At 50.9% G+C, this 51,279-nt stretch carries 45 protein-coding genes and 1 other annotated feature; of the genes, 37 read left to right on the top strand and 8 right to left on the bottom strand.

Annotated elements, in window-relative coordinates:
* Window positions 1-141: 141 nt before the first annotated feature.
* The 3 genes from EKM84_RS12500 (at window position 142) to EKM84_RS12490 (ending at window position 5,415) form a co-directional block, all read left to right on the top strand.
* On the top strand, window positions 142-1,875 hold the full coding sequence (locus EKM84_RS12500) for an ABC transporter ATP-binding protein (RefSeq protein WP_125766054.1): 1,734 nt from the start codon (window positions 142-144) through the stop codon (window positions 1,873-1,875).
* Window positions 1,868-3,709, top strand: a complete 1,842-nt coding sequence (locus EKM84_RS12495; RefSeq protein WP_125766053.1) for an ABC transporter ATP-binding protein — start codon at window positions 1,868-1,870, stop codon at window positions 3,707-3,709. Before EKM84_RS12500 ends, EKM84_RS12495 begins: the two co-directional genes overlap by 8 nt.
* 665 nt (window positions 3,710-4,374) lie before the next feature.
* On the top strand, window positions 4,375-5,415 hold the full coding sequence (locus tag EKM84_RS12490) for a serine hydrolase domain-containing protein (protein WP_125766052.1): 1,041 nt from the start codon (window positions 4,375-4,377) through the stop codon (window positions 5,413-5,415).
* Between the two features lie 76 nt (window positions 5,416-5,491).
* Here the strand turns inward: EKM84_RS12490 and EKM84_RS12485 are convergent, their stop codons facing one another.
* Window positions 5,492-6,196 carry a type 1 glutamine amidotransferase gene (locus EKM84_RS12485; RefSeq protein ID WP_125766051.1) on the bottom strand — a complete coding sequence of 235 codons (705 nt, stop codon included), beginning with the start codon at window positions 6,194-6,196 and terminating at the stop codon, window positions 5,492-5,494.
* Complete coding sequence (locus EKM84_RS12480) at window positions 6,193-7,542, bottom strand: Mur ligase family protein (RefSeq protein WP_125766050.1); 1,350 nt, start codon at window positions 7,540-7,542, stop codon at window positions 6,193-6,195. The genes EKM84_RS12485 and EKM84_RS12480 overlap by 4 nt, the downstream gene beginning before the upstream one ends.
* Before the next feature lie 1,040 nt (window positions 7,543-8,582).
* On the opposite strand from EKM84_RS12480, the gene EKM84_RS12475 reads away from it, so the two are divergent.
* The 26 genes from EKM84_RS12475 (at window position 8,583) to EKM84_RS12350 (ending at window position 35,080) form a co-directional block, all read left to right on the top strand.
* A complete protein-coding gene (locus tag EKM84_RS12475) occupies window positions 8,583-9,179 on the top strand; it encodes a thymidine kinase (RefSeq protein WP_125766049.1) in 597 nt (198 codons plus the stop codon).
* 214 nt (window positions 9,180-9,393) lie between these two features.
* Complete coding sequence (prfA, locus tag EKM84_RS12470; protein WP_125766048.1) at window positions 9,394-10,479, top strand: peptide chain release factor 1; 1,086 nt, start codon at window positions 9,394-9,396, stop codon at window positions 10,477-10,479.
* Window positions 10,472-11,311 carry a peptide chain release factor N(5)-glutamine methyltransferase gene (gene prmC / locus EKM84_RS12465; protein ID WP_125766047.1) on the top strand — a complete coding sequence of 280 codons (840 nt, stop codon included), beginning with the start codon at window positions 10,472-10,474 and terminating at the stop codon, window positions 11,309-11,311. The genes prfA and prmC overlap by 8 nt, the downstream gene beginning before the upstream one ends.
* A gap of 27 nt (window positions 11,312-11,338) precedes the next feature.
* Window positions 11,339-12,355 (top strand): L-threonylcarbamoyladenylate synthase, encoded by a 1,017-nt coding sequence (locus EKM84_RS12460; protein ID WP_125766046.1) that lies wholly within the window; start codon window positions 11,339-11,341, stop codon window positions 12,353-12,355.
* A gap of 288 nt (window positions 12,356-12,643) precedes the next feature.
* Entirely contained in the window at window positions 12,644-13,885 is a 1,242-nt protein-coding gene (gene glyA / locus EKM84_RS12455; protein ID WP_125766045.1) for a serine hydroxymethyltransferase, read from the top strand.
* A gap of 96 nt (window positions 13,886-13,981) precedes the next feature.
* On the top strand, window positions 13,982-14,617 hold the full coding sequence (gene upp / locus EKM84_RS12450) for a uracil phosphoribosyltransferase (RefSeq protein ID WP_125766044.1): 636 nt from the start codon (window positions 13,982-13,984) through the stop codon (window positions 14,615-14,617).
* A gap of 1,031 nt (window positions 14,618-15,648) precedes the next feature.
* The gene (gene atpB / locus EKM84_RS12445; protein WP_125766043.1) at window positions 15,649-16,368 is read left to right on the top strand and encodes a F0F1 ATP synthase subunit A; all 720 of its coding nucleotides are present in this window, start codon (window positions 15,649-15,651) and stop codon (window positions 16,366-16,368) included.
* Between the two features lie 32 nt (window positions 16,369-16,400).
* Entirely contained in the window at window positions 16,401-16,613 is a 213-nt protein-coding gene (atpE, locus tag EKM84_RS12440; protein ID WP_125575374.1) for a F0F1 ATP synthase subunit C, read from the top strand.
* A 65-nt stretch (window positions 16,614-16,678) separates the two neighbouring features.
* Window positions 16,679-17,194 carry a F0F1 ATP synthase subunit B gene (gene atpF, locus EKM84_RS12435; protein WP_125766042.1) on the top strand — a complete coding sequence of 172 codons (516 nt, stop codon included), beginning with the start codon at window positions 16,679-16,681 and terminating at the stop codon, window positions 17,192-17,194.
* Window positions 17,184-17,726 carry an ATP synthase F1 subunit delta gene (gene atpH, locus EKM84_RS12430; RefSeq protein ID WP_125766041.1) on the top strand — a complete coding sequence of 181 codons (543 nt, stop codon included), beginning with the start codon at window positions 17,184-17,186 and terminating at the stop codon, window positions 17,724-17,726. The genes atpF and atpH overlap by 11 nt, the downstream gene beginning before the upstream one ends.
* A gap of 30 nt (window positions 17,727-17,756) precedes the next feature.
* Window positions 17,757-19,295, top strand: coding sequence for a F0F1 ATP synthase subunit alpha (atpA, locus tag EKM84_RS12425; protein ID WP_125766040.1), 1,539 nt, complete (start codon window positions 17,757-17,759; stop codon window positions 19,293-19,295).
* Between the two features lie 29 nt (window positions 19,296-19,324).
* Window positions 19,325-20,224 carry a F0F1 ATP synthase subunit gamma gene (locus tag EKM84_RS12420; RefSeq protein ID WP_125766039.1) on the top strand — a complete coding sequence of 300 codons (900 nt, stop codon included), beginning with the start codon at window positions 19,325-19,327 and terminating at the stop codon, window positions 20,222-20,224.
* Between the two features lie 22 nt (window positions 20,225-20,246).
* Window positions 20,247-21,662 carry a F0F1 ATP synthase subunit beta gene (atpD, locus tag EKM84_RS12415; RefSeq protein WP_125766038.1) on the top strand — a complete coding sequence of 472 codons (1,416 nt, stop codon included), beginning with the start codon at window positions 20,247-20,249 and terminating at the stop codon, window positions 21,660-21,662.
* Between the two features lie 13 nt (window positions 21,663-21,675).
* Entirely contained in the window at window positions 21,676-22,095 is a 420-nt protein-coding gene (locus EKM84_RS12410; protein WP_125766037.1) for a F0F1 ATP synthase subunit epsilon, read from the top strand.
* A 1,058-nt stretch (window positions 22,096-23,153) separates the two neighbouring features.
* Window positions 23,154-23,384, top strand: coding sequence for a DUF1146 family protein (locus EKM84_RS12405; protein WP_125766036.1), 231 nt, complete (start codon window positions 23,154-23,156; stop codon window positions 23,382-23,384).
* 27 nt (window positions 23,385-23,411) lie between these two features.
* A complete protein-coding gene (gene murA / locus EKM84_RS12400) occupies window positions 23,412-24,719 on the top strand; it encodes a UDP-N-acetylglucosamine 1-carboxyvinyltransferase (RefSeq protein ID WP_125766035.1) in 1,308 nt (435 codons plus the stop codon).
* Between the two features lie 182 nt (window positions 24,720-24,901).
* Window positions 24,902-25,906: a rod shape-determining protein gene (mreB, locus tag EKM84_RS12395; protein ID WP_125766034.1), complete on the top strand. Its 1,005-nt coding sequence runs from the start codon at window positions 24,902-24,904 to the stop codon at window positions 25,904-25,906.
* A gap of 28 nt (window positions 25,907-25,934) precedes the next feature.
* A complete protein-coding gene (gene yidD, locus EKM84_RS12390; protein ID WP_125766033.1) occupies window positions 25,935-26,237 on the top strand; it encodes a membrane protein insertion efficiency factor YidD in 303 nt (100 codons plus the stop codon).
* 12 nt (window positions 26,238-26,249) lie between these two features.
* Window positions 26,250-26,474 carry a DUF2969 domain-containing protein gene (locus EKM84_RS12385; RefSeq protein WP_125766032.1) on the top strand — a complete coding sequence of 75 codons (225 nt, stop codon included), beginning with the start codon at window positions 26,250-26,252 and terminating at the stop codon, window positions 26,472-26,474.
* A gap of 96 nt (window positions 26,475-26,570) precedes the next feature.
* Complete coding sequence (locus tag EKM84_RS12380; RefSeq protein ID WP_125766031.1) at window positions 26,571-27,776, top strand: FtsW/RodA/SpoVE family cell cycle protein; 1,206 nt, start codon at window positions 26,571-26,573, stop codon at window positions 27,774-27,776.
* A gap of 15 nt (window positions 27,777-27,791) precedes the next feature.
* Window positions 27,792-28,094, top strand: coding sequence for a glycine cleavage system protein H (locus EKM84_RS12375; protein ID WP_125766030.1), 303 nt, complete (start codon window positions 27,792-27,794; stop codon window positions 28,092-28,094).
* A 900-nt stretch (window positions 28,095-28,994) separates the two neighbouring features.
* Complete coding sequence (locus EKM84_RS12370; protein ID WP_125766029.1) at window positions 28,995-29,843, top strand: SPFH domain-containing protein; 849 nt, start codon at window positions 28,995-28,997, stop codon at window positions 29,841-29,843.
* A 75-nt stretch (window positions 29,844-29,918) separates the two neighbouring features.
* The gene (locus EKM84_RS12365; protein ID WP_125766028.1) at window positions 29,919-30,890 is read left to right on the top strand and encodes a DUF2785 domain-containing protein; all 972 of its coding nucleotides are present in this window, start codon (window positions 29,919-29,921) and stop codon (window positions 30,888-30,890) included.
* A 75-nt stretch (window positions 30,891-30,965) separates the two neighbouring features.
* Complete coding sequence (locus tag EKM84_RS12360; protein ID WP_125766027.1) at window positions 30,966-32,108, top strand: D-alanine--D-alanine ligase family protein; 1,143 nt, start codon at window positions 30,966-30,968, stop codon at window positions 32,106-32,108.
* 73 nt (window positions 32,109-32,181) lie between these two features.
* Window positions 32,182-33,786 (top strand): glycerophosphodiester phosphodiesterase, encoded by a 1,605-nt coding sequence (locus tag EKM84_RS12355; protein WP_225418202.1) that lies wholly within the window; start codon window positions 32,182-32,184, stop codon window positions 33,784-33,786.
* A 433-nt stretch (window positions 33,787-34,219) separates the two neighbouring features.
* Window positions 34,220-35,080, top strand: coding sequence for a helix-turn-helix transcriptional regulator (locus EKM84_RS12350; RefSeq protein ID WP_125766026.1), 861 nt, complete (start codon window positions 34,220-34,222; stop codon window positions 35,078-35,080).
* Between the two features lie 109 nt (window positions 35,081-35,189).
* Here the strand turns inward: EKM84_RS12350 and EKM84_RS12345 are convergent, their stop codons facing one another.
* The 4 genes from EKM84_RS12345 to EKM84_RS12330 form a co-directional block, all read right to left on the bottom strand.
* A complete protein-coding gene (locus EKM84_RS12345; RefSeq protein ID WP_125766025.1) occupies window positions 35,190-35,669 on the bottom strand; it encodes a universal stress protein in 480 nt (159 codons plus the stop codon).
* A gap of 95 nt (window positions 35,670-35,764) precedes the next feature.
* On the bottom strand, window positions 35,765-36,052 hold the full coding sequence (locus tag EKM84_RS12340; RefSeq protein WP_125766024.1) for a hypothetical protein: 288 nt from the start codon (window positions 36,050-36,052) through the stop codon (window positions 35,765-35,767).
* A gap of 1,218 nt (window positions 36,053-37,270) precedes the next feature.
* Window positions 37,271-38,521, bottom strand: a complete 1,251-nt coding sequence (locus EKM84_RS12335; RefSeq protein WP_125766055.1) for a replication-associated recombination protein A — start codon at window positions 38,519-38,521, stop codon at window positions 37,271-37,273.
* Between the two features lie 43 nt (window positions 38,522-38,564).
* Window positions 38,565-39,020: a YueI family protein gene (locus EKM84_RS12330; RefSeq protein ID WP_125766023.1), complete on the bottom strand. Its 456-nt coding sequence runs from the start codon at window positions 39,018-39,020 to the stop codon at window positions 38,565-38,567.
* 75 nt (window positions 39,021-39,095) lie between these two features.
* Here EKM84_RS12330 and EKM84_RS12325 point away from each other — a divergent pair, with 75 nt between their 5' ends.
* Together EKM84_RS12325 and EKM84_RS12320 are read left to right on the top strand one after the other, a co-directional pair.
* Window positions 39,096-39,695 carry a DUF1054 family protein gene (locus EKM84_RS12325; protein ID WP_125766022.1) on the top strand — a complete coding sequence of 200 codons (600 nt, stop codon included), beginning with the start codon at window positions 39,096-39,098 and terminating at the stop codon, window positions 39,693-39,695.
* Between the two features lie 84 nt (window positions 39,696-39,779).
* A complete protein-coding gene (locus tag EKM84_RS12320; RefSeq protein ID WP_125766021.1) occupies window positions 39,780-40,829 on the top strand; it encodes an AI-2E family transporter in 1,050 nt (349 codons plus the stop codon).
* Window positions 40,830-41,022: 193 nt separating this feature from the next.
* Here EKM84_RS12320 and rpsD read toward each other — a convergent pair whose 3' ends face one another.
* Both rpsD and EKM84_RS12310 read right to left on the bottom strand, forming a co-directional pair.
* Window positions 41,023-41,628 (bottom strand): 30S ribosomal protein S4, encoded by a 606-nt coding sequence (gene rpsD / locus EKM84_RS12315; protein ID WP_125766020.1) that lies wholly within the window; start codon window positions 41,626-41,628, stop codon window positions 41,023-41,025.
* A 198-nt stretch (window positions 41,629-41,826) separates the two neighbouring features.
* On the bottom strand, window positions 41,827-42,297 hold the full coding sequence (locus EKM84_RS12310) for a GAF domain-containing protein (RefSeq protein ID WP_125766019.1): 471 nt from the start codon (window positions 42,295-42,297) through the stop codon (window positions 41,827-41,829).
* Between the two features lie 187 nt (window positions 42,298-42,484).
* Here EKM84_RS12310 and ezrA point away from each other — a divergent pair, with 187 nt between their 5' ends.
* The 6 genes from ezrA to EKM84_RS12285 all read left to right on the top strand — a co-directional run bounded on the left by ezrA (window position 42,485) and on the right by EKM84_RS12285 (window position 50,869).
* A complete protein-coding gene (gene ezrA / locus EKM84_RS12305) occupies window positions 42,485-44,221 on the top strand; it encodes a septation ring formation regulator EzrA (RefSeq protein ID WP_164511400.1) in 1,737 nt (578 codons plus the stop codon).
* A gap of 176 nt (window positions 44,222-44,397) precedes the next feature.
* Window positions 44,398-45,543 carry a cysteine desulfurase family protein gene (locus tag EKM84_RS12300; protein ID WP_125766017.1) on the top strand — a complete coding sequence of 382 codons (1,146 nt, stop codon included), beginning with the start codon at window positions 44,398-44,400 and terminating at the stop codon, window positions 45,541-45,543.
* A 20-nt stretch (window positions 45,544-45,563) separates the two neighbouring features.
* Window positions 45,564-46,781 (top strand): tRNA uracil 4-sulfurtransferase ThiI, encoded by a 1,218-nt coding sequence (gene thiI, locus EKM84_RS12295; protein WP_125766016.1) that lies wholly within the window; start codon window positions 45,564-45,566, stop codon window positions 46,779-46,781.
* Window positions 46,782-47,027: 246 nt separating this feature from the next.
* Complete coding sequence (locus EKM84_RS14225; protein ID WP_164511399.1) at window positions 47,028-47,186, top strand: hypothetical protein; 159 nt, start codon at window positions 47,028-47,030, stop codon at window positions 47,184-47,186.
* A 202-nt stretch (window positions 47,187-47,388) separates the two neighbouring features.
* Complete coding sequence (gene tpx, locus EKM84_RS12290; protein ID WP_125766015.1) at window positions 47,389-47,898, top strand: thiol peroxidase; 510 nt, start codon at window positions 47,389-47,391, stop codon at window positions 47,896-47,898.
* Between the two features lie 23 nt (window positions 47,899-47,921).
* Window positions 47,922-48,135 (top strand) — a binding site (T-box leader).
* A 67-nt stretch (window positions 48,136-48,202) separates the two neighbouring features.
* Complete coding sequence (locus EKM84_RS12285) at window positions 48,203-50,869, top strand: valine--tRNA ligase (protein ID WP_125766014.1); 2,667 nt, start codon at window positions 48,203-48,205, stop codon at window positions 50,867-50,869.
* The last annotated feature ends 410 nt before the right edge of the window (window positions 50,870-51,279 follow it).

The following is a 51,279-nucleotide window of genomic DNA, read 5'->3' as shown; positions in this document are numbered from 1 at the left end:
TAATCCATGTCTATTTTTGTACAGTAAAGGCCCGGCATGCCGGGCCTTTACTGTACAATTTAACTTTCAACCTTTAGTTATCGCATATGCAATTTTGATGTTTTATAGAGTAACCTTAGAAGAAAGAAGGCCAAATTTCCTATGATGCGACTTGCCCGAAAACACTTGGACTGGTGGGCAGTAGCCCTTGCTGTTGGGTTTATGATTATACAAGTTGCCTGTGACCTTTCCTTACCGACGTTGACTTCGGACATCATCGATAAAGGGATCGCCAACAACGATATCGGCTACATCTGGCGGACTGGTGGGCAAATGCTCCTCTTGAGTTTCATTGGGGTGTTAGGTGCTGCCGGGAACGTCTACTATGCGTCGACCCAGTCACAAAGAATGGGTCAACGAATCCGGACCGATTTATTTAAGAAAGTCACGTTTGCTTCCACTGAAGAGTTTGAAACGGTGGGGAACGCTTCCTTAATTACCCGGACGACCAACGACGTGGTGCAGATTCAAAACGTTATGGTTCAAATGTTACGGATGATGCTGATGGCACCAATCATGTTGGTTGGTGCGGGTGTACTGGCGTACGTCAAGAGTCCGCGGTTGACCATGGTCTTCCTCGTGGCCCTGCCAATCTTGGCATTTTTTACCGGCTTGATCATGTACTTTGCGGTGCCGCTGTTCAAGAGCCTGCAAAAGAAGATTGACCGCATTAACTTGGTTTTCCGTGAGGGTTTAACCGGGGTGCGGGTCATTCGGGCCTTTAACCAGGACCGATTTGAACAGGACCGCTTTGAAGGCGCCAACCAGGACTACACCAAGACTGGGATTAAGGTCTTCATGATTGTGTCCTTAATGTTCCCGGTCATCACCTTGATTGTCAGTGGGACCAACATTGGAATCGTTTGGTATGGGGGTCAATTGATTGGCCACCAAGCCATGGAAGTGGGTAACTTAGTTGCCTTCATGACATATGCGACCCAACTTTTAATTAGCTTCATGATGGTTTCCATGGTCTTCGTTTTCCTGCCTCGGGCACAAGCCTCTGCGGCACGGATCAACGAAGTCATGGATCTCAAGAGTAAGATCAACGATGCGGATCAACCACTTGAGTTGCACACCGATGCAGCCAGCTTGACCTTTGATCACGTGAGCTTCCGGTACACCGGCGCTGAAAAATTAGCGTTGACGGACGTGAACTTCACGGCAACGGCCGGTCAAACGGTGGCGATTATCGGGGGGACCGGTTCGGGTAAATCCACGCTGGTCAACCTGATTCCCCGGTTATTCGATCCCGAAAGTGGTCAAATTAAGCTGAACGGAACGGCATTGACGGCGATGAGCCAAAAAGCGCTACACGATGCCATTTCGATCACCCAACAAAAGGCTGTCCTGTTCTCTGGAACCGTACGGAGCAACATGCTCTTTGGGATGCCGGATGCCACGGATGACCAAATTTGGCACGCATTAGACGTCGCTCAAGCCAGCGACTTCATTAAAGAAGAAGGCGGCCTGGACGGTGTCGTTGAACAAAACGGGGATAACTTCTCCGGTGGTCAACGGCAACGGCTGGTAATTGCGCGGACCATTTTGAAGCGCGCCAGTGTCTACATTTTTGATGATTCCTTCTCCGCTTTGGACTTCAAGACGGATTCCCTGTTACGGCAGGACTTACGGAAGGATGAACAGGTTCAAAATGGGGTAACCGTTATCGTTGCCCAACGGGTCTCCACGGTTGCCGATGCCGATTTGATTTTGGTTATCGACGGTGGGAAGATCGTTGGTCAAGGGACCCACGACGAGCTGAAAGAAAGTAACGAAACTTATCAAGAAATTCTCGATTCACAACTGCGGAAGGGGGATACCGTCGATGCGTAATGGACGTGGTGCCGCAACCAAACAGCGGCCACAAAAATTCTGGGGAACGACGATCCGGTTGTTCCGCTACATGAAAGCCTGGATCCCCGGTATCCTCGTCGTCTTGGTCTTCGCCATCGTTTCGGTAGTCTTGCAAATCAAGACGCCCAAGATTTTAGGTGAAGCCACGACGGAATTATTTAAAGGGGTGATGAAGGGAACGGCCGAACTGAAGGCTGGAATCCCGATTCACAACTTACCCGTTGACTTTGGCAAAATCGGCCACATTCTGCTGGTCGTTGGGATCATGTATGCCGGTGCCGCTGTATTTGGCATCGTGCAACAACTGATCATGAGTTGGATCTCCCAGAAGGTCGTTTACCGATTGCGGCGCGACCTGAAGGAAAAGATGCAACGCCTGCCAATCAGTTACTACGATACCCATAGCAATGGGGACTTGATGTCCCGGATGGCTAACGATATGGATAACATCGGTGGGACGCTGCAACAGACGCTGTCCCAAATGGTGACCAGTGTTTTGACGTTCTTCGGTGTGCTCTACATGATGCTGACCATCAGTGGCTGGCTGACGTTGGTTGCCCTGGTGTCCGTGCCACTGAGTATCTTAGTGGTCGGTATCGTGGCGCCAAAGTCACAACGCTTCTTTGCTAGCCAACAGAAAAACTTGGGACTCTTAAACAACACGGTTGAAGAAACGTACGCCGGCCATACCGTGGTCAAGACGTTTAACCGTGAAGGGGCCACCCAAGAAGAATTCGAAGAACACAACCGGAAGTATTACCAATCGGCTTGGAAGGCGCAATTTGTGTCTAGCCTGATTTTCCCGCTGATGAACTTTGTGAAGAACTTGGATTACCTGGCTGTCGCCGTTATCGGTGGGATTCAGGTCGCCAACGGGACGGTTAGCTTGGGGAACGTGCAGGCCTTCCTGCAATACACCAACCAATTCTCCCAACCCATCACGCAGATGGCTAACCTGACCAACACCATTCAGGCCACGATTGCCTCTGCCGAACGGATTTTCTCCGTGCTGGACGAAGACGACATGACCGACACAGAGACGGCCAAATTGCCAGAGCAAACGGCTAATGAAGGCAACGTCATTGAATTTGATAATGTGGCCTTCAAATACGTGCCAGACAACCCCCTGATTGAGGACTTCAATCTGAAGGTCAAAGCGGGTGAAATGGTTGCCATCGTGGGGCCAACCGGTGCCGGGAAGACGACCATCATTAACTTGTTGGAACGCTTCTACGACGTCGATGCTGGTCAAATCAAGTATCGTGGGCAAGACACGCACGCCGTTGGGCGGACGGACTTGCGCCGGCACTTTGCGATGGTGCTCCAGGATACCTGGCTGTTTACCGGAACGATTTTTGATAATATCAAATACGGTCGGGAAGATGCGACCGAAGAGGATGTCTACTCGGCTGCTAAGGCGGCGCACGCGGACACCTTCATTCGGCAGCTGCCTGACGGTTACGACACGATTTTGAACGAAGCTGCTACCAACATTTCTCAAGGACAACGGCAATTGTTGACGATTGCCCGGGCCTTTGTGGCTGATCCAGACGTCTTGATCTTGGATGAAGCCACGAGTTCGGTTGATACCCGGACAGAAATGTTGATTCAACACGCGATGAAGCGGTTGTTGGCTGGGCGGACCAGCTTCGTGGTTGCTCACCGGTTGTCTACGATTCAAAATGCCGAAAACATTGTGGTCATGAACCATGGGCACATTGTGGAAACTGGGAATCACGACAGTTTGCTGGCGGCGGACGGTTTTTACGCCGACCTCTACAACAGTCAATTCACCGGCAACGACTTGGCTTAGGGCTTGTCGTTTAGTTCGCCTCCGGGCTGGTGAAAACTGGGCCGTGACGCTGTGGTCGCACGTCCGAAGCCTGAGAAGCGGTCTTCGGACTTACTTTGAGCCGAAGAACACGTCTCAAAGATAGCAGTTGCCTAAGCGGTAAACCGCTTAGGCAACTCCCACGGCTGAGCCCATTTTCACCAGCCCTGCGGCTAACACACGTTCAACCCGTAAGCCCGAGTGGTTGTGTTCATTTGCTGCTTGCTCGGTGGGTGTTAGGCTTGTTTTGGATTTCTAAATAAAATTATTCGTGCTCTGCCCAATTTGGGTGGGGCACTTTTTTGAGGATGGGACCTGGTTGCATTCGTTCCCGGCACCTTGGCTCGCCTCTGGTCACTGCCACGACCGGCCCAGTTTTCCCAGCCCTGCGGCTGACACACGTTTAACCCGTAAGCCCGAGTGGCTGCGTTCATTTGCTGCTTGCTCGGTGGGTGTTAGGTTTGTTTGGAATTTCTAAATAAAATTATTAGTGCTCTGCCTGATTTTGGGTGGGGCACTTTTTATTTTGTGGCAGGCACAGGGTGCGTTCATGCAATGCTAGCGCAAGTCTTAACCGAATCTTGGATTGCCAAGGCGAAAGCCAAACGGGTACAATGGGGCTAGTAGAGAAGAGAGAGGTGCGGTCCATGACGTATACGCAAACGAAGGCGGCCCTGCAGCGGCTGGTTCAGGAGAAAGTGGTGCCGGGGGTCAGCTTTGCGCTGATTGACGGCGACCGGGTGGAAACGGGGCAGTACGGGCAAGCCGCGCTGGTACCCGCTCCCGAGCCCCTGCGGCCGGGCATGCTGTACGACGTGGCTTCGTTGACCAAAGTGGTCGGCACCCTGAGCGTAGTTTTACAACTGTTGGCGGAGGGCCGGCTGCGTTTGGCAGACCGGGTCAGCGACTATCTCCCCGAGTGGCCGGACACGCGGGTCACGATTCAACACCTGTTGACGCACACCTCGGGCATCACCGGTTATATTCCCAACCGAAATCAATTAGCCGCGCCTGAGCTAACGGCCGGATTGTTGGGGTTGCACGTCGGTCCAACTTTTGACCGGAAAATGGTATACGCCGACGTCAACTACATTTTCCTGGGCTGGATCGTTGAAAAAATTCTCGGGGACCCAATCCAAGTGGTCGCGCAACGCCGCGTGTTGACGCCCTTAGGCATGGTCCACAGTACGTTTACGCCGGCGAATCCGCTGGCCTGCATTCCCACGGCCCAAACGGTGGGGCGGGGACTCGTGCGCGGCGAGGTTCACGACCCCAAGGGTTACGTGCTACAGCGGCGGTGTGGGTCGGCCGGGTTATTCAGTACGGTGGATGATTTGGCCCGGTTCTGTCAGGCCTATTTTCAGCCGGAAAAAGTAGCGGCGGTCTTGCCACCACTACTGGTTAACCATTTAGCCCATGACCTGACACCCAACGGTCATGCCGGCCGCTCCTTGGGCTGGGCACTGACCGTAACGCAGTGCCCGACACCGCACCGCGTGATTTGGCACTCGGGCTTCACGGGGACGTACTTGGTCATCGACCAGGCCGCCAAACAGGCGATGGTTTTCCTGACGAATCGGGTCCATCCGGTGGCGCCAAACGAACCGTACTTGGATCAACGCAACGCCGTGATTGGCACGTATTTGGCGGAGAAGAGCCGCTACGTCGCCCACGATTTTAGTCATTAGCGTGAATTTTTTTCGAAGAAAATAGCGTGCCACTAACATCCGCATTAGATGTCAGTGGCACGCTTTATTTAGTCAGTTAGAAAGTTGCGGGAATGGGTAAGGCTTCCTGTTGGCTGAAGTCAGCGTCCGGATATTTCCGGTGCAGCGCTGCGACCAGCAGGTGTTTAGCGATGTCACCGTTCCGGGTCAGAATCGGGCCGTGGAAGTAGGAGCAATAAACGTTCTTGTAAATCGCGCCTTCCGTGCCGTCCTCACCGTTATTACCCTTACCGGAGACGACGTTGCCCAGTGGGCGTTCGTCCTTTCCCAGGTAGGTTAACCCTTGGTGGTTTTCAAAACCGTGGTAGGTCTCGCCAGTTTCCTGGTTCTTGATGACGATGTTGCCGATGAAGCGGTTGTGGTCCTGAGCCAACGTGTAGTGGTCCAGCGCCCCGATACCGGGCAGCTTTTCGCCGTCAGCCCCGATGTAGTAGTGGCCGAGCAGTTGGAACCCGCCACAGATGGCCAACAGGGGACCGTCTGATTCGATAAATTTCGTCAGCTCAGCCTTTTTCGTTTGGATATCTTGCGAAACGATGGTCTGCTCAAAGTCTTGGCCACCGCCGAAGAAGGCGAGGTCGTAATCGGCTGATTTGAAATCTTCTTCCAAACTAACGACCTTAACGTTTAAGCTAACGTCCATTTGTTTGGCATAGTAGTTCAACGCCAGAATATTCCCGACGTCACCGTAAGTGTTCATCAGGTCGCCGTACAGGTGGGCGACGTTTAGTTCGTAGCTCATAGTCCGAGTCCCTCCTTGACGTAGCCTTTATCGGCCAAAATCTTGCGCATTTGCAGCATGGCGGTGTAGGTTGCCAGCACGTAGACGCGGTCGGTCGAGACCTTCTTGATCTCCTCAACCACCTTTTCCAAATTTGGCTCCACGATGTGCCGGTCGTCGGGAATCCCCGCGACCTTCAGGCGGAACGTGATGTCCTTGTAGCGCTCACCACCGGTAATCACCGTCGGAATGTCGCGGTCGGCGAGCTGTTCAAAGTCGCCATCCCAGATCCAACTGGTGTCGATGCCATCGGCGTAGTTGGCGTTTAGCAGGCCCACCAGTGAGAATGGGTGGGTGTCGGTGCCAATCATGTGGAGCACTTGGTCCAGCCCAACGGGGTTCTTGACCAGAATAATCGTGACCCGTTTGCCATCGACGTCGATGACTTCTTGGCGGCCGAAGACCTGTTGGTTAGCGTTGAACGCGTTGCTGATTTGAATGGGGGTAACGCCCATGAAGCGGCCCACAGCATAGGCAGCCAGCGCGTTGTAGATGTTATAGGTCCCACCGACTTGAATCTTGAAGGGGTGACCGTCGATTTCAAATTTAGATGAGGTCGGCGTTTGCTCCCCCAACTTGGTCAGGCGGTAGGTCAGCTCTGGCCGGGAGAACCCACAGTTCGGGCAGAAATACTTGCCTTGGTTACTGTAGGTCAGGGAATGGTAGTGCAAGATGTGCTCACAGTTGGGGCACAGCACGCCATCCGTGTTGGGCTTAGCCTTCATGTCCGTGTCGGGCTGGTCATCGAAACCGTAATATTCAATCGGGTTCGGTAATTCCTTGGAATGAAAAATGGGGGAATCGCCGTTGGCAATAATCGTGGCATTCGGTGCCAGTGCCACCCCATCCAAAATCTTTTGGTAGGTGGTGTAAATTTCACCGTAGCGGTCCATTTGGTCCCGGAAAATATTGGTGAAGACAAAGGCTTTAGGCTCAATATATTGTGTGACCTTGATGACGTTCGCCTCGTCAACTTCCAGCACGGCTAAGGGCCGGCCAGTCTTGGGGTTCTTGGCGTTTAAGAAGGTCGTGACGATTCCTTGTTCCATGTTGGACCCGGTGGGGTTCGTCAGGATAGCGGGATATTTTTCGTGCAAAACGGAGACGGTCAACGCCGTCGTTAAGGTCTTCCCGTTGGTTCCCGTGATGACAATGACGTCATACTTGGCCCCTAACGTTCGTAAAATGTTGGGGTCGAGCTTTAACGTAATTTTACCGGGGAGGGAACTTCCCCCGTGTAGAAACGTGTGGAGAAACCAGTAAGAGGATTTCCCCGCGAAGGTGGCAACGCCGCTTCTGAATGACATGCAATTCGCTCCTTAATCGCGACAAGATTTTTTTAATGTCGGTTTCCTGAATATTCAAGCCTTAATTTTAGCATTTTTTAGGCGTTTAGGGGAGTCCAACGCCCCATCTTTCCCAAAACGCAAGGAACACTGGGGTTTTGGCGCTCTGTTTTCTGCTGGCTTAGTGATTGGGATTGCGGATGAGTTGCCACCTGCGGCTTCCAGGGCTCCGCCTGCTGTGGGGCCGGTTTCCGCCGAAGGGCGGGCTCCCACCTCAACTTTAAGCCCTGCTGAGAAGCGCAGGTCTCAAAGGTTGTCCCATTCTGTAAGCCGGCAAGAAACGCCGACAAACAGAATCGACACAGCCGTCTCCGCCCTGGCTTCCTCTGGCTCTAGGTTGCGGGTCGACTGCTAAGTTAGTGGGGAAGCGGTCAACCCCAGTGTTAGTTGCGCTAGTCACATTCTGGTATGACTTTGCGTGTGACACTAGAATGTGAGGGAGTAACCTTACGCAAATTTGCGACGTAAATTTAAACAGCGTGTCGCCCCGAGCGGATAGTTTAATTCGTGGTCAGTCTTAGTGACCAGAGGCGGATCAAAGCGGACAGCTGTGTCGGTGGTCTTGGTTGGGGGGCTTTCCCAACCTAGACCACGGGACGACCTTTGAGACCGGTCTGGGGGCTCAAAGTCGAGCTGGAAGACCGCTTCACAGGCTGGAACCGGCCCCACAGCAGGGCGCTTTGAATCCGTCGCCGGGAACGGTAAACGACAAAAGGTTGGAACGTCCCCTAGAAAATAAACTAGCGTTAGCCGGAGGGATGATGGAAATGGGCCCAGCCGTGGGAATCCCCTTAGCGGTGGGCTTTACCGGTTAGGGGATTGGTGTCTTTGAGACGTGGGCTTTGGCTCAAAGCATCCCAGAGACCGCTCTTTGGCTCTGGGTGTCCGCCCACCGCGTTCCGGTCCCATTTTCATCATCCCGGAGGCGACAACAACGACTGTTTAATTTTCTACGGGAATCGGCTATAATAGATAGAAACTGTCAAAAAGGTGGGAGTAACGTGGCGCAGCTATTTTTTCGGTACGGCGCAATGAATAGCGGGAAGACCATTGAAATCTTAAAGGTCGCCCATAACTATGAGGAACAAGGCAAGCGGGTCATCATTATGACCAGTGGTTTGGACACGCGTGACGGGGTGGGCCAAGTTGCTAGCCGCATTGGGCTCAAGCGCACGGCGCACCCAATTTACAAGGACATGAACCTGTATGACGAGATTCAACGGCTGGATGCCCAGGCGGACTGCGTGCTGATTGACGAGGCCCAGTTCATGACCAAGGACCACGTGTTCCAATTGGCCAAGGTCGTTGACGAGCTGCACATTCCCGTGATGACGTTTGGACTGAAAAATGATTTCCGCAACGAACTGTTTGAGGGTTCTAAGTACCTCTTGCTGTACGCGGACAAGATTGAGGAAATGAAGACCATCTGCTGGTTCTGTACCAAGAAGGCCATCATGAACTTGCGGTTCCACGACAACAAACCGGTCTACGAGGGCGAACAGGTCCAGATTGGCGGCAACGAGGCCTATTACCCCGTTTGCCGGCGCCACTACTTTAATCCGCCGTTGGATCAGATTGGGAAGTCTCGGCCAAAGTAGCGACCGGGTCGGCACTAACCCGTTACAGTGGCCGCTACCTATGGTACACTGTAAGTTCTGGTCGAGATGTGACCGGTAACTAATTTAAAACGAAATGGTGTTGGCTGAAGTGTGTTACGCATGATATAGGTAAGGCAACAACTACTTTCCGTGTTGAACAGCTCAGTAGCACCAATTAAACGCGCACGCTAATTTGAAACGAGGTTAATATCGAATGGATGAAATGTTTGACAAGCTCCAAGCCGTGGCCGACCGCTACGACGAGCTGAACGAATTGATCAGTGACCCGGAAGTCATTGCCGATACGCAAAAATTTATGAAGCTTTCCAAAGAAGAAGGGGAACTGCGGGAGACGGTGGACAAGTACCACCAATACCAAGACGTGACCCAACAAATCGCCGATGACGATGAAATGTTACGCGAAAAGCTCGACGACGACATGGATGCCATGGTCAAGGATGAATTGAAGGACCTGACCACGCAAAAGGAACAGCTGGAAGACGACATCAAAGTCTTACTGTTGCCTAAGGACCCTAACGATGACAAAAACATCATCATGGAAATCCATGGGGCCGCTGGTGGGGACGAAGCCAGTTTATTTGCCGCGGACCTTTTCAGCATGTACTCCAAGTACGCCGAACGCCAGGGCTGGAAGATTGAAATCGTTGATGAGAACGCCACCGAAGTTGGTGGGTTCAAAGAAATCGTGTTGATGATCACCGGTGATAAGGTTTACTCCAAACTGAAGTATGAAAACGGTGCGCACCGAGTTCAACGGGTACCCGCCACGGAATCCGCTGGCCGGGTTCACACCAGTACCGCTACGGTTGGGGTTATGCCTGAAGAAGAAGACGTGGACATCGATATTGACCCGAAGGATATTCGGACCGACGTGTACCGGTCATCTGGTGCCGGTGGCCAACATATTAACAAGACTTCTTCCGCCGTGCGGATGACCCACTTGCCAACCGGTATCGTGGTTGCCATGCAAGACGAACGGTCACAGCAACAAAACCGGGCCAAGGCCATGACCATCTTACGGGCCCGGGTCTACGATTACTACAAGACGCAAGAAGAAGACGCCTACAACGCCGAACGGAAGTCAGCCGTGGGGACCGGGGATCGTTCTGAACGTATCCGGACCTACAACTACCCGCAAAACCGGGTAACTGATCACCGTATCGGCTTGACGTTAAACAAGTTAGACCGCGTGATGAACGGGGAATTGGACGACATCATTGATGCCTTGATTCTGTCCGATCAGGCTGCCAAGCTTGAAAACTTAAAGAATAATGGCTAAAACGACCACCATTTTGATGGCGTTACGGGCTGCCAAGCAACAGTTAGCGGCGGCCGGCCAAGCGACCAGCGTTGCCCAGTATTTACTACAAGAGGGGCAAGGCTGGTCCTTTACCGAACTGGTTCAACACTACCGTGAACCGGCCACCCCAGCCTTTCTGACGACTTATCGGGCGCAGGTGGACCGTGTGTGTGCGGGTGAGCCGGCCCAGTACGTGCTAGGCCACGCGCCGTTCTTTGGCCGAGAGTTTCAGGTGACTGCGGCCACGCTGATTCCCCGCCAGGAGACGGAGGAGCTGGTCGAATGGATCTTAGCATCCGTGACGACACCCATTAGTCTGTTAGATGTGGGTACGGGAAGCGGCGCCATTGCGGTGTCACTAAAGGCCGAGCAGCCCGACTGGACCGTGACGGCGACGGACATTTCCGCCGCGGCGGTCGACGTCGCCCGGGCCAATGCACAAGCGCTGGCGGCCCCCGTAACGTTTGCGGTGGGCGACCTGTTGGCGCCAGTCAGTGGGCAACGGTTTGACGTCATCGTGTCAAACCCGCCCTACATCGACCACACGGAATTACCAGAGATGGATGAATCCGTGAAACGCTTTGAACCCCAAGGGGCATTATTTGCGGCGGACCACGGTTTGGCCTTTTACCGGCGATTTGCGGCTAGCATTGGGGATTTTCTAGTGCCCCACGGCCAGTTCTTCGCTGAAATTGGCTATCAACAGGGGCCAGCCGTCAAAGCAATCTTTGCGGCGGCCTACCCGCAAGCCAGGGTAACCATTAAGGCGGACATCAACGGTCACGACCGGATGGTGCGCGTGCAATTGTGAATTTAGGATGGGAGCGTAGAAATCAGTATGGAAACAAAGATTTTTCAACCAAACGAAATTGATGAGGCCGCGGCCGCAATTCGGGCAGGGCAACTAGTGGCCTTTCCCACGGAAACCGTCTATGGCCTAGGCGCCGATGCCACCAATGAGGCAGCGGTTAAGCAGGTGTACATCGCCAAGGGGCGTCCCAGTGATAACCCCCTGATCGTGCATGTGACCGGTGAAGATACGGTCAAAAAATATGCCGAACCACTGTCAGATAAGGCTGAAGCGCTGATCAAGGCCTTTTGGCCCGGTCCACTGACGCTGATTTTTAAGCTGCAACCGGGGGCCCTGTCCAAGGCCGTCACGGGTGGCTTGAATACGGCCGCCTTTCGGAACCCCGCCAACCAGGTCACACTAAACCTGATCAAGTCCGCCGGCGTGCCGTTGGTAGGACCCTCTGCCAACACGTCAGGCAAGCCCAGTCCAACGTTAGCTAAGCACGTCTACCATGACCTGAACGGCAAGATTGCCGGCATCCTCGACGATGGCCCAACCAAAGTTGGGGTTGAATCGACCGTGCTGGACATGTCCACGGACATCCCAACTATTTTGCGGCCGGGTGGCGTGACCGAGGAACAGTTGGAAGCCGTCATCGGCACGGTGCAATCCAACCATCACAAGGTCGGCAGGGGTGAGATTCCCAAGGCGCCAGGGATGAAGTACAAGCACTACGCGCCAAACGCCCAGGTCACCATCGTGGATGACGAAGCCGATTGGCCGGCCGCTTTAGCCTGGGCCGCACAACAGACCGGCACGATTGGGGTCATGGCGCTCGACCACACGTTGGCCAACGAAACGTTGCCAGCCAACACCGAGGCCTTCTCATTGGGCGCCGACATGGCTAGTGCCAGCCACCGCTTGTTTGCGGGACTGCGGCACTATGATTTGGAATCACCCGTGACCGGCATCTTGGCCCAAGGCTTCGCGGCTGAAGGGCTAGGTGCGGCCTACATGAACCGGTTGAACAAGTCAGCTGGACAACAACACTTTGAAAAATAAATTTTGATTAATGACTTGGCTCGAGACGCGATGAACGTTTCGAGCCTTTTTTGTGCCATTTTTTAGTTAGTTGGGCGGCTAGCAAAACCAGGAGCGCGCAGTTGTTTCCTGAGTGGGAAGAGCTTACGCTGATGATTGGGGCGTTGCGGATGAACGAAGTCGTTAGTCGGGTCACGTACGTCAGCCGGCGAAACGCCGCGTTATAAAATAATAAATAGTGCGAAGTAGTCCCGCTGGCGGTCAAAGTTTGGTAGAATAAAAACAATTACAGTTCAGGAGGGAACGCCATTGAATTTTAAAGAAAAAGATCCAGAATTATGGGGCGCCATTGCGAAGGAAGAGAAACGTCAAGAAGATACCATTGAGTTGATTGCTTCCGAAAACATCGTGAGTGAAGCCGTCCGGACGGCGCAAGGCTCCGTGTTGACCAACAAGTATGCCGAAGGGTATCCGGGCAAGCGCTACTACGGTGGCACGCAGTACATCGATGTGGTCGAGCAATTAGCCATTGACCGCGCGAAGAAGTTGTTTAATGCCGAATACGCGAACGTGCAACCCCATTCTGGTTCCCAGGCCAACCAAGCCGTCTATGCGGCCTTCTTAAAGCCTGGCGACACCATTCTGGGGATGGGCCTGGATGCCGGGGGCCACTTGACTCACGGCGCCAAGGTCAACTTCTCTGGAAAGATTTACAATGCCTACAGTTATGCCCTCAATCCAGAGACCGAACTCCTGGACTATGATATGATTCGCGACCTGGCTAAAAAGGTTAAGCCACAGATGATCGTGGCCGGGGCCTCAGCCTACTCCCGGATCATTGACTGGAACGCCTTCCGTGAAATTGCGGATGAAGTCGGCGCTTACTTGATGGTCGACATGGCCCACATTGCCGGGTTAGTCGCCGCTGGCCTGCACCCAAGTCCCGTGGGTATTGCCGATGTGGTCACGACCACGACGCACAAGACCTTACGAGGCCCTCGTGGGGGACTGATCTTGTCCCAAGCCGAAAACGCTAAACGCATCAATTCCGCCGTCTTCCCTGGAACTCAGGGTGGCCCGCTGGAACACGTGATTGCTGGGAAGGCTGCGGCGTTCTTTGAAGACCTCCAACCAGACTTTACCGATTATGGCAAGCAGATTATCGAAAATGCCCATGCCATGGCCGATGAGTTCAGCAAGGCCCCAACCGTCCGCGTCGTTTCTGGGGGCACGGACAATCATTTGATGACCCTGGACCTCTCAGCAACCACGCTGAACGGGAAGCAAGCCCAAGAATTGTTGGATAGCGTCATGATCACCACCAACAAGGAAGCCATTCCTAACGAAAAACTCAGTCCATTCAAGACTTCTGGCATTCGGTTAGGGACACCGGCCGTGACGACCCGTGGGTTTAACGCCGACGAATGCCGTGAGGTGGCCCGTTTAATCGTGCAAACAGTCCTACACCCAAACGATGAAGCCGGCCTGCAGGATGTGCGCGAAAAGGTTCATGCTTTGACCAGTGCCCACCCGTTATCAGTTTTAGACTAAAAAAATTGCAATAAAAACGTTTTCATTGCAAATTAGGCGTTTTGGTAGCGGAAATCCATGGTACAATTGTAAGAAATCATAAAGGAGCGCTCATTCATGGGGAAGTTTCAAGTACTTGACCACCCGTTGATTCAACACAAACTGACGATTATCCGGAACAAAGACTGCGGTACCCGCAGCTTTCGGGAGGTTGTCAACGAAATCTCGACCTTAATGGCGTACGAAGTGTCACGCGACATGCCATTGAAGGATAAAGAAATCGAGACACCAATGGGCAAGATGACTGCCAAGGAACTTTCAGGAAAGAAAGTTGCCATTGTTCCAATCTTACGTGCCGGTATCGGTATGGTTGATGGGATTTTGGAATTGATTCCAGCTGCTAAGGTTGGTCACATCGGGATGTACCGTGACGAAGAGACTCTGCAGCCTCATGAATATTTCTTCAAGATGCCATCCGACATTAATCAACGGCAAATCTTTATCGTTGATCCAATGTTGGCAACTGGTGGCTCAGCTATGATGGCAATTGAAGCTTTGGAAAAGCGTGGCGCCGATCCTAAGAACATGAAGTTTGTGTGCTTAGTTTCCGCACCAGAAGGGGTCAAAGTCTTACGTGAAGCTCACCCAGACGTTGATATTTATGCTGCAGCGTTGGATGATCACCTGAACGAAGATGGCTATATTGTCCCAGGTCTCGGCGATGCCGGTGACCGCCTGTTTGGAACGAAGTAAACGTCAAAGAGATTCGGCCTTTTGGTCGAGTCTCTTATTTATTTGAAAGAGTGCAGAACGAGCCGCTTAGACGCTGAGCATTAACGTAGCTAAGGGAATAACCCCGGGCTTGGGTTATTTTCTTAGCTGGGTTAAGCGCAGGCGTCTGGCTCGTGGCGCACGTTTCAAAGGCCGCCAGGGTCGAAAGAGCTGATTCGAGAGACTGAGTCAGAGCACCAAGAGAATAATAATTAAAGGTCCCGGGTCGTTGTCGTTAGGGTGTTAAGCGGAACCAGTTGCCCTGTGGCGCGCGTTTCAGAGACCGCCAGAGCCGAGGATAGTAGACGCGGAGAATCAGTCTAATGTTCTAAAGATGTTGTAAGTGAAGTATCCGGGGTTATTTTCTTAGCTGGGTTAAGCGCAGGCGTCTGGCTCGTGGCAACACGCCGTTGTTCACTGAGAAATTAGCAATATCCTGAGATCACCCCAAATAGGTTAAACCCTTCCCACCCAAAATGGCCCTTAGAACGCCACTAAGCGACTTTACCCGTAACGCCTACCATTATGGAAGAAACTGGTTAAAAGCGTCAGTTAAGCCCCACAACTGCTCTGGACACAATGTCCATCAGCTTGTGAAGGCTCAGCGGCAAGCTGAGCCTTCATATATGGTAGAACGGTGATAAAATTGTTTGTTTGGTGCGTCATTTAACGACTAGGTCCAGTCGGGTCGTCGAGGCGACCGATTGGTAAATAGTTGTGGGAGAAAAATGGTCTAACCGTAAATTTTTTTATCTTGGCGAGTGCGCACGCAACTACACGGTGAAACCGATATCAATCCCTTTATAGTCTGAACTCTAGCTTATTTCACATGAATGTTCAGAGTATGAAAAATTGTTTTGTCTTTTATCTGAATTGGTGGTATCATTTCCAGTGTATTTGAATGGAGCGCTCGCTTCGTTCACTATTCCGCGTTTCTTGCGAGATACCCGGCTTTGTCGAGGGATTTAGCTGAGGAAATGCGTTCATATAGTGTGGAAAAGAGGTGATATTCGGTGAATGGTGATCCAGTTTCGACCTTCCAATTTTTGGGGCTGACATTTAGCACTGCCAACGTTGTATCCGGCCTTATTGTTTTTGCGCTGATCGTTGCAGTTGTCTTTTTCTGTTCTAGAAAATTGGCTATGAAGCCATCCAAAGGGCAAAACTTCTTGGAATGGTTGATTGATTTTACCAATGGAATTTTGAAGGGGTCCATTCCAGCCGACGATGTCGGTAAGTTTGGCTTGTGGGGATTCACGTTATTCTTCTTCCTCTTCCTGTCTAACGAATTGGGATTATTCATCCAAGTGGCAACGCGTGGGGGTGCGACAATCGTTCGTAGTCCAACGTCTGACCCAATTGCGACATTGACGTTCTCGTTGATGACCATGATGGTTGCCCAATTCGCAGGTGTTTGGAAATTAGGATACAAGCGACACTTCACAAACTACCTGAAACCTTTCGTGTTCTGGCTTCCTATCAGTATTTTTGAGGAATTCACGAACTTCCTGACGTTGGGTCTCCGTATTTTCGGGGTTATCTTCTCTGGTGAAATGCTATTAGGGGTAATCTGGGATCTGGCAGCTTCACACGGTATTGCAACGATGGTGGTTGCGGTACCAATTGAAATGGCTTGGCAAGGGTTCTCTGCTTTCTTAGGGGCTATCCAAGCGTTCGTCTTCGTTACGTTGTCATCAGTTTATATTTCTCAAAAGCTTGAAGTCGAGGAATAAGTTTTATCTAATTTAAGGAGGAAACACAGATTATGGGAGCTATTGCAGCTGGTATTGCTATGTTTGGTGCCGCCGTTGGTGGTGGTATCGGTGACGGTATCGTTATTTCAAAGATGCTTGAAGGTATGGTTCGTCAACCAGAATTATCAGGTCAATTACGGACGAACATGTTTATTGGTGTTGGTCTGGTTGAAGCCATGCCTATCATTTCCTTCGTTGTTGCTTTGATGGTTATGAACAAGTAGTCACAATCACAACGAACAACCGGTAAAAATTGTAATTATCTGATAGCAAAAGGAGGTGTCAATAGATGCTCTCACATTTAGTGATTGGTCAGGCGCTTTATTTTGGAGATTCACTTTTCTACATTGTTACGTTCTTACTTTTGATGTGGATCATTAAGATTTTTGCTTGGGGTCCAGTGACGAAGATGATGCAGGATCGGGCTGACAAAATCAGTAATGATATTGACTCAGCTGAACAATCCCGTAACGATGCTGCTGACTTGGTACAACAACGCCAAGCAGCCTTAGCAAATTCTCGTTCAGAGGCGCAAACGATTGTGAACGATGCGAAGACTAATGGTCAACAACAACGCGAACAAATTGTCACGGCTGCGCAAGCGGATGTTCAAACAATGAAGCAAAATGCCCAAAAGGATATCGAACAAGAGCGTCAAGACGCTTTGTCCAATGCCCGGAACGATGTGGCGGATTTATCTATTGAGATTGCTTCCAAGATCATTCAACGAGAATTAAAAGGTGACGACCAAAAGGCATTAATTGATTCTTATATCGAAGGGTTGGGGAAGCAACATGAGTCTTAATAGGGCAACGGTAGCAAAGCGCTACTCCAAAGCATTATTTGAATTGTTGTCCGAAAAAGACCAACTGGAGTCAGGCTACACAGAGCTCGAAGAACTTCGGCGTATCTTCCAGGACAACCCACAGTTGAGCACGATGCTCTCAGACGCTAGCCTGCAGGTTGCTGAACGTCAAGCCTTGATCCAACCATTGTTGGACCAGGCTTCACCGTACATCAAGAACCTGATTCAGATGGCTTACGACTACGGTCGGATGGAAAACTTAGTCGATATCATCGACGCTTTCCAAAAGCTGTATGATGAGGCCCACAACACGGTCTATGCTGAAGTGACGACGGCAGTCGAATTGACGGCTGATCAGAAGTCACAGATTCAATCCGTCTACGCCAAGCGCGTAGGGGCTGACAAGGTGATCTTGAGCAGTAAGATTGATCCCGCCGTTATTGGTGGTGTCGTGATTAAATCTGCTGATACGGTTCTTGACGGTAGCTTACGAACTAAAATTAATCGTTTACGGCAGCAACTGCTAGCATAACGAATTCGGTGATAAAGAGGTGAAACTTTCATGAGCATTAAAGCTGAGGAAATCAGTGCTCTAATTAAACAACAATTAGAAAGCTATAAGGATGAAATCTCAGTTGAAGAAACTGGTACGGTTACTTACGTTGGTGATGGTGTCGCTCGGGCCCACGGTCTGAACAACGCTTTGCAAGGTGAGTTACTGTTGTTTGACAACGGGGTTTATGGAATGGTCCAAAACCTCGAAGCCAGTGACGTTGGTATTGTTATCTTGGGTGATTTCACTGGAATCACTGAAGGCGATACGGTTAAGCGGACTGGCCGAATCATGGAAGTTCCCGTTGGCGATCAACTGATTGGCCGGGTTGTTAACCCATTAGGTCAACCAATTGACGGTAAAGGGGACATTTCCACGGATAAGACCCGACCAATTGAACATAAAGCACCAGGGGTTATGGACCGGCAAGGGGTTAGCGAACCTCTGCAAACCGGGATCAAGGCCATTGATGCCTTAGTTCCAATTGGACGTGGCCAACGGGAATTGATCATTGGTGACCGGAAGACTGGGAAGTCCTCCATCGCCATCGATACGATCATTAACCAAAAGGGCCAAGACATGATTTGTATCTATGTCGCTATTGGTCAGAAGGCTTCTACGGTTCGTGCACAAGTGGCTACGCTGGAGAAATTTGGCGCCATGGACTACACCATCGTCGTAACCGCTGCACCATCTGAACCAGCACCAATGCTGTACGTGGCACCATATGCCGGTGCAGCTATGGGTGAAGAGTTCATGAACAACGGCAAGCATGTGTTGATTGTCTATGATGATTTAACCAAGCAAGCCGATGCTTACCGTGAACTTTCTCTGATTCTGCGGCGTGCGCCAGGTCGTGAAGCTTACCCTGGTGATATTTTCTACACCCACTCTCGTTTGTTGGAACGGGCAGCTAAGTTAAACGATAAACTTGGTGGCGGTTCAATGACGGCTTTGCCTGTTATTGAAACCAAGGCCGGTGACGTTTCTGCTTATATTCCAACCAACGTTATTTCCATCACCGATGGTCAAATCTTCCTGAACAGTGATTCCTTCTATTCAGGTGTTCGACCAGCCATGGATGCCGGGACTTCTGTTTCTCGGGTTGGTGGGGACGCTCAAATCAAAGCCATGAAGAAGGTTGCTGGGACGTTGCGGTTGGACTTATCTGCCTACCGTGAACTTGAATCCTTCGCCCAATTCGGTTCTGATTTGGATGCCGCTACTAAGGCACGACTAGACCGTGGGGCCCGGACTGTTGAAGTCTTAAAGCAAGGCTTACACGAATCCGTTCCCGTTGCTAAGGAAGTTATTATCTTGTTTGCTTTGACACATGGTCATTTGGACAAGCTCGAAGTTGCTGACGTTTTACGTTATCAAGACGAATTGTTTGATTACATGGATGCTAGCCACCAAGATCTCGAAGACACAATTACCACGACTGGGAACTTGCCAGAAGGCGACTCCCTGGAAAAGGCCATTGCTGAATTCGATACGACTTTCCAACCAACTGCCAAGGCCGACGACTCGGCTAACGCGGCTGATTAAGATACTTGAAGGAAGGATGGTGAGAAATAATGGCTGAATCAATTCATGACGTTCAACGTCGAATTAATTCCACGAAAGCAACCCGCCAAATTACGGCGGCGATGCACATGGTTTCGACGGCGAAGTTAAATAAGATTCAGAAACAAGCAGTCGGCTACCAAGACTATGTTTCTAAGGTTAAGGCTGTCGTCATGCATCTTTCGCAGTCTCATCTGTTGGATAATTCCTCAAGTAGCCTACAGTCGAACCGTCCAGTAAAGAAAACCGCATATTTAGTGATCACCTCCGATCGTGGTATGGTGGGAAGCTACAATAGCAGCGTCTTACGGGATGCCAATGCGTTCATTAAAGAACGGACGCCCAACCAAGACGACTACATGATTTTAGCCGTTGGTGGTACGGGTGCTGATTTCTATCGGCACCGGGGTGTTAACGTGGCCTATGAATATCGTGGGGTCAGCGATGTGCCTGAATTCAATGAAGTTCGGGAAATTGTGAAGACCGTAACCACGATGTTTAACAACGAAGTCTTCGATGAACTCTTCGTGTGCTACAACCATTTTGTTAACCGAATCTCATCTCGTTTCCGGGCTGAGAAGATGTTGCCAGTCGACAAGGAAACAATGACGACTGATGCGGCAAACGATACGCAAGCATCGCCCTTAACGGCTGAATACGACACGGAGCCTTCTGATGAAGCTGTGCTCCAGGTTGTGTTACCGCAATACGCGGAAAGCTTGGTTTACGGTGCGATTTTGGACGCAAAGACGGCCGAACATGCATCAAGTACCAATGCGATGCAGTCTGCTACTGATAATGCCGATGATTTAATTGCGACCCTGCAGCTGCACTATAACCGTGCGCGTCAAGCAGCGATCACGACTGAAATCACCGAAATTACCGGTGGGCAGGAAGCCTTAAAAAACTAATGACGGGAGGAATTAACGAATAATGAGTGCTGGTAAAATTGTTCAAGTTATCGGACCTGTTGTTGACGTTGAATTCCCGTTGAATGATGAATTACCTGATATCAACACTGCCCTTAACATCAAAAAAGATGATGGTAGTGTCCTTGTAACCGAAGTTGCCTTGGAATTAGGTGACGGGGTTATGCGGACCATTGCCATGGACGGTACCGATGGTCTTCGCCGGGGATTGGAAGTAGAAAACACTGGTGCTTCTATTTCTGTTCCTGTCGGTGACGACACACTTGGTCGGGTATTTAACGTTCTCGGGAATCCTATTGACGGCGGTGCCGAATTTGGACCAGACGCAGAACGGATGCCAATTCACCGTGACGCACCTAAGTATGACGAATTAAACCCTTCAACTGAAATCCTGGAAACTGGGATCAAGGTTATTGACTTGCTCGAACCTTACGTTCGTGGTGGGAAGATTGGGTTGTTCGGTGGTGCCGGTGTTGGTAAGACCGTTTTAATTCAAGAATTAATTCATAACATTGCTCAAGGCCATAACGGGATTTCCGTCTTCACCGGTGTTGGTGAACGGACTCGTGAAGGTAACGATATGTACTGGGAAATGAAGGGGTCCGGGGTTCTGAAGCAAACGGCCATGGTCTATGGTCAAATGAACGAACCTCCTGGTGCCCGGATGCGGGTTGCCTTGACCGGTTTGACGATTGCGGAATACTTCCGTGATGTTAAGGGCCAAGACGTTCTGTTATTCATCGATAACATTTTCCGGTTCACGCAAGCCGGTTCTGAAGTTTCTGCTCTGTTAGGGCGGATTCCTTCAGCCGTTGGTTACCAACCAACGTTGGCTACTGAAATGGGTCAGTTACAGGAACGGATCACGTCGACGAAGAAGGGGTCTATCACCTCTATCCAAGCCGTTTACGTGCCTGCCGATGACTATACCGACCCTGCTCCTGCCACGACTTTCGCCCATTTGGACGCCACGACCAACTTGGAACGGTCTTTGACCCAACAAGGGATCTACCCAGCCGTGGACCCATTGGCTTCAACGTCAACTGCTTTGGCCCCTGAAATCATCGGTCAAGCGCACTACGACGTGGCGACGGAAGTTCAACACGTCTTGCAACGGTACCATGAATTGCAAGATATCATCTCTATCTTAGGGATGGATGAATTATCCGATGAAGAACAAACGATTGTTAACCGTGCTCGGCGGATTCAATTCTTCCTGTCACAACCATTCTCCGTGGCTTCACAGTTTACGGGTATGGAAGGGAAGTACGTCAAGCTCGATGACACGATCCGGAGTTTCAAGGATATCCTCGATGGTAAGTACGACGACCTTCCAGAAGATGCTTTCCGGAACTGTGGTCCTATCGAAGATGCTGTGGCCAAGGCTAAGCAAATGAATGACGCCGTTGCCAACAATTAGGGAGGGATTCTAATTGGCTGATAATCAATCAGTGTTATCTGTTAGTATCGTTACCCCTGATGGCCAAGTTTACGAAGGTAAGAGCGACTTATTAGTTGTGAAGACCACGATTGGTGAACTTGGGATTATGTATAACCACGTGCCGCTCATCGCTTCTTTGGAAGTTGATGAGACGCGGATCAAGTTAGGTGAAAACGAAGATAAAATTGCCGTTAACGGTGGTTTCTTGGAATTCTCTGACAACGTGGCGACCATTGTTGCAGACAGTGCGGAACGTCAAGACGATATTGACGTCAATCGGGCTGAAAGTGCTCGTAAACGTGCTCAAGCAACGATTGAAAAGGCTCACGCTGCGCATGATGCTGACTCCCTTGCACGGGCTGAAGTAGCATTGCGTCGCGCTGTTAACCGGATCAACGTCGCTAAGCACTAAACTCTTAAACAAGTTCTTGTTTGAACGGTCCATCGCTCTCGGCGATGGCCGTTTTTTTTCGCCTTGATTTGCGCTCCCGGCGGCAGCTTCAAGGTGCTCTGCTGTGGGGCACGGTTCCAGCCTGAGGGGCGGTCTTCCACCTCGACTGGGAACCTCGCAAAGGGCGCAAGTTTCCCAGGTCGTCCCATGCCCTAAGCTGAGTGAGAAACCTCAGCTAAGGCCATCGACACAGCTGAGCACCTTGAGCCGCCTCTGGTCGCTTACATGGCGTAGAAAAAACGGCCACGTGGTTATTCTGGGCTTCAGTGGTTGTTATGGGAGAGAGTTACGATCGTTGTTTAGTGTTCCTAATGCTGGTTTGATTGTGCATAGCACGTCAAAGAAAGTGGTCGTTGGATTTGTCTTTTGTGTGCTGGGTTTACTAACACCGAGTGAGTGACTTCAGTTTTATTGGCGTCGGATGGTCGTCAATTTTTCGTTCACAATGGGTTTAAATTTTGTTTGTGTGGGGAAATAAAAGGGAATAATAAATCTTTGATTGCCTGCTGAGTAGTAGGGGTGAACCACCATAGCCGAGAAAGACGGGGACTTTCTGACGGGATTCTGTGTTTACCTGAAAATGAGTTTTCAGTCGTGAAGTAAAATTGGTAGCCCTAGAAAAAATATAGGTGAGGTATGTGCTAGTTGGTCTTTATTTGGGCGTGAGCGTCAATTTTCAACGACTAGCCAATGAAAATTGACGACATCTTTTTTAACGACGTTTTATCGGTTTTAGCTGTGGGGCTTCACCAAGTTATTTCGGGATTGATTTTGTTGTGAAAGGTTGTGCAAATTGCAGGTGGTTTAAGGTATGTACGGCGTGGCTAGACGTGCTTTCAGCTAGCGAAGCAAATTAGCGGTTTAACGGTTTATCCGGTGATTTAACAAATGGTTTGTTCAGTTTAAGTGATGAAATAAAAGAATTGTAATATTACAAACGCCGATTTTATAGGAATCTCGGGGACAAGCACGAAAATTTATGCTATAGTTAGTGAGAATGTTTAGAAGGGATTGAGGGAATGTCACTCATTGGGTTACAGGGAATCTTAACGATCATTAGTCATTTGTTTTTTATTGGGATTGCATTTTGGGCAATCTCTGCGTTACACATTGAACGATTAATGACGTTCTATCCCCGGCAGTCACGGGTCTTAATCGTGATGCTGTCCGTGGCCATTGGCTTCGGGTGTAGCTCATTCTTTTTGGACTTCATCGATAACGTTCGTAACCTGGGCTATCTGTTACGGTAGACCCATAAAAATCTCTGGAGGTATCCCATGGAAAAAATTATCGTTCATGGTGGGAACCGCTTAACTGGTGTGGTCCACATTGAAGGGGCCAAGAATGCTGTATTGCCAATCCTGGCAGCATCTATTCTGGCCGAAGATGGCCGCACTCATTTAGCAAATGTTCCGGTTTTGTCTGATGTCTATACGATGAATAAAGTCTTACGCTTCTTGAATTTAGGCGTCGATTTTGATGAAGCCAAACGAGAAGTCACGATTGATGCAACGAAGCAAGTTTCTAGCGAGGCGCCGTTTGAATACGTCTCCAAGATGCGGGCGTCAATCGTTGTAATGGGGCCACTGTTGGCCCGTTTGGGTCATGCTAAAGTGGCGCTGCCTGGTGGCTGTGCCATTGGGACCCGACCAATCGATCTGCATTTGAAAGGCATGGAGGCCCTGGGTGCCCGCATCGAGCAACACGATGGGTACGTTGAAGCCTTTGCCGACCACCTCAAGGGAACGCATATTTACTTAGACTTCCCAAGTGTGGGTGCCACGCAGAACATTCTGATGGCGGCCTGCTTGGCTGAAGGCACGACTGTGATCGATAACGTTGCCCGTGAACCGGAAATCGTGGACCTTGCTAACATCCTGAACAAGATGGGTGCGCACGTCCGTGGTGCCGGGACCGAAACGTTACGGATCGACGGCGTTAAGAAGATGCATGGGACTGAACACAGTGTGGTTCAGGACCGCATCGAAGCCGGCACGTTCATGGTGGGTGCTGCGTTAACCCACGGGAACGTCTTGATTCAAGACGGTATCGTGGAACATAACAAGCCTTTGATTTCTAAATTACAAGAAATGGGTGTGCAAGTGACTGAAGAACCCGCTGGTATTCGGGTCATCGGCCCAGATAAGTTACAACCAACGGACGTCAAGACCTTGCCTTACCCAGGCTTCCCAACGGATATGCAACCGCAAATGACCATTTTGCAGTTGGCCGCTGAAGGCACGAGTACGATGACTGAAACGGTCTTTGAAAACCGTTTCATGCACCTGGAAGAATTACGGCGGATGAACGCTAATTACCAAGTGAATGGGCGGACCGTCGTGATGCACGGGCCAACTGATTTCAACGGCGCCGAAGTGGCTGCCACTGATTTACGGGCGGCCGCAGCCTTAGTCCTGGCCGGCTTAGTTGCCGACGGCTACACGCAGGTCACGAACCTGAAGTACCTGGACCGGGGTTACTACGACTTCCACAAGAAGTTGACGGCATTGGGTGCTGAGGTCAAGCGGGTCACTGTCGATGACACTGACGCGGTGGTCTTAAAGAATTCGCACGTGAATAACTAGCAATTATCGGGGGTGGCAGCGATGTCACCCTTTTGTTATCCTTGAAGCTAGGTCGTCAGTTTTTTAACGGCCGGGGGACGGGGAACAACCGTGATATTTTGAGAAACCGTTTAGAGTTCACGCGGTTTATGGTATAATGAAATGTTGAAAATTGGCATTAAAATTCAGGAGGACGCATAAGTATGGCGAAAGACATTGGCATTGACCTAGGTACGGCGAACGTTTTAATCTACGTGGTCGGCAAAGGAATCGTATTAAATGAACCATCAGTCGTAGCAATCGACACGAAGACTGACAAGGTATTAGCAGTGGGCTCCGAAGCCTACCGGATGGTGGGTCGGACACCTGGTAATATCCGGGCGATTCGTCCGTTGAAGGATGGGGTCATTTCTGATTTCGACATTACCGAAGCCATGCTCTCCTATTTCATCAATAAATTAAGTGTTAAGGGCTTCTTATCCAAGCCTAACATCATGATCTGTGCCCCAACTAACATTACCGAGATTGAACGGAAGGCCATCATTCAGGCTGCCGAAAAATCCGGTGGTGCTAAGGTTTACTTGGAAGAAGAACCTAAAGTGGCGGCCTTGGGTGCCGGCATGGATATCTTCAAGCCTAGCGGTAACATGGTGATCGACATGGGTGGTGGGACCAGTGACATTGCCATCCTTTCCCTGGGTGACATCGTGGCTAGCCGCTCCATTCGGGTCGCTGGTGACCGGATGAACACGGAAATCGTGAACTACCTGAAGCATAACCACAACCTGATCATTGGGGAACGGACCGCTGAAACCATCAAAATCAAGATTGGGACAGCTTATCCAGAACCTGGTAACGAAGAAAAGACCCTGGAAGTTCGTGGCCGAGACTCCGTGAGTGGGATGCCAACCACGACGACCATTAACGCCGCCGAAGTGGAAATCGCGATTCATGATTCGATCGAACAAATCGTGTCCGCTGCCATGGCCGTGTTGGAAACGACACCGCCAGAATTAGCCGCTGACATCATCGACCGCGGCATCATGTTGACTGGTGGGGGTGCCTTGTTAGACGGCATCGATAAGCTCTTCTCCGAACGGTTGACGGTTCCCGTCATCATTTCCGAAGACCCACTGGATAACGTGGCCAAGGGTGCGGGTGTGCTCCTGGAACACATGGACACCAAGACGGCTAAAGAAAATAACTAATCACGCTTAAAGCAAAGGGGGCCTGGCGTTGCGCCACATTCTAACTTGGCTCGTGCGCGGCTACCAACGGTGGATCTCACCGCTGTTTCCGCCGAGCTGCCGGTATTACCCGACGTGTTCGAATTATATGTTGCAGGCCTTGGCCAAACACGGCGCGCTTAAGGGCGGTCTGATGGGCATTGCCCGGATTTTACGTTGTCATCCGTTCGTTCGGGGAGGCGTCGATCCGGTGCCGGACCATTTCACGCTGAAACGCAACGTGGCGGCTGAACAAGCCTACCGCCAGGCCATGAAGTTAGACGAGGAACACCCAGAATCCCTCAGCAAATAAAGGAGAGTTGGCATGAGCAAACGAGAAAAATCTGTACAGGTAACCATTGATGAGCAAAAGCTCCCAGACGGTGGCACCATGTCCGTGCTAAAGATTGGCGACGAGACCATCGGCACGGTCACCCCAGTTGAAGACCGGCTAGAAGCCCAACTGAACGACGGGGATGTGTACCGCGTTAAATCCGTCGATGAGGGTGTCGAGTTGCTATTAAAGGACTACCACCTGCACCGCGGTTAATAAATTTTGGTAAAGTTGGCCGGAGTGAAACGTCGAATTTCACTTCGGCCTTTATAATTGAAATCAAAACCTAGTTTGAATTAAGGAGCAATCATTGTGGCAAAGAATGCGACAGAAAAACGGGGCGAGACGGAATCACGCATTGACTGGGGCATTATCTTCTGTGTCCTCATGTTGGCGTTGATCGGTATCGCTTCGATCTACGTAGCGGCGACCCACGATAGTAGCGCCACCAGTATTACCTCTGCGGTGGTGTCCCAACTAGCTTGGTACGTGATTGGGTCGGTCGCCATCATTATTATCATGCAATTTGATTCGGAGCAGCTGTGGAAAGTAGCGCCACTCTTATACGGCTTGGGAATTTTCCTGCTGATGGCGGTGCTGGTCTTCTACAGTCGGGCTTACTACCTCAACACGGGGGCCCGGAGCTGGTTTGCGATTGGTTCACTGACCTTCCAACCATCCGAAGTCATGAAGCCAGCGTTCATCTTGATGCTGGCGCGGGTCGTGACGGAACACAACAACGCCAACCCGATTCACACGGTGCGTACCGACTGGGTCCTGATTGGCAAGTTGATTCTCTGGACGTTGCCAGTGGCCTTACTGTTGAAATTGCAAAATGACTTTGGGACCATGCTGGTGTTCTTCGCCATTGTGGGTGGGGTCATCCTGGTTTCCGGGATCACTTGGAAAATTATTGCCCCAGCCTTTAGCGTGATTGCCGTTGTCGGGGGAACCGCGTTAGCGTTGGTCACAACCGATGGTGGGCGGAAGATTTTGGAAAAGGTCGGCTTCCAGGCCTACCAATTCTCCCGGGTCGACACCTGGTTGCATCCCTCACAAGATACTTCCAATAACGGGTATCAGTTGTGGCAAAGTATGAAGGCCATCGGTTCCGGCGGCCTTACTGGAACGGGCTTCAACGTGTCCCACGTGTACGTGCCCGTGCGTGAATCCGATATGATTTTCTCAGTCATTGGGGAAAACTTCGGGTTCATCGGGGGTTGTATCTTAATTTTCCTCTACTTCTTATTGATCTACCAAATGATTCGGGTCACGTTCGATACCAAGAACGTGTTCTACGCTTACATCTCAACCGGGGTCATCATGATGATCCTATTCCACGTGTTTGAAAACATCGGGATGAGCATTGGGCTGTTACCGCTAACTGGTATTCCCTTGCCATTCGTCAGCCAAGGGGGGTCCGCGTTGATTGGGAACCTCATAGGTATTGGCTTAATCATGTCAATGCGTTATCATTATAAGAGTTACATGTTTAGTCGTAATGAATCGTTTAAGTAGAAGGAGATTATTCTCATGAGTGAAATGGTAAAGTACTTCTGGACGAAAGCAGTTAACGACGGCACTCGGATCGGCTTAACCACCGAGGGTCAAGATGAATTAGGGACCATCAAGTTTGCCAAGTTACCAGCCGTTGGCGACGACGTTAAGAAGGGTGAAAACCTGTTGAGCGTTGAAGCTGACAAGGCGGTTTCTGACATTCCTAGTCCCGTTTCTGGTAAGGTGACGGCCGTTAACGATGCTTTGGCCAACGATTTCGATGCTTTAAACGGTAGCGATACTGATGCAGCTTGGTTTGTCGACGTTCAAGAAGACTAATCCTCGCTGAAATACCAGCCGGTCCAACTCCCCACGGAGCTGAGCCGGCTTTTTTTATGGGCTGGCGTTAGGGCGTTGGCATCGCCTCCGGGATGGTGAAAATGGGCCGTGACGCTGTGGGCGCACGTCTGGAGCCGAAGGGCGGTCTCCAGACTTACTTTGAGCCGAAAGTCACGTCTCAAAGATAGCAGTTGCCTAAGCGGGGAACCCGCTAAGGCAACTCCCACGGCTGAGCCCATTTTCACCATCCCTGCGGCTGACATTGGTTTGGCCCGCTAAAAAAGCGGGTTCACTCGGTGGGGTGTTGGGCTGGTAAGACAGGAGGTTAGTTTTAGTGTGTCCTGCTCTGGGGTCGGTTTTCCACCTCGACTTTGAGCCATAAGGCGGTCTCAAAGATCGTCCCATGCTCTAAGCTGAGAAAAGGCGCTCAGCTAAGACCATCGACACAGCTGTCCGGCTTGATCCGCCTCTGGTCACTAACACTGGTTCAGTGAGCCCATTTTCACCATCCCTGCGGCTGACATTGGTTTGGCCCGTAAAAAAGCGGGTTCACTTGATAGTGGAGGTGGGCTGTGTCATATATTTGGGAGATACAATTGATTTGGTTTGCGGCAAATGAAGAATAGTTGTATATAGCAAGATTGCGTAAAATAAGCAAACATGTATCTGGCCTTAGCTTGAGACAATTACGCGGATAGCTATCAGAAACCGCCCGACTAGTGGTTTTCTAGGCTCCCAGGCGAGGTGGAAGACTGCTCCCCAGGCTGGAACCGTTCCCCACAGCCGGACTGCTTGACCCCGCCGTCGGGAACGTACTTAAAACTAAAAGTTAGCGGTTTCTTAGGGGTTTAAGAGCTAGTCGGGTATAATAGAACTATTAAGGGGATTGGAGTGAGCTTCATGGAAGAAAAGAACGTTTTTCACATTAATGGCTACTTGGGTCTGATTTTGGTGCTGGTTGTCTTGGCTGGTGGCGTTTACCTCAGCGTGGCCGGGGTGCCCGTTTTAGGGGGATTGCTGGTCATCATTGCCGTTTTAGGGGCTAGCAGTTTAACCATCATCAGTCCCAATCAATCCAAGGTCCTGACCTTCTTTGGCCGCTACATCGGAACGATTCGCGAGGCCGGGTTGTACCTGACCGTGCCGCTGACCAACAAGTCGACGGTGTCCTTACGGGTCCGCAACTTTAACAGTGAAATTTTGAAGGTCAACGACTTACAAGGGAACCCCGTGGAGATTGCGGCGGTCATCGTGTTTAAGGTGGTCGACACCAGCAAAGCCCTGTTTTCGGTGGAAGACTATGAACAATTCGTAGAAATTCAAAGTGAATCAGCTATCCGCCACGTGGCCTCTGAATACGCCTATGATAATTTTGGCGATGGTAAGGAACTGACGCTGCGGAGCAATCCGACCGAAGTTTCCAACCATTTAACGGAAGAGCTTCAGGAGCGGTTGAATGTGGCTGGAGTTGAAATCATCGAGACGCGGTTGACGCACCTGGCCTACGCCACGGAAATTGCGTCCGCCATGCTGCAACGGCAACAGTCCCAAGCCATCTTATCGGCACGGAAAATTATTGTCGAAGGGGCGGTCTCCATTACGGAAGGCGCCATCGAACGGTTGGCGGCCGAAACCAATTTGGAATTAACCGATAGCCAAAAGATTCAACTGATCAATAACATGATGGTCACAATTATTAACGAACGGGGTTCTCAGCCCGTCATCAATACTGGGAAAATGGTTGAGTAACAGCAGTCACCCAGTGCGTGGGAGTGTTCGCGTCCGTGACTGGCGGCAAAAAGATTGAACGATGGAGGTTTCTTGATGGATGAACAGGTAGCACAGGTGTTGCAGGAACTCAGCGATTTGAATACGCAGGTGCGTAATGGTGAGGTATACCAATCGTTGGGGACGCGGCTGGGCAAGATTATGGACGGCATTCACCGGCGTCGGCGGACGGCTGTGCAGTTGCCAGATGATGGGGATGATATCCAGGACATTTTAGAAGAGCTGCGGTCGCAACTCAACGAGAATGTGCCGGTCACCTTGTCGCGCGCGCAAATGGCCAACCTGATCGATCACCTGTCATCCCTCGACCCCGGTCTGCGGTATCAGGGCATCAATTTCTCACTGTACGATGCCTTGCAGCAAAATGCCTTGGACAGCCGTCAATTGACCTATCTGTTCCAGAAACTGCGGGACCCGGCAGCCTTGTTTGACCACATCCTAGAGCCGGCCAACGCTGCCGTGTTTGGCCGGGCCGGGCGGGTGGCGATGTTAGCGGTGCTGTTGCACTTCATCTCGCCAGAGAAGGTGCCGGTCGATCCGGACCTGCAACCGACCGTGGTCTTAGCGGCCGCTTATCTCTGCTTGGAAACGGACACGCGGGGCTTCGTGAATCACTACGGGTGGGCGCATGCCTTTACCGCCGCCACGGACCTCTTGAGCGTACTGGCTGGCAATCAGAATCTGACGCGGGCCGATAAGTTATTTTTGATGATGACCCTGATCGAACGGATCAAGCGCCTGAACACGCCGCTGATCTACGGGGAAAATGATCGCATCGCCACGTTCTTAACGGAGCTGGCGAATCGGCACGACCTCTATGAGGAAACACTGTTACTGGCGCTCAAGAGTTGGCGGCAACAGGTGGCCTTGCATCGGCGGCCGGATACGATTGCGGGCTGGAATCGGTTCTTTAACCGCAAGCGTTTATTGGATTCCTTGCGGCTGCAAGAGAGCCTGCCAGAGTCCCTTAAAAAATATTTAAACTCGACCATCGATTTTTTAGGCTGAATCGATTCTCAATTATTTCGAGAAATGGTATACTGAAGGCTAACCGAAATATATACGAATAGGATGAGTGACAACATGGAAACGAAAAGCAAGTTACACGTAGGTCTATTATTCGGTGGTAATTCCTCGGAGCATGACGTCTCTAAGCGTTCAGCACACAATATTTATGACGCAATGGACAAGGACCGTTACGACGTTAGTTTATTCTTACTGACCCGGGACGGCTTTGTTTTGAGCGATGCCGCATCTCGTCGCGTCTTTGATGGCGAAGACGAATTAACGGTGGCAACCGAGGAACAAGCCAAGGTAGACGCATCCAACCCATTGGCACCCATTTGGAATTTATCTCAAGCAAAGGACATCGATGTTTTCTTCCCAATTATTCATGGTAACTTGGGTGAAGACGGTACGATCCAGGGGCTTTTCCGGTTACTGAAAAAGCCTTACGTGGGGAGTGGCGTCTTAGCATCGGCTGTGGCCTTTGATAAGGATTTGACGAAGCAGGTCTTGACGGCGCACGGTATCCGCAATACCAAGTACTTGGTCTTAACGCCGGAAAACCGCGACGACTTTGATTACGCGACCGTTCAAGCAAAATTGGGCGACAACGTCTTCATCAAGCCAGCCAACCAGGGCTCATCAGTGGGGATTCACAAGGCCGGTAACGAAAAGGAGTTTGACGAGGGCATCGCTGACGCCTTTCGGTACGATTACAAGGTCTTAGTGGAACAAACCATCGACGGTCCTGAGGAAGTCGAAATTTCCATTTTGGGTAACGAAAAGCCACAAGCTTCCAAGCTCGGGGCCATTCGGGTGCCAGATTCAGACGTCTTCTACGACTACAACAACAAGTTCGTGGACGCTAGTGGCGTGACCTTTGAAGTCCCCGTTAAATTATCCGCTGACCTGACCGCTGAAATCACGCAGATGGGCTTAGACACTTACGCTGCGCTGGGGTTGAAGGGGATGGCTCGGATCGATTACCTGGTTTCCAAGGATGGTGTCCCTTACGTCGGTGAGGTCAACACCTTGCCTGGGTTCACCAACATTAGCCTGTACCCACAATTGTGGCAGGCAACGGGTATCAGTTATGCCGACCTGATCGACCGTCTGATTCAATTAGGCTTAGATGAGTTCAAGTATCAAGACGAATTGGCCTACGACTTTATTCCGTTGGATGATAATTCAGCGGCATCAACTTACAAGCCAAAGAAGTAACAGATTTTACGAGAAAGTCGGCGGAGCGGAAACGTTCTGACCGGCTTTTTTTGATGGAAAGGGGTGGACCGGTGTGCGGTCTTGGCGAAATGAACTGAAGCGGGCGTGGACGGCGGGCATTCAGGGTCCGAACCTCGCGTGGGGATGGGGACTCGCTGTCTTACTGTTCACGGGGTTGCGCCTGTTGGGGCAAGTGCCCGGGTGGCGCGTTGCTGGCGGCGTTCTGATTTTAATGACGCTGATAGTGGGTGCCTGGCAATTAACCCAATTGGCCCTGACACTGATTAATCGTCGACCGGCCGCCTGGCAGAGCTGGCAACTGGTTTGGCGCAACAAGGGGACCTGGTTGTTAGTGGCGCTGGGCCTGATTATTCTGATGTTGCCGCTTGGTCTCTGGGGCCTGAGCAGCCGTCTGCTGGTCCGGTTGCCGGTACCCGCCATGTGGGTCAACGCCGTCGGGTTACATCGGCGGCCGGTGGGTATCGTGGTCGTCATTGTCTACGTGCTGGTGGCGAGCTATTGTCTCCTGTGGGGACCGCGCCACTTCCGGCGGTTGACGCCGCAGATTGCCCAGCCCGGAACTTGGCGGCAGATGGTGAGCGCGTTACTGGTTACCGCTGGGCTGACACTGACCTGGCTGATTTGGGCAGAGTTGTTCGTTGGTTTAAATTGGTGGTGGGGGCCGCGGTTAGGTGCCGGGAGTGCGCGGTTCTTAGCCTGGGCCTCGCTGGGCGTGATTTTGCTAGGGCTGTTCCTGGCCAGCTGGTTGAGTATCATCACACTGGTATGGAGCTGGTGCGGGCAGCCGTCCGTCACCAGTCCTCATCGTCCCCGGCGACAGATTGGCGTGTTAGTGGGGGTGGCGGTGTTTGCTGCGGCCTGCATCAGTACCCAAGCCATTTACCAAACACCCCAGTTCTCCCAGATGGCCCTGATCAGTCACCGGGGCGTGGATCACGGTCACGGGGTCCAAAACACGTTGGGTGCGTTGCGTTATGTCAGCCGCCAGCACCCAACCTACGTGGAAATGGATCTGCACGAGACCCGGGATCATCAGTGGGTGGTGCTTCACGATGAAAATTTAGCCACCTTAGCAGGTCGCAACGTGACACCGCACTCGTTGACCCTGGCCCAATTACAACGGCTGACAGTCCACGAGAATGGCTATCACGACCATTTAGTGAGTTGGTCGACCTACCTCAGGACGGCAGAACGTCTTCATCAACCCTTGTTGGTAGAAATTAAAACAACGCCGACGGATTCTAAGGGGATGGCGGCGCGGTTTGCCCGGGCGTATGGCTCGCGGCTGGTCACAGATCATTCAGCGGTCCATTCACTGGATTACCGGGTGGTGACCCAGGTGAAACGCGCGGTGCCGCAGTTACGGGTAGGCTACATTACCCCGTTTAACTGGGTCTCCCCGGCGTCGATTCCGGCCGATTTTTATTCCTTCCAACGGATCTCCGTTAGCCAGCAATTTATTCTGGCGGCACATCAATTGGGGGCGAAGGCCTATCTGTGGACGCCGGATTCCCGAAGCGTCATGACCCGGATGTGGGCGTTAGGCGCCGACGGGCAAATCACCAATGAACTGTCCCGGCTGCGGGGCGTGGTTCAGCAACGGCCAGCGGCCAATTGGTGGGCGGTCCTGCAGAACTTTGTGTTTAGCTATCTGTAAGGGAGATTTTGATAGTGCACACCGGGATTAAGATGAGCGTGTTGGTGATGAGCGGACCTGAGCATTAAGCTGATTAATGGCTAGTAGTCAAAAACAGTTATTAACGAATAAGCGAATAAAATTAACTAATTAGAGAATTATATCCGGTGAAAATGGCCGTTTATAATTCTTTTTATATTAGAATGATAAAATGGCCTAGACAGATTAGAGTTCCTTAATAAACTGGCATATTTCTTGTATTCCCTGATAAATCCCTTATTATTAGTATTAATGATAAAGGAACCGGACTAGGCCATTATTTTTTCAGGGGAAGAGTTCTAGTGGAAAAGGGCGTCGACAGCTAGAGCTCTCAGTCAACGCGATTTAGACGTAATGTTCGGCTTTATCAGAATTGGCAACTGACCAGCGTTACAGTACGTGAGGGAGAGAGCAGATGCGGTTATTAGGGAATAAAGTTAAGCAATATCGAAAACAAAAAAATATGTCACAGCAAGAACTGGCTGACGGAATCTGCACGCAGGCAACCGTAAGCTTGATGGAAAAGAAGAACAAGATTCCAAGCATTAAGATCATGTTGCAGGTTTGCCGGCGACTCAATGTTTCCTTAACGGACGTATTAGCCGGGGTAGGCAGTAGCATGGATGAACAGTTTGACGAAATCTCATTGGCGATTCGACGGAGCGACTATACGGCTGCGGCGGATTCCCTGGAAGAGATCGATATGAATGAGGTCGCGACGGCCTTTGACCGCGAACGGTACCATTACTACCGCGGCTTCATTGAACTCGGCGCCCACGGTCGGCCAGACGAGGCGATTTTTCACTTCAACCTGTTACTGCACCGGTCTTACCAGATGCCTTGGGACCTGTACGCCATCGTGGGCAACGTGGGGATGGCCGCTGCGTACTTGAAGCGCGAGGAGCTGGACAAGGCCCGTTACTACTTGGGCGAGGCCGTTAGTTACCTTGACGATTTCGAGTGGCACGATGAGATCGATTTCAAACGCTTGGTTTGGGCGCGTTATCAAATTGCCCAGATGTACTTGACGCTGCAACAACCACAATTAGTGATTGAGAGCGTCGAGTCCGCCTTAGAGGCCGTGAAACGCCAAGCCTCGCTTTACCTGATTGATGTCTTGTACGAGGTTAAGGGACAGGCGGAACAAGCCCTGATGGCTAAGACGGCCGCCAAGCGCAGTCTGATGATTGCCAAGACGTTGGCGCTGGTGACCCACAACATTCCGTTACAGGAACGGTTGGCACCGGCCGCAGGATCATCCGTATTTGCGGATTAAGTTTACATTTAGCAGACCAGCAACCGAAGCAATTCGGCGGCCGGTCTTTTTTTGCGCAAAAAAACACGCCGCTGATCAACAGCGACGTGAGGAATCATCAAAAATTAAATTAAGCTTCGGGGTGGGTAACCTTAGCCGGTTGGTTATTCAGGTCAGTCCGAACGACGATAACGTCGCAAACGGCGGTCCGAGTAACGTATTCGGTAACGGAACCAATCAAGAGACGTTCAACGGCGTTTAAACCAGTTGCCCCAATCATGATCAAATCAGTGTCATTATCCCGAGGAACATCCCGTGCGATAATGGTCTTAGGTGCCCCATACTCAATGGCGTAGTCGATGCTTTGCAGGCCATCAGCCTTCGCATCAGCCACGTACTTGTCCAGCGTCTTCTTTGCCGTTTCCGTAACTTGTTCAACCATGCTGGTATCGAAGCTGGAAATGTTCTGGAAAGCCCGCGTATCAACAACGTGAACGAGATGTAAATCAGCATCGTTACGCTTAGCCACAGCGACCGCTTTCTTGAAAGCTAATTCGGCTTCGTAGGAACCATCAACTGGGACTAAAATGTGCTTGTATTGTTGTAACATATTGTTCACCTCTCATTACTTTATACTCTTATCATACGTTATTTGCCGACAAATAAAAAGCGAAATGGTGAAAAATCGTAGAAAAGTGTAACCGGTTACCCCTTGGGCAGCCAGTGGGCGAGGATGAGTTGTAGCGTGATGACAACGATGACTCCCACCAGTAAGACGCCGGAAATAAAAATGGTATTATTCATAATTGTGGCAACGGCGGAGACAATCCCAATCAACATCATCAAGATACCGCCGACGTTGAGAACCCGGCTGAGTGCTGGGGATGATTCGGGATGAAAAACGAGGAAAGCGCGGCTCCGGTGACTGTAAAAGTACCAGCCAATGCCGAGAGCGAGCAAGGTGTAACAAATCATTAAAATCGTAATGGCCAAGAGATGGGTCCTCCTTAAAAATTCGGTTCTGTGTGACTAAGTATACCCGATTCAGCCTTTAAAATCATCACGGGTTTGTGGAGGGCAGATAGTTTTTAGCCGCGCCTTACCGGGCAGAAAAAATGGACCGGAACGCGAGGGGCGGACGTCCGGAGCCAAAGGGCGGTCTCCGGACTTGCTTTGAGCCTCATAGGGCGAGTCTCAAAGACACCAATTTAATCAGTGGCGGGGCCACGGATTAAATTCCCCTGGCTGAGTCTATTTTTTCTGCCCTCACGGCTGATATAGTAGGGCACTGCAACCGTGAGGATTTTCTTCTGCGTAAGCTGACTTCTAAACGTGTCCTATCAGTCGGCGAAAATGTGCCGGAACGCTGGGGAAGGACGCTCCAAGCCAAAGAGCGGTCTTGAAGCTCGCTTTGAACCACGAAAAACACGTGTTTCAAAGACGCCATTCTTCGAGAAATCCACTCGAAGAATCCCACGGCTGAGCAGATTTTCGCCGACCTCACGGCTGACACAGTGAGTGCCGCAACTGTGATGATTTTCTTCTGCGTGGGGTAGTTGCTCAACGGATTACGAAGTCATATTGCTAATTACATAATGGCGACAACGCATTTTTTGAATACAAATCTGGTATCCTTGGCTATTGTTGGTTACGACACTCGTCTGGTCAGGTGCTGGGGTCCGTGTAACCGGAGGAGGTCAGTTACGGAGCTACCTGTGTCGGTGGTGTTAGCCGGCGTTTTTGAGCCGGCTTACAGCACGGGATGACCTTTGAGACACATGAACCTGGTGGCTCAAAGGCAAGCCGGAGGACCGCTTCTCAGGCCGCAGGCGGTCCCCACAGGTGCGGAGTGGCTGACAGCCGCAGGTGGAACGGCCCCAGCACCTGACCCGGAACTGAACCAGTATAACGAGTCAAGGTCAAGGGGCAACGAAGGCAAAAGAAAAAGGCCATTCAAAGGAATGGCCTTCAAAGCAGAGCTTTGGATGATCTAAGTGGTGCCGTTAATTGTCTAGTCATGTTGACCCGCGATGACAATGCAGGGGGGAAAGCTAGCTAGAACGTCTGACTTCCAAGTGAAAAGGCATGTCATTTTTTCCAGCATTTTGCGATCCCGTTTATAGATTACTTGATCGGCAACTTGTAGTGAGACAACGCGTACACCTTAGAACCATCTGTATAGTAGCATATAAATATTAAAATTTCAATTACTCACTGTCGGTTTGCCTGCAGAAGTCGCCGATATTGTTCGGCCAACTGACTTTCAAAACGGCCATTAGTCTTGGGATGATAGTATTCAGCGTGCTTAAGGTCGTCCGGTAAATATTGTTGCTTGACCCAGTCGCCCGGGAAATCATGGGGGAACTGGTAAGCATTGCCGTGACCCAATTTTTTGGCGCCACTGTAATGGGCATCCTTCAATCGGTCGGGAACCGCGCCGTTGTGGCCGTTCATCACGTCGGCTAGAGCGGCATCCACGGCCGCAATCCCAGAATTGGATTTTGGCGACAGACAGAGTTCAATCACCGCGTCGGCTAGGGGAATGCGCCCCTCTGGCAAACCCAATTGCTGGGCGGCCTGAACGGCTTGAACCGTACGGGCGGCTGCCGGTAAATTGGCCATGCCAATGTCTTCGTAGGCGATGACCATCAGACGTCGACAGATAGACGGCAGGTCACCGGCCGCTACCAGTTGGGCCAAGTAGTGAAGCGCAGCGTCGGTATCGCTACCCCGAATGGACTTTTGAAAGGCGGAAATCACATCGTAGTGGGCATCCCCATTTTTATCGCCGACCAGGGCCTTACGTTGGAAACAAGCCTCGGCGACTTCAAGCGTCACGTGAATCTCGCCATCGGCGGCTGGGGGCGTCGATTGGGCGGCCAGTTCAAGGCCGTTCAACGCACTGCGCAGGTCACCATTGGTGGCGCCGGCCATGAAGTTCAGAGCCTCGTCGTCAACGTTTAAGTTGAGCTTGCCGAGTCCGCGAATCTCGTCGGCCATGGCCCGGTGAAGCGCGGTCTTGATGTCGTCTAGCGATAGCGGGTGAACCTCGAAAATCTGTGTCCGGCTACGAATGGCCGGGTTGATGTTGATATAGGGATTCTCAGTGGTCGCCCCGATTAGAATAATGCGGCCGCTCTCCAGATGGGGCAGTAGGAAATCTTGCTTGGTCTTATCCAGTCGGTGGATTTCGTCCAGGAGTAAGATGACGGTGCCGCTCATCTTGGCTTCCTCGGCCACGATTTGGAGGTCCTTTTTGGAGTCGGTGGCCGCGTTTAATTTGCGAAAGGCATACTTCGTCGACCCGGCAATCGCACTGGCGATGCTGGTCTTCCCGGTGCCCGGCGGCCCGTATAAAATCATAGAGGATAGTAGTTTAGCCGCGACCATGCGGGCAATAATTTTGCCGGGACCAACTAAGTCCTGTTGGCCCACGACGTCTTCGAGGCGCTGTGGCCGCATGCGGTAGGCTAAGGGTTGTTGTGCCAAAAACGAGACTCCTTTCTTAATGACCGAGTAGTTTATCGAACCAATTTTTCTTGGGTGCAGAAGTTGAATCGGTTGTTGGTTTGGCCGGATACTTTTTGGTGAGACTGATGGGACTTTGGTTGATGGCTTCGTCGCTGGCCACCACTAGGCCAAGGTCCGTATCGTTGACGCCATAGATGGTATCTTGTTTGATCGTAAATTTAAGGTTGTGTTGGCTCGCCAGCTTGAGGTAGGGCGCGAGGTCGGTCTGGTTAATGTGCCCGTTAAAAATAACCTGGTAGTCCGGGTGCGCAGAAATTTCCGTGATGAACGCATCCAGGCTTTGCCGGTCGGTGACTTCGGCAATCGTCATGGCCAGGGAGATCCGCTCGCGGAAGGTACCCAGGTAATGGCGTTGCTCGTCAGGATTGATTTTCGGTGTCCCGTAGACAGAATTTTGTAAATGTTGTTCCATTTGACTCTTCTCAGCCATTAGTTTCCCTCTTTTCAAGTTAGTCCCATAAGTATACCATGGAATAGAAAAGACGTTTAGGAAGGGGGCTTCAGCATGTATCAGGACCAAGATTTTCACGTGTGGGATGACCAAACGCTACCCGGAAGATTGGGCAAGATTCGCGCACAGATTGACCCGAAGTTTACGGCAACGGTGGCGGACCTCGCACCCGTTTTCGCCGAGCTGGCCGTGCCAATCTACGACCATATCTCGTTGCATCGGCGGCGGTCTAAGAATCCACCGCCAGATACCTGGGTGGCATTTAGCACGTCCAAACGGGGGTACAAAATGTTGCCGCACATTGAGGTGGGGTTCTGGGATGACCGGTTCTTCATCTGGCTGACCGTGCTGCAGGAGGCTAAGAATCGCCAGGCCTTACTGAGTAGTCTCAAGGAGGACACGGTGATGCAGTTGCCCGCTGGTTTTGAATGTGGTGGGGACCACACGGATAAGAATTGTGGGCAGCCGTTGACGCGGGAAACTTATCAGGAATTGATGCGGATACAGCCGCAGAAGCACGCGGAGTGGCAGGTCGGTCGCAACTTTTTGCGTGGCAGTGATTTCTTTACGGGGACGCCCGCGCAACAGGTTCAGACGATTCAGGACACGGTGCGCGCACTGTTGCCGCTGTATGACCAATTGATTCGGATTTAGTTTAGCGGTAAGCTCAGAATAATCGGAGCTTACCAGGGGATGCGCCAGTTGGTGGCATGGCCCAAGCTTGAAGGGGGAGTTTTTGTGGTAGCGTTTCTAAAACGGGTGTGGCAGAACCCGCTGACGATGATGTACATCGCGTTAATCTTGCTGATATTTATTGCGTGGCAGGCGCACGCCTTTTTGTCACTGGCCTTGTTTACGGTGATTTTTATTTATTTGGGAAATGCCGCAATCGGGAGCATCGAGCGGCATCTACACCTGCATCACCTGTGGGCAACACTGTTGGTGTACGTGCTGTTTCTGGGAATCTTAGTGGCAGCTTTTTCGCAGATCATTCCGCCGCTGGTATCGGAGGCCTCGAACCTGCCGAACACGATTGATAAATTAATTGATACATATCCTCAGCTACAGAGCGAGTTGACCAGGTTGATCAAGAACCTGTCGCAAAATGCGTCGGTCATCAGCAATGGGAAAAACTTACTGACCAGTGGGATGGGGCAGTTGTCGCGCTTCAGTTCAGGCGTTGAGACGATTCTGTTGGCGTTCTTCTTCGGATTTATCTTTAATCTAACAAAATTTCAGCTGCAGACCTTCGTCCACGCCTTTACCAAGAGTCGTTTCGCCAGTCTGTTTGTGCCGATGGGCCAGTTGATTTTAAAATTCGTGAACATTTTCGGCACGGTATTGGAAACACAGTTGGTGATTTGTACCATCAATACGATTCTGATGGTCTTGGGTCTCTGGATCATTGGCATGCCTAGCTTACTGATTTTAGGCATCATGGTCTTCTTCCTGGGACTGATTCCGGTTGCCGGGGTGCTGATTTCCCTGATTCCACTGACCATCGTGGCCTTCCTGACCGGTGGGCTGATTCGGGTCGTGGAAGTTTTAGTACTAGTCGTCTTGATCCACATGTTCGAGTCCTACTTCCTGCATCCCCGGTTAATGGCTAACGCCACGAACCTGCCAATCTTCGTGACATTCATCGCCTTGATTGTCAGCGAACAGCTCTTTGGCGCCTGGGGCCTGATTGTTGGGGTGCCCCTGGTGGCCTTCTTCCTGGACGTGTTCGACGTGCAGTTGAAGCCGAAACGGGTGACGTCGAAATCGGAACCAGATAAAACAGCATAATCAAAAATGAGGTCCTACTGGTTAGGGCCTCATTTTTTGCGGATTGGTTCAGCTAACTGCCGTGAATTTTTAACGAAATCAAGTCAGTCATATCTAAATTGATTGAATACGACAACCGTTAGTATTCAAAAAAACTCAAAATAAAAAGGCCCCGCCAAAGGCGAGACCTTTTTTAAACCAGTCAGAATTAATCTTAACGGTTGTAGTATTCAACGATAAGAGATTCGTCAAGTTCTGCATCTAATTCTTCACGTTGAGGGAAGCGGGTAAGGGAACCTTCCAGCTTGTCAGCGTCGAATTCGACGTATTGTGGACGGCCAACAACGGCTTCAACAGCGCCCTTGATGACAGTCATGTCCTTAGACTTGTCACGAACGGAGATGATTTGGCCAACTTCGACTTCGTATGAAGGGATGTCAACGCGCTTACCATCAACGGTGATGTGACCATGGTTAACCAATTGACGAGCTTGACGACGAGTCGTAGCCAAACCTAAACGGTAAACCATGTTGTCCAGACGACGTTCGAGCAAGATTAAGAAGTTCGTACCATGGGTACCTTCAGAGATCTTGCCGGCACGCTTGAACAAGTTGTAGAATTGACGTTCAGTCATGCCGTAAGTGAACCGGAGCTTTTGCTTTTCACGCAATTGCGTACCGTATTCAGAAAGCTTCTTTTGACGTCCTTGACCATGATCACCAGGTGCGTAAGGACGACGGTTTAATTCTTTACCAGTGCCGGAAAGGGATACCCCTAAACGACGAGAAAGGCGCCAGCTTGGGCCAGTGTAACGAGACATAGATAGTTCCTCCAATAAAATATTATTTGGAGTAAAATAAGCTGTATATAAGTTTAGTATTCGTGCAGATTGCTTTGCAGGTTTCACCGTATGCAGCCGCAGGTTACTTCCTGAACCAATGTAACGGCAACAATCTGTTGACGAGCTTACCACTTATCGCTGCATTATTTTACACAACGAGCAGTATAACCTGAAGGACTATGCTTTGTCAACGTGTTTCAACAGAACCCGAGCAAATTCTTCCAAAACGGCCTGATCTGCCGCGCTGAATCGGTCGATGCTGGGGGAGTCAATGTCCATGACGCCCAGCTTCGTGCCATCGGCCAGGGTTAAGGGAACGACGACCTCGGCATTGCTGGCGGAGTCACAGGCAATGTGACCAGCAAATTTGTGGACATCCGCGACCCGTTGGACCTCCTGGGTTGCCAGTGCGGTGCCACACACGCCGTGGTTATTTTCAATGTGAACGCAGGCGACGTTGCCCTGGAAGGGGCCAAGAATCAAATCATCCGTGGCCGCCTGATATAGGTAAAAGCCGGCCCAGTTCACGTCCGTCAAGGTTTGCTTGAGGAGTGCAGCGGCATTGGATAGGTTGGCGACTAGGTTCGTTTCCTCATATAACAAAGCGTCAAGTTGTTCGGTAATTAATGGATTAATTGCATCACTCATAGAAAGGCCTCCAAAGTTTAATGATTAAAATGTTCGAATATAGGGAAAACGTTAAGGGAATCGTGAAAACGTAGTGAAGCCTAGGCGTGACTTATGCTATAATCGAAATTAGATTAAATTGTAAAATGAACCGAGTTATTTTGCAACTCGTTAAATGATGAAATGCTGATGAAGGATGGGGTCAATTATGGTAGGTGTGTTGATTGGAATCGTGATACTTGCGATTGTCGTCTACGTGGGTGTGCTGGTTTACCAGCAGCGTATTCGCAAACAAGTTGTTACGTTAACCACAAAAAAGGCGTCGATGGTGGCAATTCCCTTGGCGGATGAACTGAAGCTGGTTGGGCAGTTAAGCCTGACGGGCCAGTCTTTGGAGCAGTTCCAGCAACTACAAGCGGATTATCAGGACATCACTGAGAACCGTTTCAAGCGCATTGACCAGGAATTGACCCAATTACTGAAGGACTCACGCGGTGTGAACCTGGTACAACTGCGTCAGCGGCTGACCAAGATCACGTTGCTGGTTAACCAGACCGATGAGTTGGTGCAAGACGTTCAGGCCAAGCTGGCCAGTTTGCAGGAAGTGGATAAGCAACACCGTGAAGCCGTTCGGGACCTGGAGAAAAAATATCAGGACCTGCGGAAAACGTTGTTGGCTAAAAACTTTGCCTTTGGTCCCAGCATTGATGGCTTAGAGGAACGCTTAGGCCAACTTGAGGGCAACTTTGATACGTTTACCCGGTTGACCCAAGAAGGGGACCACGAGCGGGCTGCGGATGTTTTAACGCAACTCCAAGAGGATACGACGAACCTGGAAGATTTGATTGCGGCCATTCCACCGGTCTACAAGGACCTGACCGTGGTTTATCCCGATCAAGTGAAAGAATTAAAGGGTGGCTACCAACAACTGAGTAACGAACAATATCGCTTCGGAGATCAAGACGTTCCCGGATTGATTCACGATGCTGAGGAACACATCAAAGATAATTTAAATACATTAAACGATTTGCGGCCCGAGGATGCCAAGGTGGTTAACGACCGTATCGCTAAGCAAATCGATCAAATTTACGACCTGATGCAGACGGAAATGGACGCTAAGGACCCGGTTGAAAAGAATCTGGACCGCGTCGCCAAGTTCATTGCCCACGCGCAAAATCAGAGCCACTCCCTGTTAAATGAGTTGGATCGGTTGAGCCAGAATTATACGTTGGACCACCAGGAGCTGGAAACGGCCCGCGAGTTGAACGAACAGTTACGCGGCATCGATGGCATTTACCAGCAAGACGTTCAGGCGTTGACTGGTAAGACGGCCACGTTCTCCCAGGTACTGGACCACCAGAACCAACAGGAGAAGGAACTCAAGCAGATCGAAGAACAACAGGCAGACATTTTGAAGAGTGTGGCCGGGCTGGCCGACGAAGAGCGCCAGGCCCGCGACACCTTACAACAGTTTGACTTCAACCTCCATAGTTTGCGGCGGCAGGTCGAGAACCTAAATCTGCCCGGCATTCCACAAGCGTACTTGGATTATTTCTTTGTGGTGCGGGATGAAGTGGCCCAACTGGCGACCGATATGGATCAGCCCCAGATTGACATGGAACGGATCACCAAGCAGTTATTGATCATCCAAACGGATCTGGACACGCTCCAGGAAAAGACGGATGACTTAATCGATAGCTCGCAACTGGCCGAACAGCTGTTACAGTATGCCAACCGTTACCAGACCAGTCATGACAACGTGGCTGAGGCGAGCCAAAAGGCCGAGAACTTATTTGAAAAGAAGTTCGAATACGCCCAGGCACTGGAAACGATTGCCACGGTCTTGAACGAAGTTGAACCCGGGTCTTACAAGCGTTTAGAAGACGCCTACTATGACCGTAAGGGAACGGCCAAGCCCAAGCGGCGGCTCGAAGAAAACAATTAAATTCAGGGAAGCCTCACTCGGACCCCATCCGGTGAGGCTTCTTTTTTTGCCAAAGTGAAACCCCTTTCAACGAAATGCCCAGGGGGCAAAGGCTTGTGGTTCGCTGGATTTGTGTTTATAATGAGAAAGAATTTCTATCGGAGTCGAACCAATAGAAGAAGATAAGAGGGTTCAGCATGATTTATTTTGATAACAGTGCAACCACCAAGGCAGCGCCCGAAGTGGTTGATACTTACGCGAAGGTCAGCCAGAATTACTGGGGGAATCCATCAAGTTTGCACAAATTTGGTGAACAGGCATTTAACCTGTTAGAACAATCCCGCCAGCAAATCGCTGACCTGGTTGGTACCAAGCTGAGTGAAATTCTCTTCACCAGTGGCGGTACCGAAGGCGACAACTGGGCCATCAAGGGTACCGCAATGGCTAAGAAGGAATTTGGGAACCACTTGATCACCACCGAAGTGGAACATCCAGCCGTGCACAATTCCATGGAACAATTGAAGCAGGAAGGGTTTGAAGTCACTTACCTGCCCGTTGATGAAAATGGCCGGGTGTCCGCTGCGGACTTACGGGCCGCTATCAAGCCCACCACGATTTTGGTGTCCACGATGGCCGTCAACAATGAAATTGGGGCCATCCAACCACTCGACGAAATTGCCGATGTGTTACGGGACTTCCCACGGATTCACTGGCACATCGATGCGGTTCAGGGAATTGGTAAGGGCTTAGCCGACAAGATCTTTAACGACCGGGTCGACTTTGTGACGTTCTCTGGGCACAAGTTCCACGCACCACGTGGTATCGGTTTCATGTACAAACGCCAAGGCCGGACCATCACGCCTTTGATGGCCGGTGGGGGTCAGGAACGGAATCTGCGTTCCGGAACCGAAAATCTGCCAGCCATTGCCGCCATGGCCAAGGCCTTACGGCTGTTACTGGCTGACGAATCCGCTAAGGTCAAGCGCCAACGGGAGATTCGGTTAGCTATCTTACACCACGTCGAGAGTTTCCCGAACGTGACGATTTTCTCTAAGGATTTGCCCGTCTTCGCACCCCACATTCTGTGCTTTGCGATTGCCGGTGTCCGGGGCGAAACCATCGTGCACGCCTTTGAGGAACACGACATTTACATTTCCACGACCAGTGCTTGTTCCTCTAAGAAGCACGTCGAATCCAGCACGCTGCAGGCCATGAAGGTCGACGATGGCATTGCCACCAGCGCCGTGCGGATTTCATTGGACGAACACAACACCATGGCGGAAGCCGAAAAATTTAACCAAGTCTTCGATGAACTGTACACGCAGTTTGCCAAGTTAAGCTAAATCACGAAAGGGGTCGCGCAATGGAATACAGCGAAATTATGGTCCGTTACGGCGAGCTGTCAACGAAAGGGAAGAACAAGAAAGACTTTATCAAGCAGCTGGGACAAAACGTCCGCAAGGCGCTCAGCACGTTTGACAGTCTGGAGATTCGGGCCCAACACGACCGCTTGCACGTTACCTTAAACGGGGCGGATTCAGAAGCCGTTATGAACCGGCTGAAGGGTGTTTTCGGGATTGAAAACTTCTCGCCTTCGGTCAAGGTTGATAAGGACATTGAAGAAATTAAAGCCACGGCCGTTAAAATGGTCAAGGAAGTCTTTAAGCCAGGCATGACCTTTAAGATCAACACCCGGCGGCAAGACAAAGAATTTGCATACGATACCTACCAAATGAACGGAATTCTGGGGGATGCCGTGCTTGAAGGCGTTCCTGGACTGACCGTTCAAATGAAGCATCCCGACCTGGAGTTACGGGTCGAAGTCCGGATGAACGGGGTCTTCCTGTCCGGCGAAACGATTCATGGTGCCGGCGGGCTGCCCGTTGGGACTGGTGGTAAGGCCGTGATGATGCTTTCTGGTGGGATCGACTCACCCGTTGCGTCTTACTACGCGCTCCGTCGTGGGGTCAAGATTGATATGGTGCACTTCTTCAGTCCGCCATACACCTCTGAACAAGCTTTGGCCAAGGCCAAGGAACTGACGGCACGGTTGGCCGGTTACTCTGGGGGCATTCAATTCATCCAGGTACCGTTTACCAAGATCCAAGAGACCATCAAGGAAAAGGTGCCCGAGGGTTACCTGATGACGGTCCAACGTCGGCTGATGTTACGGCTGACGGCAGCGATTGCGGAGAAGCGACACGCCAAGGGAATCTTTAACGGGGAATCTCTGGGCCAAGTGGCTTCACAGACGTTGGAAAGTATGGCGGCCATCAATGATGTGACGTCCATGCCAATCCTACGGCCACTGCTGTCCATGGACAAGACGGAAATCATCAAGGTCGCCGAGGATATCGACACCTATGACCTGTCTATCCTGCCATACGAAGATTGCTGTACCATCTTCACGCCACCAGCACCCAAGACGCATCCCGACTTGGAAAAGTCCCGGAAGTACGAAGGGTACATCGACGTGGAAGGCTTGATGCAGGAAGCACTTGACGGGATTACCGTCACGGAGATCCGGCCAGGGGACAACTACCTGAACCAAAACGAAGACGTCTTCGCAGAATTACTTTAATTTGCATTTGAGAAGGGCTGTGCCGGTTGGCATGGCTCTTTTTTTTCGACGAGCAGAATAGTTGATCGACTATCCAGCACTTTGATCATTGACTTAGAGCGGTTTAGATTGAAATTCAGCAGACGGCAACGGCACACCTTAATATAATTAACTTGATATTATATTTATAGGAGAGATTACTTTGAAATGGGTCGTTAGCATGGTAAGCTAAGTGCACAGTCTAAAGGGAATTGAGGGAAGTCGGGGATGAACCATCAACAGACGAAATGGCTCATTAATCTAACGTTATCTTTGATTTTACTGGTCGCAATTTTTACGGTAGGGGCAAGCTGGTTTTTCGGGGCAATCGTCTTACTGGTCTACGTGGTTCAGTGGGGCCTGTTCAAATGGCTTAGCAAGCGTTAGCCAACGAACAAACCACCGGTCAATCGGGAATTTTCGTGCCTTGTCATAGCAACGATATCCCCGGTTGGGTCCAGGCTAGAATCCAATTTTATCTTTTTCGTGATTTTAACTCAAATCGCTTGTCAGGACCCCCTATGTTGCGTGATAATTGAAGCAATCAATCGGCATTAGGCCGATAAACAACTTGAAGGGGTTGATCTGCGTGGAAGTCACACGACTCGGCGATACATTCTCACTGTCCGGCACCTTGCCAGCAGTCGGGGATCAGTTACCAAAGTTTAAGGTATTCGATCAAGACAATAACAAAGTTAAGACGGCTAATTTAGTTGGGAAAGTCACTTTGATCAGCGTTGTGCCTGACCTGGATACACCAGTTTGCACGATTCAGACGCGGAAGTTTACCCAGCAAGCGGATCACTATCCAGATGCCCGGTTCGCCACGATTTCTAATAACTCAATCGCAGAACAGACCGGCTGGTGTGCCGCTCAGGGCGTTGAGAACGTTGATTTGTTGTCTGACGAAGAATTGTCGTTTGGCTACGAAATGGGTCTGTACGTCCCTAACTTGGGGAACCTGGCACGGTCCATCTGGATCATTGACGATTCCGGCAAGATTGTCTACCGGCAAATCGTTAAGGAACAAACGGACGAACCAGATTACCTGGCCGCTATCGATGCGCTGGAAAAATTAGTCGCACGAGTTGACCTTTAGGCTAAAATTGCGTAAACTATGTGAAAGTAGCGTTGAACAAGTCAGTAGCGTTAAGACATCCTCGCAGAGAGCCGGAATTGCTGGAAACCGGTGGATGGCTATACGTGAACGTAGCTTGCGAGCTGCCGGGCTGAACCAACAGTAAGCCCGGACCGGAGCACTCTCCGTTAACAAAGAAGTTAAGTGGGGCATAAACGCCCAATTTAGGTGGTACCGCGAAGAATCTTCGTCCTAATTTTTTAGGACGGAGATTTTTTTGTCCCGTCAAACGTTAACTTCGCCAGAAAGAAAGGAATTGATTTAAATGGCTGACAAGCAAATTGATATGCCAACCAAGTATGACCCAACCGCCGTTGAAGCGGGTCGGTACCAAACTTGGCTTGATGAAGATGTTTTCAAACCCAGTGGTGACAAGAAAGCCACGCCTTATTCCATTGTTTTACCGCCACCAAATGTTACCGGGAAGCTGCATTTAGGTCACGCCTGGGACACGACTTTACAAGACATGATCATTCGGCAAAAGCGGATGCAGGGCTTCGATACACTCTGGATTCCGGGGATGGACCATGCCGGTATTGCCACGCAAGCCAAGGTGGAAGCCCGCTTACGTGAACAAGGCATTACCCGTTACGACTTAGGTCGGGAAAAGTTTGTCGACAAGGTTTGGGAATGGAAGGACGAATACGCCGCAACCATCCACAAGCAATGGGCCAAGATGGGGCTGTCCATGGACTACTCCCGTGAACGGTTTACCTTGGATGATGGCTTATCTGACGCCGTTAAGAAGGTCTTCGTTACTCTCTACAAGAAGGGCCTGATCTACCGGGGCGAATACATCATCAACTGGGACCCACAAGCCCGGACCGCGTTATCTGATATCGAAGTTATCCACCAAGATGACAAGGGTGCGTTCTACCATGTGAAATACCCATTTGCCGACCCAGACTACACGTTCAACGGCAAGCATTACATTGAAATTGCCACGACCCGTCCCGAAACCATGATGGGGGATACCGCCGTTGCCGTTAACCCCGACGACGACCGGTACAAGGAATTAGTTGGCAAGAAGGTTATCTTGCCATTAGCTAACCGTGAAATTCCCATCATCGCTGACCAATACGTTGATATCAACTTTGGGACCGGGATGGTTAAGATTACCCCAGCTCATGATCCAAATGACTTCTTAGTGGGTAACCGTCACAACCTCGAACGGATCAACACCATGAACGAAGATGCTTCGATGAACGACCGCGCCGGCAAGTACGCTGGGATGGACCGTTTCGACGCGCGTAAGGCCATGGTTGCGGACTTGGATGACCAAGGTTTAATGATTAAAATTGACCCAATCGTCCACTCCGTTGGGCACTCTGAACGGACTGGGGTTCAAGTCGAAGCTCGGCTGTCCACGCAATGGTTCGTGAAGATGAAGCCACTTGCCGAAGCCGCCATCAAGAACCAAGAAGGCGACAACGCGGTTGACTTCGTGCCAGAACGGTTCGAACACACCTTCACCCAATGGATGGAAAACGTCCACGACTGGGTTATCTCCCGTCAACTCTGGTGGGGTCACCGGATTCCAGCCTGGTACAACAAGAAGACTGGTGAAGTCTACGTTGATGAAAAAGCGCCTAAGGATATTGAAAACTGGGAACAAGACCCCGACGTCTTAGATACCTGGTTCTCCAGTGCCCTGTGGCCATTCTCCACGATGGGTTGGCCAAACGAAGATAGCGCCGATTACAAGCGTTACTTCCCAACCGACACGCTGGTGACCGGTTATGACATCATCTTCTTCTGGGTTTCCCGGATGATCTTCCAAAGCCTTGAATTTACCGGTAAGAAGCCGTTCAAACACGTGCTCTTACACGGGTTGATTCGGGATGAAGAGGGTCGCAAGATGAGTAAGTCCCTGGGTAACGGAATCGATCCAATGGACGTCATCGACAAGTACGGTGCCGATGCACTGCGGTGGTTCTTATCTACCGGTTCAACGGCCGGCCAAGACGTCCGATTCAGTTACGACAAGATGGATGCGGCTTGGAACTTTATCAACAAGATTTGGAACGCCAGCCGATTTGTCATCATGAACTTGGGCGAGAACACCAAGCCCGTTGTGCCAGCCGCTGACAAGTGGGACCTGACCGACAAGTGGATCTTAAGCCGCTTGAACGACACGGTTAAGCACGTTACGGAAATGTTCGACAAGTTTGAATTCGGTGAAGCTGGGCGTTCGCTCTACAACTTCATTTGGAACGACTTCTGTGACTGGTATATTGAAATGAGTAAGGAAGTCCTGACCGGCGACGATGACGCTGCCAAGGCCAACAAGCAAGACATGCTGGCCTACGTCTTAGACCAAACCTTACGTCTGCTGCAACCAATCATGCCATTCGTGACGGAAGCCATTTGGCAAGCCATGCCACATGACGGTCAATCCCTGGTCACGGCGGCTTACCCAGTCGACCACCCAGAATTTGACAATGCCACGGCGGAAAACGACATGACGAGCCTGATCGATTTGATCAAGGCTGTCCGAAATATCCGGGCCGAAGCCAATGCGCCAATGTCCACGCCAATCGACTTGCAGATCAAGACCAGCGATACCAAATTACAAAGTGTCTTTGAAAACAACCGCGACTACATCGACCGGTTCGTTCACCCCAAGGACTTTGAAATGGGTGCTGACGTGACCGCACCGAAGTTGGCCATGACCTCCGTGATCTCTGGTGCCGAAGTTTCCGTTCCGTTGGCTGAATTGGTCGACCTGAATGACGAAGCTAAGCGCTTGGACAAGGAAGTTGCCAAGTACACGGCCGAAGTTGACCGGGCAACCAAGAAGTTAGGCAACGAACGTTTCGTGGCTAACGCGCCAGAAGACGTGGTTAACGCCGAACGGGAAAAGCAAGCGGATAACGAGAAGAAGTTAGCCGCCACCAAGCAACGCCTCGCCGACATCAAGGCCCAAATCTAGATTGGTCTTTGCTGGTCGCCTTACCGGTCCGCAGAAATGGGCCGGAACGCTGGGGGCAGGACGTCTTAAGCCGAAGAGCGGTCTTAAGACTCGCTTTGAGCCACCAAAAACGTGTCTCAAAGTCGCCATTTTCTAAGGAAACCACTTAGAAAATCCCCCGGCTGAGCCCATTTCTGCGGACCTCACGGCTGACACTGGCATAGCCCAGCTAGGTTGTACCTGGTATCGACTGAGTGTTCTGGGTCTCTTGTCTTCAGAGCAGTCATTAAATCAATAAAATTTCCGGCACCAACGACTCGTGAAGAGCTGTTGGTGCCGGTTTTTGTTTTCTGTCTAAAGGTTGAAAGTACTCAAATAGGCTTCAGCCCTTGGGATACTTGAACTGGAGCAACTTAAATTAGATTTTATGC

The organism is Levilactobacillus mulengensis (assembly GCF_003946045.1).
In the GTDB taxonomy this organism is placed as follows: domain Bacteria; phylum Bacillota; class Bacilli; order Lactobacillales; family Lactobacillaceae; genus Levilactobacillus; species Levilactobacillus mulengensis.
This window is presented reverse-complemented; position numbering and strand designations above follow the sequence as displayed.

What these genes read in the sequence shown, in the direction of transcription:
- atpF (WP_125766042.1), top strand. Translation starts at nt 16,679, where the DNA reads ATGCTCTCACATTTAGTGATTGGTCAGGCGCTTTATTTTGGAGATTCA.
- thiI (WP_125766016.1), top strand. Translation starts at nt 45,564, where the DNA reads ATGGAATACAGCGAAATTATGGTCCGTTACGGCGAGCTGTCAACGAAA.
- EKM84_RS12375 (WP_125766030.1), top strand. Translation starts at nt 27,792, where the DNA reads ATGAGTGAAATGGTAAAGTACTTCTGGACGAAAGCAGTTAACGACGGC.
- EKM84_RS12330 (WP_125766023.1), bottom strand. Translation starts at nt 39,020, where the DNA reads ATGGCTGAGAAGAGTCAAATGGAACAACATTTACAAAATTCTGTCTAC.
- EKM84_RS12350 (WP_125766026.1), top strand. Translation starts at nt 34,220, where the DNA reads ATGCGGTTATTAGGGAATAAAGTTAAGCAATATCGAAAACAAAAAAAT.
- EKM84_RS12300 (WP_125766017.1), top strand. Translation starts at nt 44,398, where the DNA reads ATGATTTATTTTGATAACAGTGCAACCACCAAGGCAGCGCCCGAAGTG.
- EKM84_RS12365 (WP_125766028.1), top strand. Translation starts at nt 29,919, where the DNA reads ATGGATGAACAGGTAGCACAGGTGTTGCAGGAACTCAGCGATTTGAAT.
- EKM84_RS12405 (WP_125766036.1), top strand. Translation starts at nt 23,154, where the DNA reads ATGTCACTCATTGGGTTACAGGGAATCTTAACGATCATTAGTCATTTG.
- EKM84_RS12485 (WP_125766051.1), bottom strand. Translation starts at nt 6,196, where the DNA reads ATGAGCTACGAACTAAACGTCGCCCACCTGTACGGCGACCTGATGAAC.
- atpD (WP_125766038.1), top strand. Translation starts at nt 20,247, where the DNA reads ATGAGTGCTGGTAAAATTGTTCAAGTTATCGGACCTGTTGTTGACGTT.
- EKM84_RS12310 (WP_125766019.1), bottom strand. Translation starts at nt 42,297, where the DNA reads ATGAGTGATGCAATTAATCCATTAATTACCGAACAACTTGACGCTTTG.
- EKM84_RS12335 (WP_125766055.1), bottom strand. Translation starts at nt 38,521, where the DNA reads ATGCGGCCACAGCGCCTCGAAGACGTCGTGGGCCAACAGGACTTAGTT.
- EKM84_RS12420 (WP_125766039.1), top strand. Translation starts at nt 19,325, where the DNA reads ATGGCTGAATCAATTCATGACGTTCAACGTCGAATTAATTCCACGAAA.
- EKM84_RS12285 (WP_125766014.1), top strand. Translation starts at nt 48,203, where the DNA reads ATGGCTGACAAGCAAATTGATATGCCAACCAAGTATGACCCAACCGCC.
- atpA (WP_125766040.1), top strand. Translation starts at nt 17,757, where the DNA reads ATGAGCATTAAAGCTGAGGAAATCAGTGCTCTAATTAAACAACAATTA.
- atpE (WP_125575374.1), top strand. Translation starts at nt 16,401, where the DNA reads ATGGGAGCTATTGCAGCTGGTATTGCTATGTTTGGTGCCGCCGTTGGT.
- murA (WP_125766035.1), top strand. Translation starts at nt 23,412, where the DNA reads ATGGAAAAAATTATCGTTCATGGTGGGAACCGCTTAACTGGTGTGGTC.
- prfA (WP_125766048.1), top strand. Translation starts at nt 9,394, where the DNA reads ATGGATGAAATGTTTGACAAGCTCCAAGCCGTGGCCGACCGCTACGAC.
- EKM84_RS12500 (WP_125766054.1), top strand. Translation starts at nt 142, where the DNA reads ATGATGCGACTTGCCCGAAAACACTTGGACTGGTGGGCAGTAGCCCTT.
- EKM84_RS12490 (WP_125766052.1), top strand. Translation starts at nt 4,375, where the DNA reads ATGACGTATACGCAAACGAAGGCGGCCCTGCAGCGGCTGGTTCAGGAG.
- ezrA (WP_164511400.1), top strand. Translation starts at nt 42,485, where the DNA reads ATGGTAGGTGTGTTGATTGGAATCGTGATACTTGCGATTGTCGTCTAC.
- EKM84_RS12495 (WP_125766053.1), top strand. Translation starts at nt 1,868, where the DNA reads ATGCGTAATGGACGTGGTGCCGCAACCAAACAGCGGCCACAAAAATTC.
- mreB (WP_125766034.1), top strand. Translation starts at nt 24,902, where the DNA reads ATGGCGAAAGACATTGGCATTGACCTAGGTACGGCGAACGTTTTAATC.
- EKM84_RS12480 (WP_125766050.1), bottom strand. Translation starts at nt 7,542, where the DNA reads ATGTCATTCAGAAGCGGCGTTGCCACCTTCGCGGGGAAATCCTCTTAC.
- EKM84_RS12345 (WP_125766025.1), bottom strand. Translation starts at nt 35,669, where the DNA reads ATGTTACAACAATACAAGCACATTTTAGTCCCAGTTGATGGTTCCTAC.
- EKM84_RS12360 (WP_125766027.1), top strand. Translation starts at nt 30,966, where the DNA reads ATGGAAACGAAAAGCAAGTTACACGTAGGTCTATTATTCGGTGGTAAT.
- prmC (WP_125766047.1), top strand. Translation starts at nt 10,472, where the DNA reads ATGGCTAAAACGACCACCATTTTGATGGCGTTACGGGCTGCCAAGCAA.
- EKM84_RS12370 (WP_125766029.1), top strand. Translation starts at nt 28,995, where the DNA reads ATGGAAGAAAAGAACGTTTTTCACATTAATGGCTACTTGGGTCTGATT.
- EKM84_RS12385 (WP_125766032.1), top strand. Translation starts at nt 26,250, where the DNA reads ATGAGCAAACGAGAAAAATCTGTACAGGTAACCATTGATGAGCAAAAG.
- rpsD (WP_125766020.1), bottom strand. Translation starts at nt 41,628, where the DNA reads ATGTCTCGTTACACTGGCCCAAGCTGGCGCCTTTCTCGTCGTTTAGGG.
- EKM84_RS12460 (WP_125766046.1), top strand. Translation starts at nt 11,339, where the DNA reads ATGGAAACAAAGATTTTTCAACCAAACGAAATTGATGAGGCCGCGGCC.
- upp (WP_125766044.1), top strand. Translation starts at nt 13,982, where the DNA reads ATGGGGAAGTTTCAAGTACTTGACCACCCGTTGATTCAACACAAACTG.
- EKM84_RS12325 (WP_125766022.1), top strand. Translation starts at nt 39,096, where the DNA reads ATGTATCAGGACCAAGATTTTCACGTGTGGGATGACCAAACGCTACCC.
- atpH (WP_125766041.1), top strand. Translation starts at nt 17,184, where the DNA reads ATGAGTCTTAATAGGGCAACGGTAGCAAAGCGCTACTCCAAAGCATTA.
- EKM84_RS14225 (WP_164511399.1), top strand. Translation starts at nt 47,028, where the DNA reads ATGAACCATCAACAGACGAAATGGCTCATTAATCTAACGTTATCTTTG.